Origin of the sequence: Sphingomonas sp. CCH21-G11 (assembly GCF_001555965.1) — a bacterium.
Lineage (GTDB): Bacteria > Pseudomonadota > Alphaproteobacteria > Sphingomonadales > Sphingomonadaceae > Sphingomonas.
On sequence record NZ_LSHX01000002.1, the window covers coordinates 1 to 55,127 of the forward strand.

Annotated in this window: 59 protein-coding genes (1 of these 59 running past the window's edge); 31 read left to right on the top strand and 28 right to left on the bottom strand. The window is 68.2% G+C overall.

From position 1 onward, the window contains the following. Positions 1-123 precede the first annotated feature (123 nt). Positions 124-576: a peptidylprolyl isomerase gene (locus AX676_RS00250; protein WP_066483296.1), complete on the top strand. Its 453-nt coding sequence runs from the start codon at positions 124-126 to the stop codon at positions 574-576. 227 nt (positions 577-803) lie between these two features. Here the strand turns inward: AX676_RS00250 and AX676_RS00255 are convergent, their stop codons facing one another. Further along, positions 804-1,694 (bottom strand): LysR substrate-binding domain-containing protein, encoded by an 891-nt coding sequence (locus AX676_RS00255; RefSeq protein WP_066483293.1) that lies wholly within the window; start codon positions 1,692-1,694, stop codon positions 804-806. A gap of 284 nt (positions 1,695-1,978) precedes the next feature. On the opposite strand from AX676_RS00255, the gene AX676_RS00260 reads away from it, so the two are divergent. Next, positions 1,979-4,267: a CDC48 family AAA ATPase gene (locus AX676_RS00260; RefSeq protein ID WP_066483290.1), complete on the top strand. Its 2,289-nt coding sequence runs from the start codon at positions 1,979-1,981 to the stop codon at positions 4,265-4,267. Here AX676_RS00260 and AX676_RS00265 read toward each other — a convergent pair. Both AX676_RS00265 and AX676_RS00270 read right to left on the bottom strand, forming a co-directional pair. Next, complete coding sequence (locus AX676_RS00265; protein WP_066483284.1) at positions 4,224-5,528, bottom strand: MFS transporter; 1,305 nt, start codon at positions 5,526-5,528, stop codon at positions 4,224-4,226. The genes AX676_RS00260 and AX676_RS00265 overlap by 44 nt on opposite strands. Before the next feature lie 3 nt (positions 5,529-5,531). Then, complete coding sequence (locus AX676_RS00270) at positions 5,532-5,855, bottom strand: antibiotic biosynthesis monooxygenase family protein (protein ID WP_066483281.1); 324 nt, start codon at positions 5,853-5,855, stop codon at positions 5,532-5,534. Positions 5,856-6,087: 232 nt separating this feature from the next. Between AX676_RS00270 and AX676_RS00275 the strand changes: the two genes are divergently transcribed. The 3 genes from AX676_RS00275 to AX676_RS00285 are packed head-to-tail and all read left to right on the top strand — an operon-like array spanning position 6,088 to position 9,381. Next, entirely contained in the window at positions 6,088-6,663 is a 576-nt protein-coding gene (locus AX676_RS00275; protein WP_231726120.1) for a class I SAM-dependent methyltransferase, read from the top strand. Positions 6,664-6,695: 32 nt separating this feature from the next. Next, positions 6,696-7,115, top strand: coding sequence for a peptide-methionine (R)-S-oxide reductase MsrB (gene msrB / locus AX676_RS00280; RefSeq protein WP_066483277.1), 420 nt, complete (start codon positions 6,696-6,698; stop codon positions 7,113-7,115). A 43-nt stretch (positions 7,116-7,158) separates the two neighbouring features. Continuing rightward, positions 7,159-9,381: a transglycosylase domain-containing protein gene (locus tag AX676_RS00285; protein ID WP_082731174.1), complete on the top strand. Its 2,223-nt coding sequence runs from the start codon at positions 7,159-7,161 to the stop codon at positions 9,379-9,381. Here AX676_RS00285 and AX676_RS00290 read toward each other — a convergent pair. From AX676_RS00290 to AX676_RS00300, 3 genes are read right to left on the bottom strand one after another with little or no spacing between them, the layout of a single operon-like run. Next, on the bottom strand, positions 9,357-10,022 hold the full coding sequence (locus AX676_RS00290; protein WP_066483685.1) for a M48 family metallopeptidase: 666 nt from the start codon (positions 10,020-10,022) through the stop codon (positions 9,357-9,359). The genes AX676_RS00285 and AX676_RS00290 overlap by 25 nt on opposite strands. A gap of 17 nt (positions 10,023-10,039) precedes the next feature. Further along, complete coding sequence (locus AX676_RS00295; RefSeq protein ID WP_066483273.1) at positions 10,040-10,489, bottom strand: YcgN family cysteine cluster protein; 450 nt, start codon at positions 10,487-10,489, stop codon at positions 10,040-10,042. Continuing rightward, a complete protein-coding gene (locus AX676_RS00300) occupies positions 10,477-11,067 on the bottom strand; it encodes an SCO family protein (protein WP_231726121.1) in 591 nt (196 codons plus the stop codon). Before AX676_RS00300 ends, AX676_RS00295 begins: the two co-directional genes overlap by 13 nt. Positions 11,068-11,143: 76 nt before the next feature. Here AX676_RS00300 and AX676_RS00305 point away from each other — a divergent pair, with 76 nt between their 5' ends. After that, positions 11,144-11,746 (top strand): ankyrin repeat domain-containing protein, encoded by a 603-nt coding sequence (locus tag AX676_RS00305; protein ID WP_066483270.1) that lies wholly within the window; start codon positions 11,144-11,146, stop codon positions 11,744-11,746. A gap of 32 nt (positions 11,747-11,778) precedes the next feature. On the opposite strand, the gene AX676_RS00310 is transcribed toward AX676_RS00305, so the two are convergent. The 11 genes from AX676_RS00310 to AX676_RS00360 form a co-directional block, all read right to left on the bottom strand. Beyond that, positions 11,779-12,273 carry an MmcB family DNA repair protein gene (locus AX676_RS00310; protein ID WP_066483268.1) on the bottom strand — a complete coding sequence of 165 codons (495 nt, stop codon included), beginning with the start codon at positions 12,271-12,273 and terminating at the stop codon, positions 11,779-11,781. A 52-nt stretch (positions 12,274-12,325) separates the two neighbouring features. Beyond that, complete coding sequence (locus tag AX676_RS00315) at positions 12,326-12,958, bottom strand: cell wall hydrolase (RefSeq protein WP_066483267.1); 633 nt, start codon at positions 12,956-12,958, stop codon at positions 12,326-12,328. 153 nt (positions 12,959-13,111) lie between these two features. Continuing rightward, positions 13,112-13,453 carry a DUF1491 family protein gene (locus tag AX676_RS00320; RefSeq protein WP_066483266.1) on the bottom strand — a complete coding sequence of 114 codons (342 nt, stop codon included), beginning with the start codon at positions 13,451-13,453 and terminating at the stop codon, positions 13,112-13,114. After that, the gene (locus AX676_RS00325; RefSeq protein WP_066483264.1) at positions 13,450-13,923 is read right to left on the bottom strand and encodes a PaaI family thioesterase; all 474 of its coding nucleotides are present in this window, start codon (positions 13,921-13,923) and stop codon (positions 13,450-13,452) included. The genes AX676_RS00320 and AX676_RS00325 overlap by 4 nt, the downstream gene beginning before the upstream one ends. After that, positions 13,904-14,410 (bottom strand): PTS sugar transporter subunit IIA, encoded by a 507-nt coding sequence (locus tag AX676_RS00330; protein WP_231726122.1) that lies wholly within the window; start codon positions 14,408-14,410, stop codon positions 13,904-13,906. Before AX676_RS00330 ends, AX676_RS00325 begins: the two co-directional genes overlap by 20 nt. Beyond that, positions 14,407-15,015 carry a ribosome hibernation-promoting factor, HPF/YfiA family gene (gene hpf / locus AX676_RS00335; protein ID WP_066483261.1) on the bottom strand — a complete coding sequence of 203 codons (609 nt, stop codon included), beginning with the start codon at positions 15,013-15,015 and terminating at the stop codon, positions 14,407-14,409. Before hpf ends, AX676_RS00330 begins: the two co-directional genes overlap by 4 nt. A 59-nt stretch (positions 15,016-15,074) precedes the next feature. Further along, entirely contained in the window at positions 15,075-15,761 is a 687-nt protein-coding gene (gene dnaQ, locus AX676_RS00340) for a DNA polymerase III subunit epsilon (protein WP_066483259.1), read from the bottom strand. Between the two features lie 7 nt (positions 15,762-15,768). Next, positions 15,769-16,374: a dephospho-CoA kinase gene (gene coaE / locus AX676_RS00345; RefSeq protein ID WP_066483258.1), complete on the bottom strand. Its 606-nt coding sequence runs from the start codon at positions 16,372-16,374 to the stop codon at positions 15,769-15,771. Further along, positions 16,371-17,180 carry a shikimate dehydrogenase family protein gene (locus AX676_RS00350; protein ID WP_066483256.1) on the bottom strand — a complete coding sequence of 270 codons (810 nt, stop codon included), beginning with the start codon at positions 17,178-17,180 and terminating at the stop codon, positions 16,371-16,373. The genes coaE and AX676_RS00350 overlap by 4 nt, the downstream gene beginning before the upstream one ends. Further along, positions 17,177-17,767 (bottom strand): Maf family protein, encoded by a 591-nt coding sequence (locus AX676_RS00355; protein WP_082731173.1) that lies wholly within the window; start codon positions 17,765-17,767, stop codon positions 17,177-17,179. Before AX676_RS00355 ends, AX676_RS00350 begins: the two co-directional genes overlap by 4 nt. Then, on the bottom strand, positions 17,767-18,573 hold the full coding sequence (locus AX676_RS00360; RefSeq protein WP_066483254.1) for a pyruvate, water dikinase regulatory protein: 807 nt from the start codon (positions 18,571-18,573) through the stop codon (positions 17,767-17,769). The genes AX676_RS00355 and AX676_RS00360 overlap by 1 nt, the downstream gene beginning before the upstream one ends. 305 nt (positions 18,574-18,878) lie before the next feature. Here AX676_RS00360 and hemE point away from each other — a divergent pair, with 305 nt between their 5' ends. From hemE to AX676_RS00380, 4 genes are all read left to right on the top strand, one after another. Further along, the gene (gene hemE, locus AX676_RS00365; RefSeq protein ID WP_066483251.1) at positions 18,879-19,925 is read left to right on the top strand and encodes a uroporphyrinogen decarboxylase; all 1,047 of its coding nucleotides are present in this window, start codon (positions 18,879-18,881) and stop codon (positions 19,923-19,925) included. Further along, positions 19,922-20,377: a CopD family protein gene (locus AX676_RS00370; protein ID WP_066483248.1), complete on the top strand. Its 456-nt coding sequence runs from the start codon at positions 19,922-19,924 to the stop codon at positions 20,375-20,377. Before hemE ends, AX676_RS00370 begins: the two co-directional genes overlap by 4 nt. Before the next feature lie 188 nt (positions 20,378-20,565). Continuing rightward, on the top strand, positions 20,566-21,822 hold the full coding sequence (rho, locus tag AX676_RS00375; RefSeq protein ID WP_066483245.1) for a transcription termination factor Rho: 1,257 nt from the start codon (positions 20,566-20,568) through the stop codon (positions 21,820-21,822). A gap of 95 nt (positions 21,823-21,917) precedes the next feature. After that, a complete protein-coding gene (locus AX676_RS00380) occupies positions 21,918-22,646 on the top strand; it encodes a TerC family protein (protein ID WP_066483243.1) in 729 nt (242 codons plus the stop codon). Between the two features lie 45 nt (positions 22,647-22,691). Here AX676_RS00380 and AX676_RS00385 read toward each other — a convergent pair whose 3' ends face one another. Next, complete coding sequence (locus AX676_RS00385) at positions 22,692-23,390, bottom strand: dienelactone hydrolase family protein (protein ID WP_066483681.1); 699 nt, start codon at positions 23,388-23,390, stop codon at positions 22,692-22,694. Positions 23,391-23,495: 105 nt separating this feature from the next. Here AX676_RS00385 and AX676_RS00390 point away from each other — a divergent pair, with 105 nt between their 5' ends. From AX676_RS00390 to AX676_RS00415, 6 genes are read left to right on the top strand one after another with little or no spacing between them, the layout of a single operon-like run. Continuing rightward, a complete protein-coding gene (locus AX676_RS00390) occupies positions 23,496-23,726 on the top strand; it encodes a DUF6489 family protein (protein ID WP_066483677.1) in 231 nt (76 codons plus the stop codon). 15 nt (positions 23,727-23,741) lie between these two features. Continuing rightward, positions 23,742-25,043, top strand: coding sequence for a tRNA uridine-5-carboxymethylaminomethyl(34) synthesis GTPase MnmE (gene mnmE / locus AX676_RS00395; protein ID WP_066483240.1), 1,302 nt, complete (start codon positions 23,742-23,744; stop codon positions 25,041-25,043). 60 nt (positions 25,044-25,103) lie between these two features. Next, complete coding sequence (gene mnmG, locus AX676_RS00400) at positions 25,104-26,945, top strand: tRNA uridine-5-carboxymethylaminomethyl(34) synthesis enzyme MnmG (protein ID WP_066483236.1); 1,842 nt, start codon at positions 25,104-25,106, stop codon at positions 26,943-26,945. Further along, complete coding sequence (gene rsmG / locus AX676_RS00405; RefSeq protein ID WP_066483235.1) at positions 26,942-27,562, top strand: 16S rRNA (guanine(527)-N(7))-methyltransferase RsmG; 621 nt, start codon at positions 26,942-26,944, stop codon at positions 27,560-27,562. Before mnmG ends, rsmG begins: the two co-directional genes overlap by 4 nt. Beyond that, entirely contained in the window at positions 27,553-28,332 is a 780-nt protein-coding gene (locus AX676_RS00410; RefSeq protein ID WP_066483230.1) for a ParA family protein, read from the top strand. The genes rsmG and AX676_RS00410 overlap by 10 nt, the downstream gene beginning before the upstream one ends. Then, positions 28,329-29,246 carry a ParB/RepB/Spo0J family partition protein gene (locus tag AX676_RS00415; protein ID WP_066483226.1) on the top strand — a complete coding sequence of 306 codons (918 nt, stop codon included), beginning with the start codon at positions 28,329-28,331 and terminating at the stop codon, positions 29,244-29,246. Before AX676_RS00410 ends, AX676_RS00415 begins: the two co-directional genes overlap by 4 nt. Positions 29,247-29,277: 31 nt before the next feature. On the opposite strand, the gene AX676_RS00420 is transcribed toward AX676_RS00415, so the two are convergent. Both AX676_RS00420 and AX676_RS00425 read right to left on the bottom strand, forming a co-directional pair. Beyond that, entirely contained in the window at positions 29,278-31,131 is a 1,854-nt protein-coding gene (locus AX676_RS00420; protein WP_066483225.1) for a CocE/NonD family hydrolase, read from the bottom strand. Positions 31,132-31,389: 258 nt separating this feature from the next. Beyond that, positions 31,390-32,304, bottom strand: a complete 915-nt coding sequence (locus tag AX676_RS00425) for a prephenate dehydratase (protein ID WP_066483224.1) — start codon at positions 32,302-32,304, stop codon at positions 31,390-31,392. Positions 32,305-32,421: 117 nt separating this feature from the next. Here AX676_RS00425 and AX676_RS00430 point away from each other — a divergent pair, with 117 nt between their 5' ends. Then, the gene (locus tag AX676_RS00430) at positions 32,422-33,084 is read left to right on the top strand and encodes a c-type cytochrome (RefSeq protein WP_066483222.1); all 663 of its coding nucleotides are present in this window, start codon (positions 32,422-32,424) and stop codon (positions 33,082-33,084) included. Positions 33,085-33,127: 43 nt separating this feature from the next. Here AX676_RS00430 and AX676_RS00435 read toward each other — a convergent pair whose 3' ends face one another. Further along, on the bottom strand, positions 33,128-33,487 hold the full coding sequence (locus tag AX676_RS00435; RefSeq protein WP_066544024.1) for a hypothetical protein: 360 nt from the start codon (positions 33,485-33,487) through the stop codon (positions 33,128-33,130). 191 nt (positions 33,488-33,678) lie between these two features. Between AX676_RS00435 and recF the strand changes: the two genes are divergently transcribed. From recF to AX676_RS00465, 6 genes are all read left to right on the top strand, one after another. Beyond that, positions 33,679-34,752 carry a DNA replication/repair protein RecF gene (gene recF, locus AX676_RS00440; RefSeq protein WP_066483218.1) on the top strand — a complete coding sequence of 358 codons (1,074 nt, stop codon included), beginning with the start codon at positions 33,679-33,681 and terminating at the stop codon, positions 34,750-34,752. A gap of 186 nt (positions 34,753-34,938) precedes the next feature. Further along, positions 34,939-36,291, top strand: coding sequence for a DEAD/DEAH box helicase (locus tag AX676_RS00445; protein WP_066483212.1), 1,353 nt, complete (start codon positions 34,939-34,941; stop codon positions 36,289-36,291). 193 nt (positions 36,292-36,484) lie between these two features. Beyond that, the gene (locus AX676_RS00450) at positions 36,485-37,261 is read left to right on the top strand and encodes a sulfite exporter TauE/SafE family protein (RefSeq protein WP_066483209.1); all 777 of its coding nucleotides are present in this window, start codon (positions 36,485-36,487) and stop codon (positions 37,259-37,261) included. 155 nt (positions 37,262-37,416) lie between these two features. After that, entirely contained in the window at positions 37,417-38,139 is a 723-nt protein-coding gene (locus AX676_RS00455) for a cytochrome b/b6 domain-containing protein (protein WP_066483205.1), read from the top strand. Beyond that, positions 38,136-38,903 carry a molybdopterin-dependent oxidoreductase gene (locus AX676_RS00460; RefSeq protein ID WP_066483202.1) on the top strand — a complete coding sequence of 256 codons (768 nt, stop codon included), beginning with the start codon at positions 38,136-38,138 and terminating at the stop codon, positions 38,901-38,903. Before AX676_RS00455 ends, AX676_RS00460 begins: the two co-directional genes overlap by 4 nt. Positions 38,904-38,951: 48 nt before the next feature. Further along, positions 38,952-40,184, top strand: a complete 1,233-nt coding sequence (locus AX676_RS00465; RefSeq protein WP_066483200.1) for an SAM-dependent methyltransferase — start codon at positions 38,952-38,954, stop codon at positions 40,182-40,184. Between the two features lie 182 nt (positions 40,185-40,366). Here the strand turns inward: AX676_RS00465 and AX676_RS00470 are convergent, their stop codons facing one another. Next, complete coding sequence (locus AX676_RS00470; RefSeq protein ID WP_066544027.1) at positions 40,367-43,750, bottom strand: chromosome segregation SMC family protein; 3,384 nt, start codon at positions 43,748-43,750, stop codon at positions 40,367-40,369. A 168-nt stretch (positions 43,751-43,918) separates the two neighbouring features. Here AX676_RS00470 and ybeY point away from each other — a divergent pair, with 168 nt between their 5' ends. Continuing rightward, positions 43,919-44,446 carry an rRNA maturation RNase YbeY gene (gene ybeY / locus AX676_RS00475; RefSeq protein ID WP_066483195.1) on the top strand — a complete coding sequence of 176 codons (528 nt, stop codon included), beginning with the start codon at positions 43,919-43,921 and terminating at the stop codon, positions 44,444-44,446. 8 nt (positions 44,447-44,454) lie between these two features. After that, the gene (locus tag AX676_RS00480; protein WP_066483192.1) at positions 44,455-45,378 is read left to right on the top strand and encodes a hemolysin family protein; all 924 of its coding nucleotides are present in this window, start codon (positions 44,455-44,457) and stop codon (positions 45,376-45,378) included. A 6-nt stretch (positions 45,379-45,384) separates the two neighbouring features. On the opposite strand, the gene AX676_RS00485 is transcribed toward AX676_RS00480, so the two are convergent. After that, positions 45,385-45,708 carry a PilZ domain-containing protein gene (locus AX676_RS00485; protein WP_066483190.1) on the bottom strand — a complete coding sequence of 108 codons (324 nt, stop codon included), beginning with the start codon at positions 45,706-45,708 and terminating at the stop codon, positions 45,385-45,387. Between the two features lie 391 nt (positions 45,709-46,099). Between AX676_RS00485 and AX676_RS00490 the strand changes: the two genes are divergently transcribed. Then, the gene (locus AX676_RS00490; RefSeq protein ID WP_066483675.1) at positions 46,100-47,425 is read left to right on the top strand and encodes a PQQ-dependent sugar dehydrogenase; all 1,326 of its coding nucleotides are present in this window, start codon (positions 46,100-46,102) and stop codon (positions 47,423-47,425) included. A gap of 134 nt (positions 47,426-47,559) precedes the next feature. On the opposite strand, the gene AX676_RS00495 is transcribed toward AX676_RS00490, so the two are convergent. Both AX676_RS00495 and AX676_RS00500 read right to left on the bottom strand, forming a co-directional pair. After that, positions 47,560-47,862: a polyhydroxyalkanoic acid system family protein gene (locus AX676_RS00495; RefSeq protein WP_066483184.1), complete on the bottom strand. Its 303-nt coding sequence runs from the start codon at positions 47,860-47,862 to the stop codon at positions 47,560-47,562. Between the two features lie 18 nt (positions 47,863-47,880). Continuing rightward, on the bottom strand, positions 47,881-48,297 hold the full coding sequence (locus AX676_RS00500; RefSeq protein ID WP_066483183.1) for a VOC family protein: 417 nt from the start codon (positions 48,295-48,297) through the stop codon (positions 47,881-47,883). Between the two features lie 51 nt (positions 48,298-48,348). On the opposite strand from AX676_RS00500, the gene lnt reads away from it, so the two are divergent. The 3 genes from lnt (at position 48,349) to AX676_RS00515 (ending at position 52,358) form a co-directional block, all read left to right on the top strand. Next, positions 48,349-49,890 (top strand): apolipoprotein N-acyltransferase, encoded by a 1,542-nt coding sequence (lnt, locus tag AX676_RS00505; protein ID WP_066483182.1) that lies wholly within the window; start codon positions 48,349-48,351, stop codon positions 49,888-49,890. A gap of 84 nt (positions 49,891-49,974) precedes the next feature. Then, a complete protein-coding gene (gene metK, locus AX676_RS00510; RefSeq protein WP_066483181.1) occupies positions 49,975-51,159 on the top strand; it encodes a methionine adenosyltransferase in 1,185 nt (394 codons plus the stop codon). A gap of 104 nt (positions 51,160-51,263) precedes the next feature. Further along, a complete protein-coding gene (locus AX676_RS00515; protein ID WP_156437855.1) occupies positions 51,264-52,358 on the top strand; it encodes a hypothetical protein in 1,095 nt (364 codons plus the stop codon). 55 nt (positions 52,359-52,413) lie between these two features. Here AX676_RS00515 and AX676_RS00520 read toward each other — a convergent pair whose 3' ends face one another. Beyond that, on the bottom strand, positions 52,414-53,019 hold the full coding sequence (locus tag AX676_RS00520; RefSeq protein WP_066483178.1) for a TetR/AcrR family transcriptional regulator: 606 nt from the start codon (positions 53,017-53,019) through the stop codon (positions 52,414-52,416). Positions 53,020-53,155: 136 nt separating this feature from the next. Between AX676_RS00520 and AX676_RS00525 the strand changes: the two genes are divergently transcribed. Further along, positions 53,156-53,503 (top strand): hypothetical protein, encoded by a 348-nt coding sequence (locus AX676_RS00525; RefSeq protein WP_066483175.1) that lies wholly within the window; start codon positions 53,156-53,158, stop codon positions 53,501-53,503. A gap of 75 nt (positions 53,504-53,578) precedes the next feature. Next, entirely contained in the window at positions 53,579-54,268 is a 690-nt protein-coding gene (gene trmB / locus AX676_RS00530; RefSeq protein ID WP_066483172.1) for a tRNA (guanine(46)-N(7))-methyltransferase TrmB, read from the top strand. Positions 54,269-54,304: 36 nt separating this feature from the next. Here the strand turns inward: trmB and AX676_RS17575 are convergent, their stop codons facing one another. Then, a complete protein-coding gene (locus AX676_RS17575; RefSeq protein ID WP_156437854.1) occupies positions 54,305-54,607 on the bottom strand; it encodes a hypothetical protein in 303 nt (100 codons plus the stop codon). 56 nt (positions 54,608-54,663) lie between these two features. Then, a protein-coding gene (locus AX676_RS00535; protein WP_066483168.1) for a haloalkane dehalogenase crosses the window boundary here: on the bottom strand, positions 54,664-55,127 show its 3' portion. 433 nt of this gene lie beyond the right edge of the window; 464 of the gene's 897 nt are visible here — the last part of the coding sequence; its start codon lies off the right edge, out of view; it ends in the stop codon at positions 54,664-54,666.

A 55,127-nucleotide genomic window follows, 5' to 3' on the forward strand; every position in this document is an offset into this window, starting at 1 on the left:
CACTCCAGCCCCGCCCTAGCGCGTCGGCGGCGCGCGAACAACCGACGGCCGCGGCCCGCCTTGCCTGGACGCCCAGCCGCGCCTAGGGGGCGTTGATTCCTTTCGCCGCGTGGAGCTGCACCGATGTCCGAATTCACCACCCTGACCCTGACGCTCGACACCGGCGACGTCACCATCCGGCTGCGCCCCGACCTCGCCCCCGGCCATGTCGCCCGGATCGCGACGCTGGCCAATCGCGGCTTTTACGACGGGGTGGTTTTCCACCGCGTGATCGACGGATTCATGGCGCAGGGGGGCGATCCGACCGGCACCGGCATGGGCGGATCCGACGAGCCCAATCTGCGCGCCGAGTTCAGCCGCGAGCCGCATGTCCGCGGCGTGTGTTCGATGGCGCGTACCGCCGATCCGCACAGCGCGAACAGCCAGTTCTTCATCTGCCTGGACGATGCGACCTTCCTCGACGGCCAGTACACCGTCTGGGGCGAAGTGACCGACGGCATGGACCATGTCGATGCGCTGCCCAAGGGCGAGCCGCCGCGCAATCCGGGCAAGATCGTAAAGGCCGGCGCGGCTTGAAGCCTTTTGGCCCCGATCGCGGTTGAGCCGAACGAACGCCAGACCTAACCTGTCACCCCGGCCTTGCGCCGGGGTCTACCTCTCGACAGGGCGCAGTCCGTGCGGGCAACGGCGCTATATGCGGTTTGGGTCATGTCATGATTGCCGGCGCGGTGAAGGCGGCACGGTGGACCCCGGCACAGGGCCGGGGTGACGATCAGGTCTGACCCGAGCCGCCTGTTTTCGGATCACTCCGCGGTCGTGGCGACGGTCGCGACCAGCCAGTCGTGGAACAGCCGGACCGGCTGCTGATCGAGCGCGCGCCGGCGACAGACGAACCAGTAGCTGTAGGCGCTGTCGACCGCGGCGTCGAACAAGCGGACGAGCCGGTCGTCGCGCGCGCCCTCGAAATGCGATTCGAGCATGAACGCGACGCCGATGCCGAGCGCGGCGGCCTCCAGCATCAACGCGCCCGAATCGAAATGATCGATCGCCAGCGGCTCAAGGTCGGGAACCCCCATGGCGACGCGCCATTCGGCAAAGGTGTTGGGCATGTCGCGATGCACCAGCGCGGTCAGGCCCGCCATCTGCGCGGGATGGCGCACCGGCGCGTCCCCCTCGACCAGCGCGCGCGCGCCGATCGCATAGACGCGGTTGCGGTCGAGCCGAACGCTGTGGAATTGCGGATCGACCGCGGGCGCCAGCACGATCGCCGCGTCGATCCCGTCGCCGAGCCGGGCGAGCGCGTTGCTCGTCGTATCGACGTCGAGATGGAGGCGCGGATGCTGGCGACGCAGGTCGCCCAGGCGTGGCATCAGCCGCTGCGAGGCGAAGAGTGGCAGGACAGCGAGGCGCAGCCGCAGCACGTCGCCGCCGGTCGACATCGCTTCGACCGCATCGGCCAGCGTGTCGAGCGCAGGGGCGATCTGCGCCAGCAGCCGTTCCCCGTCGGCATTGAGGACCATTGCCTGATGCCGGCGCTCGAACAACGCCTTCCCCACGAAACGTTCCAGCGCCTGGACCCGGCGGCTGAGCGCGGGCGACGACAGCGCAAGCTCGCTCGCCGCGGCCTTGAGCGAGCCCAGGCGCGCGACATGGACGAACGCTTCGATCGCGGTCAGGGGAGGAAGGCGGCGCATGGCAGATCATTGTGCGGTGCGGTGCGGGAACAGACAAGCGGCCGAACCGGCGATTGCGATCGTTTGTCGCCGATTGCGAAACTTGCAATCGGCTTTGTTCTTTTCGCACTTGCACAAAAGGATGACGCAGCGCACATAGGTGAGGCCTTTCAGGCATCCTCTCCTAAAACTTTCAAGGCCGGTCCTTCGGGACCGGCCCTTTTTTTTCGCAAGAGGCCCCCTCGACTCGCTGGGACCGACACCCCACTTGGCGCGTTTGAACCCAGACCGACAAGGGGGCGCGCATGGCCGATGAAGAACAACAAGTCCGCCGGCTTCAGGTCGCGCATTCGCGTGCCGAGGACAGCGGTCGCGGCCTCGCCCACCTGCCCCGCGCGCTGATGGCCGCGCTCGGCCTGGCCGAGGGGGATGTGATCGAGATCGTCGGCAAGCGCGCGACCCCCGCGCGCGCGGTGCTGCCCTATCCCGAAGACGAGGGGCTGGAGATCCTGCGCATCGACGGGCTTCAGCGCGCCAATGCGGGCGTCGGGTCGGGCGACTTCGTCGAAATCCGCCGCGCCGAATCGAAGCCCGCGACCCGGGTCGTCTTTGCGCCTGCACAAAAGAACCTGCGGCTCCAGGGATCGGGCACCGCGCTCAAGCGCACCTTTGTCGGCCGGCCGCTGTGCCAGGGCGACGTGGTCGCCACCGTCGGCCAGCAGCGCGTCGACGATTTTCCACCCAGCATCGCGCAATTTCCCCGCGCGCCCGCCTATGCGCTGCAGGAAATCCGGATGGTCGTGCTGGGCACCAGCCCGCGCGGCGTCGTCCATATCGATGCCGACACCGAGATCGAGCTGCGCGCCGATTATGAGGAGCCGCAGGACAGCCGCCGCGCCGATGTGACCTATGACGACATTGGCGGCATGAGCGCGACGATCGACCAGCTGCGCGAGATGGTCGAGCTGCCGCTGCGCTATCCCGAGCTGTTCCAGCGTCTGGGCGTCGATCCGCCCAAGGGCGTGCTGCTCCACGGGCCGCCGGGCACCGGCAAGACGCGGCTTGCCCGCGCGGTCGCCAACGAAAGCGATGCGGCATTCTTCCTGATCAACGGGCCCGAAATCATGGGTTCGGCCTATGGCGAGTCGGAAAAGCGGCTGCGCGACGTATTCGAGGAAGCCAACAAGTCCTCGCCGTCGATCCTGTTCATCGACGAGATCGATTCGATCGCGCCCAAGCGCGGCCAGGTGACGGGCGAAGCGGAAAAGCGGCTGGTCGCGCAGCTGCTGACGCTGATGGACGGGCTGGAGGCACGCGCCAACGTGGTGGTGATCGCCGCCACCAACCGGCCCGAAGCGATCGACGAGGCGCTGCGCCGTCCCGGCCGCTTCGACCGCGAGATCATCGTCGGCGTGCCCGACGAGCGCGGCCGGCGCGAGATCCTGGGCATCCATACGCGCGGCATGCCGCTGGCCGAGGATGTCGACCTCAACGAGCTGTCGCAGACGACCTATGGCTTTGTCGGAGCGGATCTGGGCGCGCTGACCCGCGAGGCGGCGATCGAGGCGGTGCGGCGGATCATGCCGCGGCTCAACCTGGCCGAAGGCGGCATCCCGCCCGAGGTGCTCGACACGCTGTCGGTCACGCGCCGCGATTTCCTGGAGGCGCTGAAGCGCGTCCAGCCGTCGGCGATGCGCGAGGTGATGGTGGAGGCGCCGCGCGTGCGGTGGGAGGATGTCGGCGGGCTGGACGATGCGCAGATCCGGCTGAAGGAAGGCGTCGAGCTGCCGCTCAAGAACCCGCAGGCTTTCCGCCGGCTGGGCATCCGGCCGGCCAAGGGCTTCCTGCTCTATGGCCCGCCGGGCACCGGCAAGACGTTGCTGGCGAAGGCGGTGGCGCGCGAGGCGGAAGCGAATTTCATCGCCACCAAATCGTCCGACCTGCTGAGCAAATGGTATGGCGAGAGCGAGCAGCAGATCGCCAAGCTGTTCGCGCGCGCGCGGCAGGTGGCGCCGTGCGTCATCTTCATCGACGAACTCGATTCGCTGGTGCCGGCGCGCGGCGGCGGCATGGGCGAGCCGCAGGTGACCGAGCGCGTCGTCAACACGATCCTGGCCGAGATGGACGGGCTGGAGGACCTGCAGGCGGTGGTGGTGATCGGCGCGACCAATCGCCCCAACCTGATCGACCCGGCGCTGCTGCGTCCCGGGCGGTTCGACGAGCTGGTCTATGTCGGGCTGCCCGACGCGGCCGGGCGTGCGCGCATCCTGGGCATCCAGACCGCGAAGATGCCGCTCGCCGCCGACGTCGATCTGGACGACCTGGCGGCCCGGACCGAGCGGTTCACCGGCGCCGACCTGGCCGACGTGGTCCGGCGTGCCGGATTGTTCGCGCTGCGCCGGTCGATGGGGGCGGACGACGTGACCCGCGCCGATTTCGACGCGGCGCTCGCCGATTCGCGGGCGTCGGTGTCGGCGGAGGTCGAGCGCGACTATGAAGCGATGCAGGCGCGGCTGAAGCAGGACGCGGTGGCGTTGCAGCCGATCGGCTTCATTGCGCCGGGGATGCTGGCGCCGCGCGATCGCCCCGACTGAGCCGCGCGGCTGCGTAGCCGAGCAGCAGGACGAGGACGCTCGCCGCCACCAGATAGGGCAGCGGCCGCCAATATTCGTAGAGCAGGACGCCGATCGAGGGACCGAGCACGAACGCCGCGCCGTTGATCGCGGTGATCTTGCCCGCCACCGATCCCTGTGCGGCCGCACCGACCGCCAGCGACGCGCCGGCGGTAAACCCCGGCCGGATGAACCCGAAGCCGAGCGAGGCGAGCGCAAAGCCGGTGGCGATGCCATAGAGCGACGTGGCAAGGCCCGTCATCACCGAGCCCGCGGCCGCCAGCGTGACGCCCCATAGCACGAGCTGGCGCGGCCGCAGGTCGAGCAGCGGGATAATCCCCCATTGCGCCAGCAGCGCGGAGCCCGCACCCATGATCAGCACCAGGCCGGTCGGCTGGAGCGCGTCGGCGGGCGCGAGCGCGAGCCGGTCGATCACCAGAAAGCCGATCGCCTGGCCGGTCATCGCCTGGGCATGGCCCATCGCCAGTCCGATGACGATCCAGGTGCGGATGCGGCGATCGAAATAGCCGACCGCCTCGCCCCGTTCGGCGGTGGCCGCGGTAACCGATGCGCCCGAGCTCTGGCCGCCGATCGAGGGATAGCTGGCCGCCGCACCGGTGGCATGGGCCACCGCCCCGTCGCGCGGCAGGTATCGCCAGGCCGCCAGGGTGACGAGGACGCCGAACGCGCAGAAGACGAAGGCCGGGCCCGCCAGGCCGATCTCGATCCGGCCGGCATGGCCGAGCACCAGATAGGGCGCGAAGGCCGGGCCCAGGATCGTCCCCAGCCCGAACGCGGACGCGAGCAGCGACAAGGCGCGCGTCCGTTCCTCCCGGCTGGTCCGCCCGGCGACCAGTGCCTGGACCGCGGGCGGCGCGGCGGCACCGAACGTGCCGTAGATCAGCCGCCCGCCGATGAAGAGCAGAAACGCGACCGATGGTGCGATCCAGCCGTTGATGCCCGCGACCAGGAATATGCCGCACAGGAACAGCGACACCGAAAAGCCGGTCATGCCGACCAGGACCATCAGCCGCCGCCCGGTCCGGTCCGAGCGGTTCGCCCAGAAGGGAGCGGCGATGACCCATAGCAGCGCCGACACCGAGAATGCCGCCGCCACCGCGCTGTCCGCGACGCCGAGCGATCGGCCGAGCGCCGGCAACACCGACTGGAGCGCGGTGTTGCCCGCGGCGATCGCGAGCATGACGGTGAAAAGCAGCGCGAATGTGCGATCGAACCGGACCATCCCTCACTCCGCCTGCCAGCGATAGTCACGCTCGACCCGCGTCACGATCGTCTCATAACCCGCATACCAGTGCGCCCGGCCGAGATCGCGGATGCGACGATGTTCGGGATGGTCGCGCCAGGCGATCGCGCTGGCTTCATCCGCCCAATAGCTGATCGTGATCCCGAAACCGTCGTCGCCGCGCGCATGTTCATGGCCGCGATAGCCCGGCTGTTCGCGCGCCAGCGCCTCCATCGCGTGCGCCGCGGCGGCATAGGCGGCATCGTCGCCGGGCCGGCGGCGCGACTGGAAGATGACGGCGATCTCGCCGCGGCGGCGGTTGCGCATGACGGCCCGCGCATGACGCGGCGCGCCGATAATGGCAAGCGTGAGACGAGCAAGCGCAGCAGGGCAGACGCGGCGGCAAAATACGCCAGCTTGCAAAGTCTTTGCAATTTTGGGACTGACGGTGACACTTTCCCAATCATTGCGCGTTCTTGTGGCTCCCATGACCTATAGTGATTCCTCAATCCCGCTGCCGCGGACCCGACGGCACGAACGGCCCCCCTCGGCGGCCGCGATGTTTTTCCGCGGTTTCCTGAAGCATCCGGTGATGGTGGGATCAATCATCCCGTCGTCGCGCGTGCTGATCCGTCGCATGCTGGAGCCGGTCGACTGGTCGAGGACGCGGCTGTTCGTCGAATATGGCCCGGGAGTGGGTACGTTCTGCCGTCCGGTGCTGGACCGGCTGGCGCCCGACGCGACGCTGCTGGTCATCGACACCAACCCGGATTTCATCGCCTATCTGCGCGCGACGATCCACGATCCCCGCTTCATCGCGGTGCACGGATCGGCGGCGGATGTCGGGCGCATCATGCGCGAACACGGTCACGAGCACGCCGACTATGTGTTGTCGGGCCTGCCCTTTTCCACGCTGCCACCGGGCGTCGGCGACAAGATCGCGGCAGCGACGGCGGAGGTGCTTCGCCCGGGCGGCGCGTTCCTCGTCTATCAGTTCTCACCCAAGGTCCGCGCGTTCCTCGCCCCGCATTTTCCGCGGATCGACCACGACATGCTGTGGCGTAACGTGCCGCCGGCGCAACTCTATTGGGCCATGGCCGCACCGGCACCGCAAGGCGATGCAAAGGTGGATTGACGGGCGCAGCGCGACACCACACATCATGCGCCATGACCACGATCAACCTGTCCGAGTCCGAGTGGCGCAAGAAGCTGTCGCCGGAGGCCTATCACATCCTGCGTGAAGCCGGGACGGAACCGCCGTTCACCGGGCGGTACAACAACAATAAGGCCGACGGCGTCTATCGCTGCGCCGGATGCGGCACCGTGTTGTTCGACAGCGTCGACAAATATGATTCGGGTTCGGGCTGGCCGAGCTATACCCAGCCGGCCGACGCGGCCAACGTCACCGAGCATGGCGATGACAGCCACGGCATGCGGCGCGTCGAAGTCCGCTGCGCGGTCTGCGACGGGCATCTCGGCCATGTCTTTCCCGATGGCCCGCCGCCCACGGGCCTGCGCTACTGCATCAACTCCGCCTCGCTCGATTTCCGGGCGCGGAGCGCGGGGGAGGCGAGCGACGCCGCGTGATGCTTGTGGGCAGGGCACTTAGCCCCTAATCCACGTCGCTTCGATGGCTGCACGTTCCGCTTCCAAACCGCGCCGCTGGCGCCGCATCCTCGGCTGGACGGTCGTGGCCGGCGCGATCGTCGGCCTGTTCGCACTGATCGCGCTGACCGTCGCGGTGTTCAGCGCGCGCGCGTCGCTGCCCAGCTTCGCGGCGCTCAAATCATCGCAGAATGGCCAGATGATCCAGGTGCGCGCGGTCGACGGCACCATCATCGCCTCGCTCGGCCCCAGCTATGGCGAATGGATCGGCTATGACCGCATCCCGCCAGTGATGCGCGACGCGATGATCGCGGTCGAGGATCGCCGGTTCCGTGCGCATCCCGGCGTCGATCCGATCGCGCTCGCCCGCATCGCCAAGTTCGCGATCGACAATCGCGGCACCGGCCGCCGGCTGCAGGGGGCATCGACGATCACCCAGCAGGTCGCGCGCACGATTTTCCTGTCGAACAAATACGATGTCAGCCGCAAGCTGCGCGAAATGGTGCTGGCGCTGGCGATCGAGCGCAAGTTCACCAAGGACCAGATCCTCGAGCTATATCTGAACAAGGTCTATTTCGGCGGCGGCGCCTATGGCATCGACGCGGCATCGCGCCGCTTCTTCGGCCATCCGGCGACGCAATTGTCGCTGTCGGAAGCCGCGGTCATCGCCGGCCTGGTCAAGGCGCCGTCGCGCTATTCGCCGACCGCGGACGCGCAAGCCGCGATCGACCGCGCCAGCGTCGTCCTCGACCTGATGGTCGAGACCGGCGCGATCACCGCCGACGAAGCCGCGGCGGCGGCACCGCAATCGGTCAAGCTCGCCCCCGAGCCCAAGCAGAACAGCGTGCGCTACTTCACCGACTGGGCCTTGCCCCAGCTCGACCTGCTGATCGACGAGACCCAGGCGCCGCTGGAGGTGTGGACCACGCTCGACCTGTCGATGCAGCGCGACGCCGACGCCGCGATCCGCGCCTTTGCCCCCGCCGGGTCGCAAGGCGCGCTGGTCGCGCTCGACCGCGACGGCGCGGTCCGGGCGATGGTCGGCGGCAAGGATTATGTTTCGTCGATCTACAACCGCGCCACCCAGGCGACGCGCCAGCCCGGATCGGCGTTCAAGCTGTTCGTCTATCTTGCCGCGCTCGAAAACGGCTTCAAGCCGACCGACATGGTCGTCGACGCCCCGATCACGATCAACGGGTGGAGCCCGCGCAACAGTTCCGGGCGATTCAACGGCGAAATGACGCTGCGCACCGCCTTCGCCTATTCGATCAACACGGTCGCCGCGCGCCTGGGCCAGGAAATCGGCTTCGTCACCATCGCCGACATGGCGCGCCGGTTCGGCATCACGACGCCGGTGGATACCCAGCCGGCGATGGTGCTGGGCACATCGGACGTCCGGCTGATCGACATGACCCGCGCCTTTGCCTCGGTCGCGCAGAAGGGCGTTGCGGTGACCCCGTTCGGCATCACCCGCGTGACCGCCAATGGCGAGACGATCTATGCGCACAAGGTCGACACGTCGCGCGTGCTGGTCGCGCCGTTCGTGGCGGCGCAGATGACCGACCTGCTGCAGACCGCGGTCGCCACCGGCACCGGGCGGGCGGCGCAGATCGGCCGGCCGGTCGCGGGCAAGACCGGCACGACCACGCTCAACAAGGACGGCTGGTTCATCGGCTTTTCGAGCGGGATCACCACCGGCGTATGGATGGGACGCGACGATTCGCGCCCCGTCGGCGGATTGCAGGGCGGCACCGCCCCGGCGCGGGCCTTTGCAAGTTTCATGGGCAAGGCCGTGCGCAACCGCCCGGTCGAGGCGTTCGACACAGAGGTCACGCTGCCCGAATGGCAGCTCGAGCCGGACGCCGAATCCTATCTGGGCGAGCCGGACAACGGCACAATGCTGGTCGACCCGGACGGTAATCCCCTCGAGCCGGGCGAGGGGGTGGAGGGCGCACCCTATCCGGGCGGAGAGTTCGGCGATCCCGCCGACGAGGGCGAGACGGCACCGGCACCCGAACGATTCGACCAAGGCTGGATAGACCGGGCGATCGGGCGCGAGCCCCGGCGTGAGCCGACCCGCGAACCGACCGGACGCGAGACGAGCCGCCGACCGGCTGAGCAGCGACCACCTGTCGTCGTACCCGCCCCCCGCGTCTATAACGGCCCGCCGCCCCCCGTCGTCAAAATCACGCCGCGCGAACAATCGAGCCGAAACCAGTACCGTCAGGTCGAACGCCCGATCCAGTGAAGCGTCGCGCCGTGGCGCCGCAACCACGCCATGGCCGGGGCCGGATCGTCGTCCAGCAGCTGCGCGACCAGCGCGTGAAAGGCCGGGCCGTGGTTCATATGGACCCGATGCGCGACTTCATGCGCGGCGGTCGCCTCCAGCACGAACGGGGGGGCGAAGATCAGCCGCCAGCTGTACCGGATCGCGCCGGTCGCCGTGCAGCTGCCCCAGCGGCGGCGGGCGTCGCCGATCGCAACGCCCGAAACGGTGACGCCGGCGCGCGCGGCATAGCGCGCGGTCGCCTCCCGAAGCGTCGCCAGGGCCTGCTGCCGCAACCAGCGATCGACGCGCCCGGCCAGCGTGTCCGCCGGCCCGCCGACCCGCAGGAGCACGCCGTCGCATGCCGGCGCGCGCGGCGCGGCGGAATCATGCGCGATGGTGAGGACGATGCCGCGAAAGGGCAGGGTCGCCCCGTCGGCAAAGGGCTGCGGCCGGGGCAGGCGCGCACGCTGGCGCTCGATCCATTCGCGCTGGCTCTCGGCCCAGGCGAGCGCGCGGCGCAGATGTGCGCGTGGCGGCAGGATCAGCCGGATCCGGCCGTCGGCGGGATCGACCGACAGGCGCGCGCGACGCGCCCGCGGGTGGCGGCGCACCTCGATCATGCCCGCATCCGCGCCGGTCACAGGCAGCGATCGGTCAGATGATGTTCGAGGTCGTCGCCCGCCTCGACTTCGGAAACCGTCCAGCCGCGGGTCGATTCGCCGGCGCGGTGCACCGCTTCACGATCGCCGCAGACCAGGTAATGCCATTCGGGCAGCGGCTCGCCCGCGGCGCGCAGCCGATAGGCGCAGGTGCTGGGCAGCCAATCGATGCGGCGGACATTGGCCATCGACAGCCGGGTACAATCGGGCACGAACGCGCGCCGCGCGCGATAATTGGTGCAGCGCCCCGCGCGCCGATCGAGCAGGCGGCAGGCGACATTGGTCGGGAACAGCTCCCCCGTCTCCTCATCCTCCAGCTTGTGCAGGCAGCATTTGCCGCACCCGTCGCACAACGCCTCCCACTGGGCGCGGTCGAGCGCCTCGAGCGGCCGGTCTTCCCAGAATCGATCGCCGCCTAGCGCACCCATTTGGCCAGCTCCGCCGCGACAGCCTGCGGGCTTTCATCCTGCGGCAACAGCGCCAGCGGCTTGCCGTCGGGATCGAGCAGATAGGCCTGGCGGCTATGATCCATGTTATAAGCGTCAGCCGTGCCGCCGTCCGCGCGGCGATAATAGACCGCGAATGCCTTCGCGACCGCGGCGATTTCGGCATCGCTGCCCGTCAGCGCGACGAAACGGGGGTGAAAGGCGCCGACGAACTGCTTGAGCGCAGCCGGGCGGTCGCGCGCGGGATCGATGGTGATGAACACCGGCGTGACGCGCGCGCCGCGCGCCGGCTCGGCCTGCTCGAACAGGCGCAGTCCGGCGGCGATGTTCTGGACATCGGTCGGGCAGATATCGGGGCAATAGGTATAGCCGAAATAGAGGATGCGATATCGCCCGGCGAGCTGGCGGTCGCTGAACCGCCGGCCGTCCTGGTCGGTGAGCGTGAAGGGCGCGCCGATCCGCGCCCCTTCCAGCGGGGGACGCGGCGACGAGCCCGCGTCGCACGCGGCCAGGGCAAGGAGCACGCACAGCGCAAGCGATCGGACAAAAACGACGTTCATGGTATCGCCAGCCATGATCTGATACGAGCCCGCTTGCAACATCGACGATCGACCCGGACAGGACGACCCCACCACCATGACCCGATTTGCCCGTTCGCTTGCCCCACTGGCGCTGCTGGCCGTTGCCGCACCCGCGATCGCCCAGCAATTCTCGCAAAGCTACGAATTCCTGAAGGCGATCCGCGACGAGGATGGCCAGAAGGTCACCGAGATCCTCAACGAACCCGGCACCACCGTCGTCAACGCCCGTGACCGGTCGACCGGCGACGGCGCGCTGCACATCATCGCGCGCAGCCGCAACACCACCTATCTGCGCTTTCTGTTGCAGAAGGGCGCCAACCCCAACCTTCAGGATGCGCGCGGCAACACCCCTGCGCTCATCGCGGTCGAAACCCGCTTTACCGACGGCATCGATACGCTGATCCTGTACAAGGCCAACCTGAACCTCGCCAACCGGAGCGGCGAGACGCCGCTGATCCGCGCGGTCCAGCTGCGCGATGTCGACATGGTCCGCCGCCTGCTCGCCGCCGGTGCCAATCCGGACCAGGCGGACGTCATCGCCGGCATGTCCGCGCGCGATTATGCCCGGCGCGACGCGCGCAGCCCGGCGTTGCTCAAGCTGATCGAGGACGCCCCGAAGCGCGGCACCAGCGGTCAGGCATCCGGGCCCAAGCGCTAGCTGCTTCGCTTTCGCCGCGAACCGAGTTCGGCCTAGAGCCCCTCGATCATCGCTTCGGGGTCATGCGCGGCCATCCATCGCCGTGCAGCGCGCCGCGCAAAGGCCAGCGTGCATTTTCGCCGCGTCGCCGGATTGAGCGGATGCAGCCGTGCCTCGCGCACGATCGCACCGTCATAGCGATCAGCCACGATCAGCCCGGCACGATCGGGCAGAAACGCCTCGCCATGCAGCGGCGACACGTCGAATCCCGCCGGCACCGCCCAGAAAAAGCGGTCGCAATGCGCGAGATAGTCGAGCCATTTGGTGTCGCCGAGCAGGTCGGCGCGCGACACCTTGATCTCGATGATCGTGATGTTGCCGCGGGTGTCGACCGCCATCAGGTCGGCGCGACGCCCATCGGCCAGCGGCACTTCGGCCATGGCGACAAGGTCATGGCGCAGCAGCATCCGGCAAACGCCGCGCGCGACGTCCGCCGCGCCGATCAGCGACGACGCGGGCGGTTCGATCGAGGCGGGGATGCTGCGCACCCCCCGCCTCTAGGAACATTAGACGAACATCGCAAGCCGGCGCGAACGCCGCTCAGCGATAAAAGACGTGGTTGCCGACCGATGCGACCTTGGCCAGCCGCCAGCCCGGCGCGACGCGGCGGGCGTGAAAGAACATCGCGTCGGCGGCCGGGCTCTGCCAGTGCTGGTCGCGCGCCACCTGGGCGATGGCGACCGCGTTGCGCCACATCGGCCGGGTGGTGTCGACCGCCGGCAGCTTGCCGCCGCGCACGAACGAGAACTGGCCCGGCTGCTTGAGCACGCCGCACACGGTGTTGGGGAAGCGCGGCGAATCGACGCGATTGAGGATGACTTCGGCGACGGCGAGCTGGCCGCTCTGCGATTCGCTGCGGGCTTCGAAATAGACGCCGATCGCCAGGCAACGCAGCTCTTCGTCGATGTCGGCGGGCATCGCCTGCGCCGCGACCGCGTCGGCAAGGCTGGCAAAGGCAACAGGCGCCGCGGCCTCGGCTGCGGGAGCCTGTTCTTCGGTGGGCGTGTCGGACCCCGGCGGGAGCGTCTGCTCAACCTGCAGCTGGGGCGTGGATACAATGGGCACCTTGCTCGTTTCGAGTTCCAGAGCGAAACCCGGAGAGGTGGTGCCGGCAAGGAGTGCAATACCGGAAATTGCCGCCGCAGTGGTCGCGGCGCGTGAAACGAGCTTCATGAACGCAATTCAAATGCGGTGAGCGAGCGTAGTGCGCCTTGAATCAGGCACCACCCGGTCGGCCCCCCGACTGCGTCATCATCCGATATCGCACCTCGAATGACCCAACGCGACAGATAGAGTGCGCGCCCTTTGCGCCGCCTGCCGTTCGGGTCAACCCGGCAAGATCATTTCAGCGGCGAACCGTTCCGGGGACGCGACGTCTACCTCCACGACCCACAAATCCGGGTCGCTGGCGCGACGGCGCTGCCAATAGGCGGTGGCGGTCGCCGAGTCGGGATCGGCCGGGCCGCTGGCGATCAGCGCGATCTCGCCGGTGGCACCTAGCCCCCGCTCGACGAAGCGCCAGTTCGCGCCGCGTTCGCCGGCCAGCACCAGGATCGCGCCACCCTGGGGCTCGCCGCGCGCGAGCAGGACCGCGTGGCCACCCGCATCCTGGACCCGGCGGATGAGCGCGGACACGAGCACCGACGCGGGCAGCCGTGCCGCGCTCACGCGCCCGAATAGCCCGGCAGGCCGGCCAGCGGGATGCGCGAGCGCATGAAAGTGCCGGTGCCGCGCGCGGCTTCCTCGCCATCCGGGCGGATCAGGCGCGCGTCGGCGATCAGCACCCGGCGCTCCCCGCTGATCCACCGGCCCTCCGCCACCACCGGGCCGGGGCCCAGCGGACGGGTCAGCAACAGGTTGAAGGCGGTCGTCAGCAGGAAGCGGTCGGTGACGCGACTGTTCGCCGCATAAAAGGCCGCGTCGTCGAGCATCTTGAAGTAGATGGTGCCATGCGCTGCGCCGGCGGCGTGGAAATCGCGCGCCGCCACCTCGAAATGAATGCGCGCCACGCCGGCTTCGGGAATTTCCAGGCGCGAGGCGAACATCCGGTTGATCGGCGCCGCGGCATAGAGCGATTCGAGCGCGCGATAATGCGCCGCCTCGCCCGCCAGCGCGCGATCAGGCGGCGTCGCGGGCATCGACCCCGGCCAGCAGGGCATAGAGCGCGTCGCGCGATCCCGCGCCGCGCAGCTTGGCCCGGAAATCGCGATCGCGCAGCAATCGCGAGACCCGCGCCAGCGCCTTCAGATGCGCCGCGCCGCTGGTCACCGGCGACAGCAGGGCAAAGACCAGATCGACCGGCAGATCGTCGACCGCTTCGAAATCGATCGGCGCATCCAGCCGAATGAAGATGCCGACGACCCGGTCGATGCCGACAAACCGGCCGTGCGGCATCGCGATACCGCCGCCGAACCCGGTCGAACCGAGCCGCTCGCGCTTCATCAACGTGTCCGTCACCTCGCGCGCGTCGAGCCCGAACTGTTCGGCCGCGATCGTGCCGATCATGAGCAACAGCGACTTGCGGTTGGAGGCAGCGACCCCGGCGCGAATCGCTTCGGGCGCGATCAGGTCGGTCAGATCCGCGGTCAGCCCCCCCGCCATTGCGGAGAGCTTGCCCTGGCTCATCCCGTCGGCCCCTGGGCGCGGTTGGGCTCGACCCAGCCGATCGTCCCGTCGCCGCGGCGATAGACCATGTTGAACGCGCCCGTCCCGCTGTTCTTGAACAAGAGCGCGTTGGTGTTGCGCAGGTCGAGCATCATCACCGCGTCCGACACGCTGGCATCGGGGACGTCGACGCGCGTTTCGGCGACGATCAGCGGTGCGTCGGCGACCACTTCGGCTTCATCGTCGGCGGCGGGCGGATTGAAGACGGTATAGCCGGCATCGTCATAGCCGTTGAGCTGATCGACGCCCACGGCCTGCGCGCTGTTGCGGTCCTTCAGCCGGCGCATGTAGCGGCGCAGCTGCTTCTCGATCTTGTCGGCGGCACCGTCAAAGGCGAGCTGCGCGGAATCCATCGCCATGTTCGATCCCTTGAGGATCAGCCCCTGCATGACATGGGCGACGATATCGCAGGTGAAGCCATTGTCGTGCGGCCCCTTGCCGAACGTGACGTGCGCCGAGATCGCGCGCGAGAAATATTTGTCGGCGATCGACTGAAGCCGTTCGGAAACATGCTGCTTGAGCGCCGCACCGGTATCCACCTGGTGGCCTGAAACGCGAATTTCCATGGGCTTTTCTCCACTCTATTCCCAGTTCATCCGCGGTCGGACGCCGCGGCTCCCGTCGCTCAGCCGGCGACGCCGTCACGCCATAAAGGCGACGTGATCTGGTCGACAAACGCGGCATGGCGGGCGAGTTCTTCATCGCTGATCGAAAAAATCCGTGGCGGCCGCATCGCGGCGGGTGCCGCGCGCACGACCTGGCCGACGACGATCGCTTCGGCGGTCAGGCCCAGCCCGATCTGGCGACCGCCGGTCAGCTCGACATAGACCTGCGCCAGCAACTGCGCATCGAGCAGTGCGCCGTGGACGACACGGCGGCTGCGGTCGACGCCGAAGCGCACGCACAGCGCATCGAGCGTCAGCTTGGCACCGGGATGGCTGCGCTTGGCGATGGCGAGCGTGTCGACCATCCGTTCGATCGCGACCGGGGACCGACCGCATTGTTCGAGCTCGCCGTTCAGAAAGCCGAAGTCGAACGCGGCATTGTGCGCGACGAGCGGCGCGTCGCCGATGAAGTCGAGCAGCGCGTCGGCGATGTCGACGAAGACGGGCTTGTCGGCGAGGAACGCGTCGGACAGGCCGTGCACGCGCTGCGCATCGGGCGACATCGGCCGTTGCGGATTGACGTAGCTGTGAAAGAAGCGGCCGGTTTCGCACCGGTTGATCATCTCGACGCAGCCGATTTCGACGAGCCGGTCACCGCCGGAAAAACTGAGTCCCGTCGTTTCGGTATCAAACACGATTTCGCGCATCCAATCCTTATCGGCTCGTGCTGGCGGTTAGGCAAGCGATCAACGCACGCACCGCCGCGCGCGTCTCCGCGATCGTCGTGTCGGTGGCGATGATGTGGTCGGCGCGCGCGCGCTTTTCGGCGTCGGGCAGCTGTCGGCCCAGAATGGCGGCGAATTTTTCCGGCGTCATGCCGTCACGCGCCAGCACGCGGGCACGCTGGACCTCCGGATCGGCGGAGACGACGAGCACCCGGTCGACCAGCTGCGCGCCGCCGGTTTCGAACAACAGCGGGACGTCGAGCACGACCAGCGGCGCATCGGCATTGGCGGCGAGAAAGTCCTGGCGCAGCGCACCGACCGCGGGGTGGACGATCCCCTCCAGCCGGTGCATCGCCGCGGGGTCGTTCAGCACCCGTGCGCCGAGTCGCGCACGATCGACCCCGCCCGGTCCGGTGGTGCCGGGAAATGCGGCCTCGATCGGGGCGACCAGCACACCGTCCGGCCCCTGCAGCGCGTGGACCGCGGCATCGGCATCGAAGACCGCAATCCCTTCGTCGCGGAACATCGCCGCCACCGTCGATTTGCCCATGCCGATCGAGCCGGTCAGGCCAAGGATCAGCGGGCGGCGGCTCATCCGGTCAGCCGGGCGCGCAGTTCATCATCCCGGTCGCGCGGCGGTTCGGCGCCGAAGAACAGCTCGAACGCGAGCGCCGCCTGGCCGATCAGCATGTCGAGCCCATCGACGGTATCGAGCCCGCGATCGCGCGCACGGGCGAGCAGGCCGGTTTCGAGCGGCGAATAGACGATGTCGTAGACGATCGCATCCTCCGGCAGGGTCGAAAGGTCGAGATCGAGCGACGGCTGGCCGGTCATGCCGAGCGTACTGGCATTGACCAGGAGGGCGACCGGGGGAATCGGCGCGTCGAGCGGCTTGACCTCGCCCTTCAGCCCGAATTGCGCGAGCAATGCCGCGGCCTTGAGCGGGGTGCGGTTGAACAGCGTGACCGGCCCGACGCCCAGTCGCGCCAGCGCGAAAAGCACCGCGCGCGCCGCGCCGCCCGCGCCGACCACCGCGACCGGCCGGGCGGTGAGATCGAGCGCCGAAATCGGCGACCAGAACCCGGCCGCGTCGGTATTGGTGCCGGTCAGCGTACCGGCTTCGTCGCGGAATACCGTGTTGATTGCGCCGATCGAGGCACGTACCCCGCCGGGATCGGCGACATGGTCGAGCGCGGCGAGCTTGTGCGGGAGCGTCACATTGCACCCGCGCCAGTCGGGATCGGCGGCGCGATCGGCGAAATAGCCGGGCAGCGCGTCGGCGGTGACGTGATGCGCGCGATAGGCGGCATCGATCCCCAGCGCCTCGAGCCAGAAGCCGTGGATCAGCGGCGATTTGGAGTGTGCGATCGGATCGCCGATCACTTCGGCATAGACCGTCATGACGCCAATTCCCCCCGCACGCGCAGATAATCGAGCACCGGCAGCAACGGCAGGCCGAGCACCGTGAAATGGCTGCCCTCGATACGGCCGAACAGCTGCGCCCCGGCGCCCTCGATGCGGTAGCATCCGACGCAGCCCGAGATTTCGGGCCATTCGCGGTCGAGATAGCTGTGGATAAAGTCTGTGGACAGGCGGCGGACATGCATCCGCGCACGATCGACAAAACGCCAGACCGGCTGGCCGTTTTCGGCGATTACTGCAGCGCTCCACAGGCTGTGGACAGTGCCCGACATGCGTTGGAGGTGATCGGCCGCCTCCTCCCGGCTGCCCGGCTTGTCGAGCAGCGTGCCGTCCGCCAGCTCGACCACCGAATCCGATCCCAGCACCAGCGCGCCGGGTACGCGCGCCGACACGCGCAGCGCCTTCATTTCGGCCAGGCGATCGGCGAGGTCGCGTGCCGCAGCGTCCGGCATCGCCGCCTTGATCGCGTCCTCATCCACCCCGCTGGCGGTGGCGGTAAAGCCGACCCCGGCGGCGTCGAGCATCGCGCGGCGCGATGCGCTGGTCGAGGCGAGGACGAGCGCCACTACTGGCCGCGTTCGTTGACCAGCGTGATGATCGCCGCGGCGGTTTCCTCGATCGAGCGCCGGGTGACGTCGATCACCGGCCAGCCATTGTCGGCGAACATCCGCCGGGCATAGGCGACCTCGCGGGCCACCGCGTCCTGATCGACATAGGCGGTCTCGGGCGCCTGGTTGAGGAGAAGCAGGCGATTGCGACGCACCTGGATCAGCCGCTCCGCGCTGGTGGTCAGCCCCACGATCAGCGGGCGCTTGAGCGTGAACAGGGCGGCGGGCGGCGGGCTTTCGACGACGATCGGGATGTTCGCGGTCTTGTAGCCGCGGTTGGCGAGGTAGATCGAGGTCGGGGTCTTCGACGATCGCGACACGCCGGCAAGCAGGATGTCGGCCTCCTCCCAGTCCTCCCAGGCAACGCCGTCGTCATGCGCGATGGTGAACTGGATCGCATCGACGCGCGCGAAATAGGCGGCGTCGAGGACGTGCTGGCGACCGGGCCGCGCCTTCATCTCCTGACCGAGCAGGCTGGACAGCGCATGGTTGACCGGATCGAGCGGCGCGATCGCGGGCAGACCCAGGATCCGGCAGCGCGATTCCAGCGTCCGGCGGATCTGGGGATTGACGAGGGTGAACAGCACCAGTCCCGGGTTCTGGGCGATTTCGGTCAGGATGCGCTCAAGGTGCGTCTCGCTGCGCACCATCGGCCAGAAATGGCGCATGGTCTCGACATCGTCGAACTGCGCCAGCGCCGCCTTGGCGATATTTTCCAGCGTCTCGCCCGTTGAATCCGACAGCAGGTGCAGATGGAGGCGCATTCGCTCAGCGCGACAAGGCTGTGGACAACATGGGGGCCAGCGGTAGCGCAACCCGGTCGCCCGGCCAAGCGCGACGATGGCTGTCGACGACACGCGCCCTGTCCACATCGCCATCGACAGGTGGACAAGCCATCCCGCGGCTGTGGATGATGTGGAGAAGCATGGCGACTCCCAATGCCAATGCGCACCTTGTCGGAGTCAAGCTGTTGGCGATATGAGGACGACCGAGTTCATCCCGCCTTCCACGCCACCACCACTACATCATCCTTTCATAGATTCCTTTAATTGAAGAAGAGGGACGTCCGCTGAACCCCGTGACGAACGCAAAACCCCTGCTGGCCGTCCTGCACGGCGCACGCCAGGCGATCCCGCCGATGTGGCTGATGCGCCAGGCCGGACGCTACCTGCCCGAATATCGTGCGCTGAGGGAAACCAAGGGCGGGTTCCTGGAGCTGGCGACCGATGCCGAGGCGGCGGCCGAGATCACCGTCCAGCCGCTGCGCCGGTTCAGCTTTGATGGTGCCATCCTGTTTTCGGACATCCTGATGGTGCCGATGGCGCTTGGCCAGCGGCTGTGGTTCGAAACTGGCGAGGGGCCCCGGCTGGCACCGTGCATCAAGTCGGGCGCGGACCTCGACGCGCTGGTCGCGCCGGGCCATGCGGTGCTCGAGCCGGTGTATCAGACGGTGCGCAACGTCGCCGCGATGCTCGATCCCGCCACCACCTTCCTCGGCTTTGCCGGCAGCCCGTGGACGGTCGCGACCTATATGATCGCCGGGCAGGGCAGCAAGGAACAGGCGGAGGCGCGCCGGCTGGCCTATCGCGACCCCGGGCTGATGCAGGCGCTGGTCGACCGGATCATCGACATGACCGTCGACTATCTCGACCATCAGATCGAAGGCGGGGTCGAGGCGGTGCAATTGTTCGACAGCTGGGCCGGCAGCCTGAGCCCTGCGCAATTCGAGCAATGGGTGATCGCCCCCAATGCGGCGATCGTCGCCCGGCTGAAGGCGCGGCGGCCAGATACGCCGATCATCGGCTTTCCCAAGGGCGCCGGGGGCAAATTGCCCGCCTATGCGCGCGAGACCGGCGTCGATGCGCTCGGGCTGGACGAGACGGTCGATCCGGTGTGGGCCGATGCGAATGTCCCGGAAAACATGCCGGTTCAGGGCAATCTCGACCCGCTGGCGCTGATCGCCGGGGGTGAGGCGCTCGATCGTGCGGTCGACCGCATCCTCGCCGCCTTTCCCGCGCGGCCGCATGTGTTCAACCTGGGCCACGGCATCCTGCCCGACACGCCGATCGCGCATGTCGAGGCGCTGGTCGCGAAGATCAGGGGCGGCGCGCGATGATCGGCTGGCTGGGCGCGGCCTATCCCTGGGTCAAGGCGGCGCATGTCATCTTCGTCATCTTCTGGATGGCGGGGCTGTTCATCCTGCCGCGTTACCTGGTGCATCATCAGGAGGGGCTGGGCGACCCCGCCGAGGCGCCGCGCTGGATCGCCCGCGAGGCCAAGCTGCGCAAGATGATCCTGACCCCGTCGCTGATCGCGGTGTGGGTGATCGGCCTGGCGCTGGCCGCCAATCTGGGCCTGTTCGAGGGTGCGGACGGACTGGGCTGGCTGCATGCCAAGCTGCTGGTCGTGGTGCTGCTCAGCGGTTATCACGGCTGGGCGGTCGGCTATGCGCGACGGCTCGAGGCAGGCAGACCCTATCTCAAGCCGCGCCAGCTGCGGATGCTCAATGAAGTGCCGGCGCTCGGCGTTTCGCTCGCCGTCATCCTGGCCATCGTCAAGCCGTTCTGAACCGATCCCGCTGCCTGCTTTCGCTTGACTTGAAATCGCGGCGTACTTACCTCCGGTGGCGTAGATGACGTCCCGGGACTCCCCGGGTGTTTTCCGCGTCCCTCCTCCAGCATCGTCAGCGCGCAACCGTACCGCCGACTGAAGCTTTCCCCCCGATACACAATCCAATCCCCACCCGGATTCCAGATATGCACTTGAAAGATTTGAAGAAGAAAGCGCCCGCCGAGCTGGTCGAGATGGCCGAGGCGCTGGGCGTCGAAGGCGCGTCGACGATGCGCAAACAGGACCTGATGTTCGCCATTCTGAAGGTCCAGGCCGAAAACGGCGACCAGATCATGGGCGTCGGCACGATCGAGGTGCTGCCCGACGGCTTCGGCTTCCTGCGCAGCCCCGAGGCCAACTACCTGGCCGGTCCCGACGACATCTATGTCTCGCCCAACCAGGTCCGCAAGTTCGGCCTGCGCACCGGCGATACCGTCGAAGGCGAAATCCGCGCGCCGAAGGACGGCGAACGCTATTTCGCGCTGACCAAGCTCGTCTCGGTCAATTTCGATGATCCCGATGCGGTGCGGCATCGCGTCAATTTCGACAATCTGACGCCGCTTTATCCCGATTCGAAGCTGACCCTCGATCCGTCCGACCCGACCCAGAAGGACAAGTCGGCGCGCGTCATCGACATCGTGTCGCCCCAGGGCAAGGGCCAGCGCACGCTGATCGTCGCGCCGCCGCGCGTCGGCAAGACGGTGATGCTGCAGAACATCGCCAAGGCGATTACCGACAATCATCCCGAAGTGTTCCTGATCGTGCTGCTGATCGACGAGCGGCCCGAGGAAGTCACCGACATGCAGCGCAGCGTGAAGGGCGAGGTCGTCTCCTCCACCTTCGACGAACCCGCGCAGCGCCACGTCCAGGTCGCCGAGATGGTGATCGAAAAGGCCAAACGCCTGGTCGAGCACAAGAAGGATGTTGTCATCCTGCTCGATTCGATCACGCGCCTCGGCCGTGCCTACAACACCGTGGTCCCGTCGTCGGGCAAGGTGCTGACCGGCGGTGTCGATGCCAACGCGCTGCAGCGGCCCAAGCGTTTCTTCGGCGCGGCGCGCAACATCGAGGAAGGCGGATCGCTTTCGATCATCGCGACCGCGCTGATCGATACCGGCAGCCGCATGGACGAAGTGATCTTCGAAGAGTTCAAGGGCACCGGCAACTCCGAGATCGTCCTCGATCGCAAGGTGGCGGACAAGCGCATCTTCCCCGCGCTCGACGTCGGCAAGTCGGGTACCCGCAAGGAAGAGCTGCTGGTCGAGAAGGACACGCTGTCCAAGATGTGGGTGCTGCGTCGCATCCTCATGCAGATGGGCACCATCGACGCGATGGAGTTCCTGCTCGACAAGATGAAGAATTCGAAGACCAACGAGGATTTCTTCGATTCGATGAACCAGTGAGCGATCGGCCGCGTCGCGGCCGCATCGATCGCCGATCTGGCGCGTTGAACGGCGGTCGAAGCGCCGCACGGCGCGATCTGCTACAGGAAATCTGAATGCTCGACCTGATCTTCCACATGGCCGCCGGGGCACAGGGGATTGGTTCGCCCGCCGATATCTGGGCGAATATCCTCAAGGATTTTTCCAACATCACCGAACCCGCCGCGCTCGCCGCATTCGGATCGGTGCTGGCCATCGACCTCGTGCTGGCGGGCGACAACGCGATCGTGGTCGGCGCGCTTGCCGCGGGGCTGCCGGCGGATCAGCGCCGCAAGGTCATCCTGATCGGGATCGGCGCGGCGCTGGTATTGCGCATCGCGTTCGCGCTGGTCGTCAGCTGGCTGATGGGGATTGTCGGGCTGATCTTTGCCGGCGGCCTCTTGCTCCTGTGGGTCAGCTGGAAATTCTGGCGCGAGCTTCGCCATACGGCCCCCAATCCGGGTTCGGCCGAGATCGGCGGCGACGAGCATTCGGGGCTGAACCCCGCACGCAGCTTTGCCGGTGCGGCCTGGGCGGTCGCGGTTGCCGACGTGTCGATGAGCCTGGACAACGTCCTTGCCGTCGCGGGCGCGGCGCGCGAGCATCCGGGCATTCTGGTCGTCGGGCTGCTGCTGTCGGTCGCGCTGATGGGGCTGGCCGCCAACCTGATCGCGCGGATCATCGATCGCTATCGCTGGATCGCCTATATCGGACTGGCGGTGATCGTGATCGTGGCCGGCCGGATGATCTATGACGGCTGGGTCGGGACCGACGAGACGATGGGCCTCGCCGGCTTCTTCATGTGACGGCATGCCCGCCGCGGCCCGACCGGGCGCGCGACGGGCGGATCGTCAGCCGAGATGTTCGGCAAAGAAATCGGCGGTGCGCTGGTCGGCCAGCTGTGCCGCAGCATCCGACCGGCGTTTGCCCATTTCGGTGGCGAAGCCGTGATCCTCGCCCGGATAATCGTGCAATACGACCCTGGGATGCGCGTCGAGCCCGGCGTGCATCGCCGCCTGCGTCGCCGCGTCGACAAAGCCGTCTTCGCCCGCGATATGCAGCATGAGCGGCCGCGCGATCGCATGGCTTTCATGGAGCAGCTGGTCGATGGCCACCGCATAATAGCCGACGCTGGCGTCGATGTCGGTCCGCGTTGCGGTCATATAGGCCAGCCGCCCGCCCAGACAGTAGCCGACCGCCCCGACCTTGCCCCCGCCGACCTGCGCACGCGCGGCACGGATCGTCGCCTCGATGTCCCGAATGCCCATGTCCTGGTCGAAGGTGCCGAACAGGTCGAGCCCGCGCTGGAGCTGGTCGGGGATATCGGGATCGAGCTCGATGCCCGGCTCGATCCGCCAGAACAGGTCGGGGGCGAGCGCGAGATAGCCGTCGGCGGCGAGCCGGTCGCACTTCCGCCGGATGCCCGCGTTCACGCCGAAAATTTCCTGGATCACGATGATCGCGGCGCGCGGCGTTGCCGCCGGGCGCGCGACATAGGCATCGAATTGGGCGCTGTCGTTCAGCGTGGGGATGGCGAGGGTTTCGGACATGATCGCTCCTGTCGACAAGATTTGCAGTTCACCCGCCCCCGCGCGCATAACGATGCCACTGCGCTCTAGCAGGCCGCGCGACGCGTGCTCAAGCAGGGAGAAACCATGAAGATCAACGTCGAGATCGAATGCACGCCGGAAGAGGCGCGGCGCGCGATGGGCCTGCCGGACTTTACCCCGGTGCACGAGAAATATGTGAATAACATATTGGAAACCATGGATAAAGGCGTCTCACCCGAGCTGGTTGAACAAATGATGCAAAGCTGGGCGCCGATGGGCGAGGCGGGCATGAATTTCTGGCGCAAGATGTTCGAAATGGGCAGCAAGACGGGTTGAGCCGGGACTAGCGCGATGGACACCATCTATGCGTTGTCGAGCGGCGCACCGCCGGCGGCGATCGCGGTGCTGCGGATCAGCGGGCCGGACGCGGGCGCGGCGCTTCCGGCCTTGGGCATAACGACACGGCCAACCCCGCGCCGGGCGACGCTGGCGACGTTGCGGCGCGGCGGGTCGGCGGGCGAGGTGCTCGACCGCGCGATCCTGTTGTGGTTCGCGGGCCCGGCGACGGTGACCGGGGAGGATCTGCTCGAACTCCACCTCCATGGCGGTCGCGCGGTTATTCGCACGGTCGAGGCGGAGCTTGCGCGCCTGCCCGGATTTCGGCTGGCCGAACCGGGCGAGTTCACGCGGCGCGCGTTGACGGCGGGGCGGATCGACCTGACCGAAGCAGAGGGACTCGCCGACCTCCTTGCCGCAGAAACCGAGGGCCAGCGGCGCGCGGCCCAGCGGATGAGCGAGGGGGCGTTGCGCCAGCGCGTCGAGCAATGGACCGACCGGCTGCTCACCCTGGCCGCGATGATCGAAGCGCTGCTCGATCACGGCGACGAAGGGGATGTCCTGGCCGAGCGCGACCTGATCGACGGCGTGCGTTCGGGTGCCGCCGAACTGGCCGATGCGATCGCGCCGGTGCTGGCCCAGCCGCCGGTCGAGCGCCTGCGCGACGGCGTACGCGTCGTTCTCGCCGGGCCCCCCAATGCGGGCAAGTCGACCTTGCTCAATGCGCTGGCCGAGCGGGAGGCGGCGATCGTCTCCCCCATTGCCGGGACGACGCGCGACCGAATCGAGGCGCAGCTGGTGCGCAACGGCATCGCCTATGTGCTCACCGACACGGCGGGCCTGGTCACCGCGACGGCCGATCCGATCGAAGCGATCGGGGTTGCACGCGCGCGCGATGCCATGGCCAGCGCCGACATTCTCCTGTGGCTCGACGATGCGCCGCCGCCCGCATCCTCGTCCGAGGTCATTGCCGTTCATCCGCGCAGCGACATGCCGGATCGGCAAGGGCCGACCAGGGACGGTCGGCTCGTGCTGTCGGCGCGAACGGGGGAGGGGATCGGTGCGCTATGGGCGCGGATCGAGCAAGTCGCCCGCCGGCTGTTGCCCCCCCCCGATATCGTGGCGCTCAACCAACGGCAACGCGGCTTGCTGAGCGAGGTCGAGCTCGCGCTGCGGTCAGCGGTGGCTCAGGACGACCCGGTCCTGATCGCGGAGGATTTGCGCGCCGCGCGCGTCGCGTTCGATCGCATGACGGGGCGCGCCAGCGTCGAATCGATGCTTGATTCGCTGTTTGGGCGGTTCTGCATCGGCAAATAGCCGATGTTCCACGTGGAACAGCTTTGACGACGACGCGACCAATGCGTAGCGGGCGGGGCGATGACTCAGAACTTCGACATCATCATTGTCGGCGGCGGGCATGCCGGGACCGAGGCGGCCGCGGTCGCCGCGCGCCGGGGCGCGCGTGTCGCCCTGATCAGCTTCGACCTGAGCAAGGTCGGCGCGATGTCGTGCAATCCCGCGATCGGCGGTCTGGGCAAGGGGCATCTGGTCCGGGAAGTGGACGCGTTCGACGGTCTGATTGCGCGCGCCTCCGATGCGGCGGCGATTCATTACCGGATGCTCAATCGCAGCAAGGGGACCGCGGTTCAGGGTCCGCGCGTCCAGGCCGACCGCGTGCGGTATGCAGCGGCGATTCAGGCGATGCTGCGCGCGCAGCCGGGTCTGAGCCTAATCGAGGGCGAGGCGGCGGCGCTGATCGTGGAGCGGGGCAGGGTGGCCGGACTCGAGCTGGGTGATGGGCGGCACCTGTCGGCACCGGCGGTGGTGCTGGCGACCGGCACTTTTCTGGGCGGACGCATTTTCCGTGGCGAGGAGCGCGGGGAGGGCGGTCGTGTCGATGAGCGGGCGGCGACCGTGCTCGGCCTCCAACTCCGCGCGCTGGGTCTGCCGATGGCCCGGCTGAAGACGGGGACACCGCCGCGAATCGACGGGCGGACGATCGACTGGGCCGCACTCGAATCGCAACCGAGCGACGTCGAGCCGTGGACGATGTCGCCGACGACAGCGGGCCGGGCGTTGCCTCAGCTATTCTGTGCGATCACGCGGACCAATGCGGCGACGCACGAGATCATCCGCGCGGCGCTCGATCGGTCGCCGCTCTTCACGGGCGCGATCGGTGCGGCGGGCCCGCGCTATTGCCCCTCGATCGAGGACAAGATCCACCGCTTCGGCGACCGTGACGGTCATCAGATCTTTCTGGAGCCCGAGGGACTCGACACGCCGCTCGTCTATCCCAACGGCATATCAACCTCACTTCCCACCGACGTTCAGCGGGCGATGCTGCGCGCCATCGATGGGCTTGCGCACGCCGAAATCGTCACGCCCGGCTATGCGGTCGAATATGACCATATCGACCCGCGCGCGTTGACCCCGGGGCTTGAGGTGCTGGCGATGCCCGGCCTGTTTTGCGCGGGCCAGATCAACGGCACCACGGGCTATGAGGAAGCCGCCGCCCAGGGGCTGATTGCCGGCATCAACGCCGCGGCCCACGCGATCGGCGTTGCACCGTTCCATGCCGATCGCGCCACGAGCTATCTTGGCGTGATGATCGACGATCTCGTCACCCAGGGAGTTACCGAGCCCTATCGCATGCTGACCGCGCGTGCGGAATATCGGCTGCGGCTGCGCGCCGACAATGCGGTCACCCGCCTCGGCCCGACCGCGCAGGCGCTGGGTTGTCTGAGCGCACCGCGCGCCGATTGGCAGCAGGCGCGTTTCGACCACCGCCGGGCGCTCGACGCGCACTTCGCCGGGCCGATCACCGCGTCCGAGCTGCGCCAGCGCGGCGCCGACATCGCGCTGGATGGCGCGCGTCGATCGGCGGCGGCGTGGCTGCGCTTTCCGGGCGTAGATGTCGCGCATGTCGCGCCGGGGCTCGACCCCGATCGCGATCCCGTGCTCGCCGAACTGATCGAGGATGCGCGCTATGCGCCCTATTTGGAGCGGCAGGACGAGGAGGTCGCCGCTTATCGCGACAACGAAGCGATTGGCCTCCCGCCCGATTTCGACTTCGCCGCAGTGCGTGGCCTGTCGGCGGAAATGGTTGAGCGACTCGCTGCCGCGCGACCGGCGACGTTGGGTGCGGCGGGGCGGGTTCGCGGGATCACCCCGGCTGCGCTGACCGCGATTTTGCTGCATCATCGGCGACGTGCGGCGTGAACGAAGAGGCAGCGCGCGCGTGGATCCGGGCACGTTTCGGTGTTTCACGTGAAACAGGGCTGGCGGCGTTTCTCGACCTGCTGATCGCGGAAAATACGCACCAGAATCTGATCGCGCCGTCCACGGTGGCGACCGCATGGAGCCGGCACATCCTCGATTCGGCACAGCTCGTGCCGCTCGCAGCAGATCGCCACGGTACCTGGATCGACATCGGATCGGGGGCGGGGCTGCCCGGCATCGTCGTCGCCATCCTGCGCGATCAGCCCGTCCTGCTCGTCGAGCCACGTCGTCGCCGCGCCGAGTTCCTGGCCGACACGGCGCGCGCCCTGGGTCTCGATCAGGTCGAGGTCAGCCAACGCCGGATCGCACAGGTGGCGCATCCGCCGGCCGCGGTGATCAGCGCGCGCGCGGTCGCCGGCCTGCCCGAATTGCTCCGCGACGCGGTGCACCTCAGCACGGCCGCGACCTTGTGGCTGCTCCCCAAGGGGCGGAGCGCGCAATCGGAGGTGGCGGCGGCGCGACAGACATGGCAAGGTCGGTTCCACGTGGAACCCAGCCTGACCGAACCGGACTCCCGGATCGTCGTCGCGACGGAGATCAGCGCCCGATGTTCGTGATCACCATTGCCAATCAGAAGGGCGGGGTCGGCAAGACGACGACCGCGATCAACGTCGGCACCGCGCTCGCGGCGACGGGGTTGCGCGTGCTGCTGATCGACCTCGATCCCCAGGGCAATGCCTCGACCGGCTTCGGCATCGGCCGTGCCGACCGCGAGCTGTCGAGCTATGACCTGTTGATCGGCGAAGTCGGTCTCGACGACGTCGCGGTGCGCAGCCGCGTGCCCGGCCTCGACATCGTGCCCGCGACCGTCGACCTGTCGGGCGCCGAGATCGAGCTGATCGAGTTCGATCAGCGCACTCACCGGCTCGACCAGGCGATCGCGCGCAGCAGCGATCGCTGGGACGTGATCCTGATCGATTGCCCGCCGTCGCTGGGCCTGCTGACGATCAATGCGATGGTGGCCAGCCATTCGCTGCTGGTGCCGCTGCAATGCGAGTTCTTCGCACTCGAGGGGCTGAGCCAGCTGTTGAGCACGGTCGAACGCATTCGCTCGCGCTTCAATCCCGGGCTGGCCATTCTGGGCGTGGTGCTGACCATGTACGACCGACGCAACCGGCTGACCGACCAGGTGTCTGATGATGTTCGCGCGGTGCTCGGCCGCGTCGTGTTCGACACTGTCATCCCGCGCAACGTTCGCCTGTCCGAGGCGCCGAGCCATGGCATGCCGGCGTTGATTTACGACCATCGCTGCGCGGGTTCGGAGGCCTATATCGCGCTCGCCCGCGAAGTGATCGATCGCCTGCCCAAGACCGCCCAGGCCGCATGACCGAGCCCACCAACCCCGCCGCCGCCCGTAAACCCCGTCCCGGCCTTGGCCGCGGGCTGAGCGCATTGCTCGGCGATGTCCAGCGCGTCGACGAACCCGGCGCGACCGGCCAGGTTCAGGCGAGCGGCGTGCGGCAATTGCCCGTCGGCTCGCTGGTGCCGCACCCCGGCCAGCCGCGCCGCTTCTTCGACGAGGCGGCGCTCGACGATCTCGCCGCATCGATCGCGGCGCGCGGGCTGATCCAGCCGATCGTCGTGCGTCCGCACGGCAAGGAATACCAGATCGTTGCCGGCGAACGCCGCTGGCGCGCCGCCCAGCGTGCACGGCTGCACGAGGTGCCGGTGATCGTCCGCGATCTCGACGATGCCGAGACGCTGGAAATCGCGCTGCTCGAGAATATCCAGCGCGAGGACCTGAATGCGATCGAGGAAGCCGACGCCTATGCCAAGCTGATCAAGGAATATGGGCATAGCCAGGAGGCGCTGGCCAAGCTGGTCCACAAATCGCGCAGCCATGTCGCCAATCTGATGCGCCTGCTCGACCTGCCGCCCGAGGTGCAGCGCCACGTCATCGACGGCACGCTGACGATGGGCCACGCCCGCGCGCTGGTCAACGCGCCGGACCCGGAGGCGCTGGCGGCGCGCGTCATCGCGCGTGGCCTGTCGGTGCGCGAGACCGAAAAGCTGGCGCGCGACGCCAAGCCGGGCGGGCAGGGTGCTGGCGAATCGCGCCGGACGACCCGCAATCCGACCGCGGATGCCGATATTTCTGCCTTGGAACAACAACTTGGCGACGTACTCGGCCTGGGGGTGCGGATCGCGCATGGCGACAAGGGCGGCACGCTGACGATCAGCTACGCCTCGCTCGACCAGCTCGATATGGTCTGTCAGCGGCTGAGCGGGGATGTGATCTGACGCGCGGCCGCACCCGGCGCCCACCCGCCCCTTACATCACCGGCAACGCGACATAGGACCCGCCGCACACGCGATGCGTCGCCTTGCGGAAATCGCTCGCCTTCGCCGTATAGATATTGGGAACGAAGGTCTGCGGGTTGCGGTCGATCACCGGGAACCAGGTCGACTGGACCTGTACCATCAGTCGATGCCCCTTGCGGAACACGTGATCATGATCGCGCAGCGGCACATCCCAGGCGCGCACCTGATCGGCGACCAGCGGCTTGGCGACCGCATTGCCGTCGAGCCAGCGTCCGCGCCGCACCTCCATTGCCACGGGTAGCTGATAGCCGTTGAGCGTCTTGAGATAGTCGGCCGGCACCGGTTCGTAGTTGTCGGGGAAGACGTCGATCAGCTTGACGACCATGTCGGCGTCGGTACCGCTGGTCGCCGCCATCAGCCGCGCGGCGATCGCACCGGTGACGGTCAGGTCGCTTTCCAGCGGCGCGCTGACATAGGTGAGCACGTCGGGCCGCCCGTCGACGAACCGCTGGTCGGCGGCTTCCCACCATTGCCATTCGGGCGAGGGATAGGTGCGTGAGATCGGGCGCGCGCGGAACGGCACCGGGCTCGCCGGATCGGAGACATAATCGCGGCACGCCGTGTCGGCCGGCGCGGTGAACGACAGGCTGCCGTCGGTGTGCAGGTAAAGGTTGCGCATCTCGCGCGGTTTGGGCGGCCATTGCGCATAGTCGCGCCATTGCCACGATCCGCTCTGGAACATCTTCGCTTCGAATCGCGGCTGCGCGCCCTTGCCATGCAGCCAGTAGCGAAAGAACGGCGCTTCGACATCACGGCGGAATTCGGTGCCGCTCTCGACCCCCATCGGGATGTTGCCCAGCCGGTCGCCCGGCGAGCGCCAGCTGCCGTGATTCCACGGCCCCGCGACCATCAGGTTCAGTCCGTCGGGATCGTCCTGCTCCATCCGCTCATAGATTTTCCAGCTGCCGCTCGGATCCTCCTGATCCCAGAAGCCCGCGACGTGGAGCGTCGGCACCGTGGTGCGTCCAAGCCGGTCGGTCCAGTGTTGGCGACGCCAGTGGTCGTCATAGTCGGGATGCGCGATCATCGCGGTCAGCATCGGCACGGTGCCGCGCATATACTGGCTGTCGAGATTGCTGACCGGCCCCAGCTTCAGGAAGAAGTCGTAACTGTCGACAAACCCGCTGCCATAGGGAAATTCGGCATTCTCCTTGTTGTGCTGCAGCGAATAGAGCCAGTCGGTCGCATAGGTGAGCCGCATCGCGCCATAGCGATGCAGGTCGTCGTTGAGCCACCAGTCGTTCCACGCCGCCTGCGGGCTGACCGCCTTCAGCGCGGGATGCGGGCGGGCGAGCGCGATCGCGGCGGCATAGCCGGGATAGCTGACCCCCCACATCCCGACGCGGCCGTTGTTTGCGGGCACGCGCTTCACCAGCCAGTCGATCGTGTCATAGGCGTCGGTCGCTTCATCGACCGCCTTCGACCCCGCCGGCGCCAATTCCATCGACATGGTGAACTTGCCGTCCGACTTGAAGCGGCCGCGCATGTTCTGGAACACCAGGATATAGCCGTCCTCGGCCATGTATTGCATCGTGCGCGGGGTTTGCGGCGGCGGCGCGTCGGGCACGCCATAAGGGGTGCGCTGAAGCAGGATCGGCAGCGGCCCCGATTTGCCGACGGGGCGCATGATCACCGTCTGCAGCCGCGCGCCGTCGCGCATCGGGATCATCACTTCCTCGAAGGTGAAGGCGGCGGTGGGCTGGGCCTGCGGCGCGGATTGCGGCGCCGGCTGGGCCTGGGGTCGCGCCAGCGCACTCGAAGCCGCAAGCAGCAATGCCAGCGCCAGACCTGTCCTCACCCGCATCGCCCGCTCCCTCGATTACCCGGCTGCCAGATCAGCCGATCGGGGCTGGCTTGTCGAGGGGGACCAAGGAGACAGAATGGCCCTAATGCAATCTCGTCGCCCCGGGCTTGACCCGGGGCTCCGCTTCTCTTGCGACGGCTGAGGCAGCGGGACCCCGGGTCAAGCCCGGGGCGACGGCAATGGGTGACAAACTGAAAGCCCCTCCCCTTCAGGGGAGGGGTTGGGGTGGGGCCTCTCCACCAAAGCGCCCTCGCAACGCTACCCCCGCCGGCGCGCGCTCGGATAGGTGCCGAGCAGCCGCACCCATTTGGTGTGAAAGGCCAGTTCCTCCAGCGCGCGGTCGACCGCCGGGTCGCCGGGCGCGCCCTCGATATCGGCGTAGAATTGCGTGGCGGCGAAGCTGCCGCCGGTCTGATAGCTTTCCAGCTTGGTCATGTTGATGCCGTTGGTGGCAAAGGCACCCAGCGCCTTGTAGAGCGCGGCGGGGATGTTGCGTACTTCAAAGATGAAGGTCGTCATCTGGTCGCGTGCGGGCTCAATCGTCCCCGCGGCACGGGCCAGCACGACGAAGCGCGTCGTGTTGTGCCCGGCATCCGCGATATCGTCCGCCAGCAGGTTGAGGCCGTAGAGCGCGGCCGCCGCCGCCGGAGCGAGCGCGCCGACCGCCGGATCGGCGCGCTCGGCGACCAGGGCGGCGGCACCCGCCGTGTCGGCATAGGCGAGGGGAGCGATCCCGCGGGCGCGTAACCAGTGGCGACATTGGCCCAGCGCCTGTTCGTGGCTCATCACCTGGCGCACCTCGTCGATCGTCCCGCTCGCCATCAGCGCGTGGCGGATCGGCAGAAAGGTCTCGCCGGTGATGAACAGGTCCGATTCGGGCAGCAGGAAATGGATGTCGGCGACGCGCCCGTGCAGCGAATTTTCGATCGGAATGATCGCGCGGCCCGCCCGCCCGTCGCGCACCGCATCGATCGCGTCGGTGAAGCTGAAACAGGGGAGCGGCAGCCCGTCGGGCAGGGCGAGCTGCTGCGCGACATGGCTGTTCGCGCCCGGTGCGCCCTGAAATGCGACCGCGCGCGCGGGATCGGCGGCGGCGGCGGCGGTCATCGCCGCGATGATCGGGCGCGCAGGCGCGGCATAGCTCTGGACGGCGGGCGCGGAGGGTCCGGACATGGGGCTGACCGCCTATCGGCCCGTGGAGGGGGACGCAAGCTCGGCTTGCGGTGCACAAAAGCCTTTACTAAAGGGGCACCACTTTCCCGATGGGCTTTGATTGGACGTTCTCACAACATGGATAGTCGCACGAACACGATCGCTGGATGGGTTTTGGCGGGCTGCGTCGCGGCACTCGGCCTGACGATCGGCAGCGAAATGGTGTTCGAATCCGAGCGCCCGGAGAAGATGGGCTATCCGATCGCCGGCGTCGAGGCGGGCGGCGAGGGTGGTGGCGAGGCCGAAGTGCCGATCGCGACGCTGCTGGCCAGCGCCGATGTCGCCGCGGGCCAGGCGAGCTTTCAGAAATGCGCGTCATGCCACTCGATCAACGCCGGCGGCGCGAACGGCATCGGCCCCAACCTGCACGGCATTGTCGGCAAGCCGCATGCGGCGGTGGCGGGATTCGCCTATTCCGACGCGCTCAAGGCGGTTGGGGGCCCGTGGGATTTCGATGCGCTCAACGCCTGGCTGACCAGCCCGCGCAAATATGCGTCGGGCACCAAGATGAGCTTCGCCGGCCTGTCCGACCCGCAGGAACGCGCCAACGTTATCGCCTATCTGAACAGCCAGGGCTCGAACCTGCCGCTGCCCGCGGCACCGGCCGACGCCGCGACCGATGCCGAGGCGAATGTCGCCGACGCGGGCTCGACCGGTGATCTGGCCGACAACGCGACCGCCGCGCCGGGCGCGCCCTCGGTCGATCCCGCCGCTGCCGAACGCGCCGCCGACGCGGAGTGATCGGGGGCTCGACGCGCCTCCAGGCGCAGGCAGTCGACAGCCTTCACTTCGCCAGCAGCGCGCTCGCCCTTGCCCGGCCCGCATCACGGATCGCGCGGGCCTTTGCTTCCGCTTGCTCGCGGACCAGCCGCGCGTCGGCGCGCTTGGCCTCGGCATAGACCTTGGCGCGTCGCGCGTCGTAATTACCGCTTTGTCCTGCCTGGTTGAGCATTGCCTCCGCCTCGGCCTCGAGCTTCGCGGCGCGATCCTCCGCCTCGGCCTCGATCGCGTCGGCCTGCGCCTCGGCGGTGTCGCGAATCTGTTCGGCCTGCCGTTCCTGCGGAGTTGGCGGGGTACAGCCGCCCGCCACCAGCATGAGCGCAAGCGCGATCATCGCGGTACGGGCGGGGTTCCGAATCGGCATCGTGTCTTTTCCTGTTCAGCTGTAACCTCATGAAACCCGCGGCGCGGCGGTTGGTTTCGCCCCCGCCACGATCACGTTGCCGATGCCGCGCGGCATGGTCGGCGCACAGACGCATCGATCGGGTCCGCTGGTGCGGCGTCGGTCGCGCGACGCGTTTCCCCGCACTGCGGAAACGCTCTAGGGACGAATTCATGCTCACGCGCCTGCGGCTCACCGATTTTCGCAACCACGCGCTTGCCACGCTGATGCCGGGGCCGGGTCGCGTGGTGCTGACCGGGGACAATGGCGCGGGCAAGACCAATGTGCTGGAGGCGATTTCGCTGCTTGCCCCCGGTCGCGGCCTGCGGCGCGCCGCACTTGGCGACATGGCGCGCCAGCACGGGCCCGGCGGCTTCGGCGTGGCCGCGATGCTGGGCGACGGCGTGTCGATCGCCACCGGGGCGGAAGCCGCCGCGCCCGAACGCCGGATCGTGCGGATCAACGACGCGCCGGCGCCGGCCAGCGCGCTTGCCGAGCGGCTGACGGTACTTTGGCTGACCCCGGCGATGGACCGGCTGTTCGTCGACGCGGCCGGCGATCGTCGTCGCTTCCTCGACCGGCTGACGCTGGCGCTCGCGTCCGGGCACGGGGTGCAGTCGACGCGCTACGAAGCCGCGATGCGCGAGCGCAACCGGCTGCTTGCCGACGATCGTCCGGCCGATCCGGCCTGGCTCGCCGCGCTGGAGCGCCGCATGGCCGAACATGGTGCGGCGATCGATGCGGCACGGCGCGAGACGCTGGCGCTGCTTCAGGCCGAATTGGACGTCGCCGGCGCGGCACCCTTCCCCAGCGCCGCGCTCGAACTCACCGGCTGGCAGGGCGACGCCGCGGCTTTGCTCGACCAACTGGCGCGGGGTCGCGCGCGCGATCGCGCCGCCGGGCGGGCGCTGTCCGGCCCGCATCGCTGCGACCTGGCCGTCACGCATCGTGAGAAGGATCAGCCCGCGCATCTCTGCTCGACCGGCGAGCAAAAGGCGCTGCTGATCGGTATCGTGCTGGCCCACGCCGCGCTGGTCGCCCGCCGCATCGCGCGCGCGCCGGTGCTGCTGCTCGATGAAGTCGCCGCGCATCTCGACCCCGTCCGGCGCGCCGCGCTGTTCGATCGGCTGGCTAATCTGGGCCAGGTGTGGATGACCGGCACTGAACCGACGCTCTTCGACACGATCGCCGGGTCGGCGACACATTTCACCGTGGGGCCCGACGGCATCCTCCTCCGTCAACCTTGACTTTCCGGGCGAACGCGCCTATTTGCCGCGTCGCAGCACGGCCTCATGCAGCGTGATCGGGCGACATTCTCGCCCCGGCTCGGCCCTTTTGCTCCACCGGCTTCCCTAGTCACGCGGGTCGTCAATCTCGACCCCGGCCGTCGTGCGTCTGTGCGCGGCGCAGCCGACCTATATTCAGGAACTTTTATGACATTCCAGTCGCTTGGCCTTTCCAAGGCCGTGCTCGACGCGCTTGCGTCCAAGAATTACACCGACCCCACGCCGATTCAGCGCCAAGCGATCCCCGCGCTGCTCGACGGCCGCGACCTGCTCGGCATCGCCCAGACCGGCACCGGCAAGACCGCGGCGTTCATCGCGCCGTCGATCGACAATCTGGTCAAGGCCAATGAACGGCGCAAGCCGATGCGCTGCCGCATGCTGGTGCTCGCCCCCACGCGCGAACTGGCCAGCCAGATCGCCGACAGCGCGCGCGCCTATGCCAAATTTACCAAGCTGACCGTCGCCACCGTGTTTGGCGGCGTGCCGATCGCGCGCAACCGCCGCGACACGTCGGCGGGTGTCGACATCCTGGTTGCCACCCCGGGCCGCTTGATGGACCTGATCGAACAGCGCTGCATGAGCCTGGGCGACCTCGAGATCCTGGTGCTCGATGAGGCCGACCAGATGCTCGACCTGGGCTTCATCCATACCCTGCGCAAGATCGTGGCGATGCTGCCCAAGAACCGCCAGTCGCTGTTCTTCTCGGCGACCATGCCCAAGGACATCAAGGACCTCGCCGACAAGTTCCTGACCGATCCGGTCGAGGTCAAGGTTGCGCCGGTCGCCACCACCGCCGAACGCGTCGAGCAATATGTCACCTTCGTCAATCAGGCGGAAAAGCAGGCGCTGCTGACCTTGTTCTTCCAGAAGAACGAAATCGACCGCGCGCTTGTCTTCACCCGCACCAAGCACGGTGCCGACCGGGTCGTGAAGCTGCTGGCGTCGAACGGCATCGCGTCCAACGCGATCCACGGCAACAAGAGCCAGCCGCAGCGCGAAAAGGCGCTGGCGGAGTTCCGTGCCGGCAAGGTGCCGATCCTGGTCGCCACCGACATCGCCGCGCGCGGCATCGACGTGTCGGGGGTCAGCCATGTCGTCAATTTCGAGCTGCCCAATGTCGCCGAACAATATGTCCACCGCATCGGCCGCACCGCGCGCGCCGGGGCGGATGGCGTCGCCTTCGCCTTCTGTGCCGAGGACGAGCGCGCCTATCTGCGCAGCATCGAGAAGCTGACCCGCCAGTCGATCTCGGTCGTGCCGCTGCCCGCCAATTTCCAGGCGGAGGCGGATCGCATCAAGTCGAGCCGCGTCGGCCCGATCCCGGCCGAACGCCCGGAACGTCCGCGCCAGCAACAGGGCCCGCGCCGTCCGCGTGCCACGCATTCGGCGCAGCCGGCGGGTGCCGGTCGCCCCGGCGGCAATCGCGGCGGCGGCAATCGTCGTGGCCGTGGCGGCGGCGGCGGCGGCGGCGGCCGTCGTCCGGCCAGCGCCCAGGGCTGACCGGCGCGCGGACGCGCCAAAACCTGATCCATAGCCACGTCGCCCCAGCGAAAGCTGGGGCCTCGGGCCAATTGCGCGCACTGACAGCATGAGAGACCAGCTTTCGCTGGCCTGACGGCTGGGGTGTCCCGGAGTTGAAACAGCGCAGGCGCGCACCATTGCCGCGCGGCCCTGATCCGCTATCGGAGCCCGCATGAACCCGGTCACCGCCTCCCTGCTCGCCGCGCTCGCCGGATTGCTCGGCGGCGCGATGAACGCGCTGGCCGGGGGCGGCACCTTTGCCACCATGCCGACGCTGGTCGCGCTCGGCCTTCCCGCCCCGGTCGCCAACGCAACGAGCAACGTCGCCCTGCAACCGGGCGCGATCGCCAGCGCATGGTCGTACCGGACGGGGCTTGAGCCGATCGGCGGCCTGTCGGTTCGTGCGCTGGGCATGGTGACCTTTGCCGGCGGGCTGATCGGCAGCCTGCTGCTCGTCGCGACGCCGACGCGGGTCTTCGACCTGCTCATCCCCTGGCTGCTGCTGATCGCGACGCTCGCGCTGATCTTCGGCCGGCGGGCGAGTGCGGCGCTGCACGCCCGCCTGACGATCGGTCAGCGCACGCTGGTCGTCGCCCAGGCGCTGCTCGGCACCTATGGCGGCTATTTCGGCGGTGGCGTCGGCCTGATGATGACCGCAACCTGGGGGCTGCTCGCCGGCGTGATGCCGCACCGGCTGATGGCGGCGCGCACGCTGATGCTCGCGATTGCGAATGCCGCGGCGACGCTGATCTTCGTGTTCGCCGGCATCGTTTCCTGGGGGTTGTGCGTCCCGATGCTGATCGGGGCGACCGCCGGCGGCTATGGCGGCGCGGCACTGGGCAAGCGGCTGGCCCCGGCGCTGATCCGGGGTTGGACGATCGTCGTCACCTGCGTGACCACCGCGATCTTCTTTTTGCGCGCCTATTTTCCGAATATTGCCCTATTCTGATGTCGCTGCGGCGGGGCCCCTGCTGCAACCGCAATTTTGATCTAGGCTCGCCTCTGAAGGGGACTGGAGGGATGGCGACGAAAACCGCACCGGACGACGCGGCCATGGCGGGTTCCGATGTAACCGCTTCCCCCCACGCACACGAACCGGGGCCCATGCGCGTATCCGTCTATCGCCACCGCCTCGCCACGCGTCTGTGGCACTGGATCAATGCGGTGACGATCTTCGTGATGATCGGCACCGGGCTGATGATTCTCAATGCCCATCCCCAGCTGTACTGGGGCCAATATGGCGCCAATCTCGACACGCCGTGGTTCCGCGTCGGCGACTGGTTCGCCGGCGGGCGCTTTCCCGGCTGGCTGACCATACCGTCCACCTACAATCTGGCGCTTGCGCGGCGCTGGCATCTCAGCTTCGCGCTGATCCTCGGCTTCGGGCTGCTGATCTTCATGGTCGCCAGCCTGCTCAACCGGCATTTCCAGCGCGACATGCGGATCCGCGCGCGCGAACTGACGCCGGGTCATTTGTGGGCCGACATCAAGGAACACTGGGCGTTCCGCTTTCACGACCCCGCCAATCCGGCGGCGTTCAACGTGCTGCAGAAAATTGCCTATGCCGTCGCGATCTTCGTCCTGATCCCGCTGGTCATCTTCACCGGGCTCGCCATGTCGCCGGGGATGAACGCGGCATGGCCCTGGCTCGTCGACCTGTTCGGCGGCCGGCAATCGGCGCGGTCGCTTCATTTCATCGCGATGCTCGGCATTATCGGCTTCATCATCGTGCATCTGGCGCTGGTCATTCTGGCGGGCGCGTTCAACGAAGTGCGGTCGATGATCACCGGCCGGCTGCATATCGCGCATGAGGAGCCGCAGGCATGAGCCGTATCCTGACCCGCCGCACCATGCTGACCGGCTTTGCCACCGGCGCGGGTGCGCTGCTTGCCGGCTGCGACGCGCTCGGCAACAATCCCGCGTTCCGCGACCTGTTGTTCGAGGGCGAGGATGCGCATTTCCGTATCCAGCGTTCGCTGACCGCGCGCAACGCGCTGGCCAAGGAATTCCGCCCGGAACAGATGTCGCCGGTGTTCCGTGCCAACGGAACGCGCAACCCCAATACCGATGCCTATAATGCCCATGTCGCCGGCAACTTCGCCGACTGGCGGGTGCGCGTCGACGGGCTGGTCAACCGTCCGCTGGCGCTCAGCATGGCCCAGCTGCGCCAGATGCCGTCGCGCACCCAGATCACCCGGCACGATTGCGTCGAGGGGTGGAGCGCGATCGGCAAATGGCATGGCGCAAAGCTGGGGCCGATCCTGCAGGCCGCGGGGCTGAAGGACAGCGCGCGCTACCTCGTCTTCCATTGCGCCGACCTATACGGCGCATCGCGGCGACCCTATTATGAATCGATCGACTTGGTCGATGCCTTCCACCCCCAGACGATCCTGGCCTGGGCGCTCAACGACCATCTCCTGGGCGTGCCCAACGGCGCGCCCGTGCGCCTGCGCGTCGAGCGCCAGCTCGGCTACAAGCAGGCCAAATATATCGAGCGGATCGAGGCCGTGTCCTCGCTTTCGGGCATCTATCGCGGCAAGGGCGGCTATTGGGAAGATGCCGCCGGCTATGAATGGTATGGCGGCATTTGAGAAAGCTTGCGCTGGCGCAACGGAATTGGACAGGTTAGCACCCCCGGCATGGCACTGATCGATTTGTTTTTCGCCCGCGCGGTCAAGCGCGGCGAACTGACCGTCATCTATCCCGGCGGCAAGACCAAGAAGTTCGGCACGCCCGACCCGGAACTGGGCGCAGTGACGATCCGCTTCGCCGACAAGGGCGTCGCCGGCGCGATCGTGCGCGATCCCAGCCTGGGATCGTCCGAAGCGTTCATGGACGGACGGCTGATCATCGAACAGGGCGACATCATGGCGCTCCTGAATCTGGTCAGCGCAAACAATCCGTGGGAGGACGGCCGCGTCGTGCTGCGCCCCGGCGCGATCAGCCAGGCGCGCGCGAACATCGTCCGCCGGCTCGACCGGATCAACTGGGAACGCCGCTCGAAGCGCAACGTCGCGCATCACTACGACCTGTCCGACCGGCTCTACGACCTCTTCCTCGACGCCGACCGCCAGTATAGCTGCGCCTACTACACCGATCCGGCCAACAGCCTCGAACAGGCGCAATCGGACAAGAAGGCGCATATCGCGGCCAAGCTGGCGCTCGAGCCGGGCATGCGCGTGCTCGACATCGGCTGCGGCTGGGGCGGCATGGCGCTCTATCTCAATGCCAAGACGGGCGCGCGCGTCCACGGCATCACCCTCTCGGAAGAACAGCTCAAGGTCGCACAGCGCCGCGCCTCCGAAGCCGGGGTGGCCGACCAGGTGACGTTCGAGCTGATCGACTATCGCGCGGTCGCCGGGCCCTTCGACCGCATCGTCTCGGTCGGCATGTTCGAACATGTCGGCCCGCCGCATTACCGGACCTTCTTCAACAAGTGCCGCGAACTGCTGACGCCGGATGGCGTGATGCTCCTCCACACCATCGGCCGCCTCGACGGCCCCGGCGTCACCGACCATTTCACCGCGAAGTACATCTTTCCCGGCGGCTACATCCCGGCCCTGTCCGAAATCGTCCGTGCGAACGAGGACAACCGCATGTTCACGACGGATATCGAGGTGCTGCGCCTCCATTACGCGCATACCCTCCAGGCCTGGTATGATCGCGTCGCCGCCGCCAAGGACCAGATCATCGCGCTCTATGACGAGCGTTTCCTGCGCATGTGGCAATATTATCTGGCGGGCTCGTGCGTCAGCTTCCGCCACGGCCGCATCGTCAACTACCAGCTGCAATATTCGCGCTCGCGCACCGCATTGCCGCTGACCCGCGATTACATGATCGAAGCCGAGCAGCGTTACCGCGCGGGGAATTGACGCGGGCGCGCCCCAGCGTCCCTGCCCAGTCCCTCGATCGTCACCCCGGCCGCGTGCCAGGGTCCACCGTGCCGCTCGTGAAACGCACGTCGTTCCGGGTAACCGCCCCGGCACGGCGGGTGGCTGCACCCGGATGAAAGCCACCCTGGCGGGCTGGCGCGTCGAACCCAGCCGACTCGCGCCTACTCCGCCGCCAGCAGCGTCTCCGCACCGCCCAGATCGACCGACACCAGCCGGCTGACGCCGCGCTCGACCATCGTCACGCCGAACAGGCGATGCATCCGGCTCATCGTCGCGGCATTGTGGGTGACGATCAGGTAACGGGTGCGCGTGACCGCCACCATATGGTCGAGCAGGTCGCAGAAACGGTCGATATTGGCGTCGTCGAGTGGCGCGTCGACCTCGTCGAGCACACAGATCGGCGCCGGGTTGGTCAGGAACAGCGCAAAGATCAGCGCCACCGCGGTCAGCGCCTGTTCGCCGCCGGACAACAGCGTCAGCGACTGCAGCTTCTTGCCCGGCGGTTGCGCCATGATCTCCAGCCCCGCCTCGAGCGGGTCGTCGGCGTCGATCAGCGCCAGGTGCGCCGCCCCGCCGCCGAACAGCGTCGCGTACAGCCGCTCGAAATGCCCGTTGACCGCCTCGAACGCCGCCAGCAGCCGCTGGCGCCCCTCACGGTTCAGGGTGCCGATCGACCCGCGCAGCCGGTTGACCGCCTGGGTCAGCTCCGCCTGCTCGTGTGCCTGGCTGGTCCGGGCTTCCTCCAGCTCGATGAGCTCGCGCTCGGCAACCAGATTGACCGGGCCGATCCGCTCGCGCTCGGCCACCAGCCGTTCGTGCCGCGACGACTCGTCGCCCGGTGTGCGTACCGTGTCCGCCGCGAAGCCGACGCGTTCGGGCAGCAGCGGCGGCGGACATTCGAAGCGTTCGCCCGACAGCCGACCCATCTCGACGCGGCGCAGTTCCTGGTTCTCGGCGCGCGTCACTGCGCCCGCCCGCGCCTCGCGCGCCTGGGATGCGGCCTCGGCCGCGGCGCGCAGCGCGGTCTCGGCGCGCCGCACATCGGCGTCGGCCACCGCTTCGGCGGCGCGGGCCGCGTCGGCGGCGTCGATCGCGGCGCGCGCCTGTGCCTCCGCCGTCGCCAGCGCCTGCTCGAGCTGGTCGGGCCGTGTCGCCAGGCTTGCCTCGGCATCGGTCAGCGCGGCGGCGCGCCGGTCGATCTCGGCGATCCGCCGCGCCGCTTCGCCCGCACGCTGGTTCCAGCCGCGCTGTTCGGCCTGCGCGGCGGCCAGCCGTTCGCGATCGCGGGCAATCGCGGCGTCGGCAGCCGCGCGCTCGGCGCGGGCGGCGGCAACCGCGCCGCGCCGCGCCTGCGCCTGGCCGGTCAGCGCGTCGACCTGTGCCGCCGCGTCGCGACCATCGGGAAGCCCGGCGACCTGTTCGACGGCACGCGCATGCTCGGCGCGCGCATCTTCCAGTTCGGTCGTCGCGCGCGCCTGCCGTGCCGACAGGTCGACCCGCTGTGCCTCGCCGCGCTCGATCTGCGCGGCGGCGCGGTCCTCGTCACGGGCGGCCGCGCGCGCAGCGGTTTCGGCGGCGTCGATTGCGCGGCGCGCCTCGGCAATGTCCTGACGCGCGCGTGCCAATTCGATGTCCGCTGTGCCGAGTGCCGCCGCCGCCTGTGCGACCGCGTCCGCGAGGTCCGGCCGCCCGGCCTCGATCGCGCGCAGCCGGTTGGCGCGTTCGAGCCGCTCGGCCGCCGCCGCACTGCTCGCGCGCGCGACATAACCGTCCCAGCGCCGCAATACGCCGTCGGGCGTGACGAGACGCTGGCCGGGGGCAAGGGGCTGGCCGACATCGCCGGGGGCGACGAAGATCTGCGCCAGCCGCCGGGCCAATGCCGCCGGTGCCTCGACATGCGCGGACAGCGGGGCGGTGCCCGGCGGCTGGCGCAGATCCGCCGGATCCAGCCCGGCATCCAGGTCGTCGCCCAGTGCTGCTGCCAGCGCGCGCTCGAACCCCGCCTCGGCGCGCACGCGATCGATCAGGCGGTCGCGGTCCCCCGTCGCCAGATCGCGGCGCAGCGCGGCGGCCTCGCCATCGGCGGCGGCGAGCTGTGCGGCGGCGGCGGCCTGAGCGGCCTGCGCGCGTTGCCGCGCATCGGTGGCGGCCTGTTCGCGGGTTTGGGCGTCGTCCAGCTGCCGGGCGGCGGCGTCCCCCGATTGCGCCGCGTTCGCCCGCGCGGTGCGTGCCGCGTCGCGCGCCTCGACCATCGGTTCGGCGGCGGGCAGCGCGCGGCGTTCGGCGTCGATCCGCTGCACCTCGCGCTCGGCCCGCTCGACCCGCGCGCGTGCGGCGGCGCGCGCGGCTTCGGCGACACGAATCTCCGCGGCATCGCGGGCCTGTGCCGCCAGCGCCTGGGCCAGCGCCACTTCGGCGTCGCGCGCCTCGCGCTCGGCGACGCCCAGCGCCGCGTCGATCAGCGGCAGGCCGCCGGTCGATTGCTTCAGCCGCGCGTCGATCTCCTTCGCCTCGCCACCCAGCCGCGCGATCGCCTCGGCGGCGTCGCTGGCCAGCGATCCTTCGCGCGCCCGGTCCTCGGCCAGCCGTTCGCGCGCCGCGGCGGCTTCGGCGATCCGGCGCGCGACATCGGCCTGCTCGGCGCGCAGCGTGTCGAGCCGGTGGCGCGCCTCCGTCGCGGCGTCGTGCGCGCTCAGCGCCGCGGCGCGCAGGCGGGCCAGTGCCGCCACGGCGGCAAGCTGGGCGGCCTCGCAGTCGTTGAGCGCCGCCTGACGCTGCGCGACCTGCGCTTCGGCGGCGGCGGCTTCGGCCTTGGCGGCGTCGGCCGCGCGCGCGGCATCGCGCCAGCGGGCGAAGATCATCCGCGCCTCCGCGATCCGGATGTCGTCGGACAGCGCGCGATAACGCTCGGCCTGCCGCGCCTGGCGCTTGAGCGCGGCGATGCGCGCGTCCTGGTCGGCGATCACCTCGCCCAGCCGCGCCAGATTGGCCTCGGTCGCGCGCAGGCGCTGTTCGGCGTCGCGGCGGCGGACGTGCAGGCCGGAAATGCCGGCGGCTTCCTCCAGCATCTGGCGGCGTTCGGCGGGCTTGGCGGCGATCACCGCGCCGATCCGCCCCTGGCTGACCAGCGCGGGCGAATGCGCGCCGGTCGCGGCGTCGGCGAACAGCAGCGCGACGTCCTTCGCGCGCACGTCGCGGCCGTTGATGCGATAGGCCGATCCGGTGCCGCGTTCGATGCGGCGGACGACCTCGGTCTCGCCCGTGCCCGTGCCGTCGGCATCGCCTTCGCTTTCGACCAGCATCGATACTTCGGCGAAGCTGCGGGCGGGCCGCGTCGCGGTGCCGGCAAAGATCACGTCGTCCATGCCCGATCCGCGCAGCGACCGGGCGCTGTTCTCGCCCATCGTCCAGCGCAGCGCCTCGAGCAGGTTGGACTTGCCGCAGCCATTGGGCCCGACGATCCCGGTCAGCCCCGGCTCGATCCGCAATTCGGCCGGATCGACGAAACTCTTGAACCCCGACAGTCTGAGCCGCTTGATCTGCACTGGCCGAACATCACCCCCGGACACCCAAGCTATCGGCTTGGCCGGGGGAAGCAATCGGCTTCTCGCGTCTCAACATCCGCGGCGCTTTCGCCTATGGCGCTCGGTGCGCCCGTGGTTGCGGCGCGGCCGGACGGGATCGACCCGCCCCGAGGATGCGGAGCCGAATGGATGCTGGACGTCGCTGCCCTGGTCGAATCACCCTGGCCCGATACGCCGGGGGAAGACGGCGACTGGGAGGTGCTGGCCCACACCGCCGCGGTTTCGGCGATCTCGCGCACGCCCTTTGCCGGATGGACCGGGGGCGACGCGCCGGTGATCGAGCTGGCGGTGCGGCTGACCTCCGACGAAGAGGTCCAGGCGCTCAACCGGCAGTATCGGCACAAGGACAAGCCGACCAACGTGCTGTCCTTTCCGATGATCCAGCCCGATCTGCTCGACACCGTCACCGTCAATGCGGGGGATGGCGAGGTCATTCTGGGCGACATCGTGCTCGCATACGGCGTCTGCACGCGCGAGGCGGCCGAGCGCGGCGTCGCGGTGCGCGACCATGCCGCGCATCTGATTGTCCATGGCTGCCTCCATCTGCTAGGCTATGACCATATGGGCGAAGCGGAAGCCGGGGCGATGGAAGCGATCGAGCGTGACGTGATGGCGGCGCTTGGCCTGCACGACCCCTATCCCATCAGCGAGGACTGACCCGATCCATGTCAGAAGGTTCCAGTAGCGGCGCCGGCAACGGCGACTCTAGCAGGCCGCCCGAAAGCGGCGGCATCTGGCGGGGATTGCGGGCGTTGATCTTCGGCGAGGAATCGGCCGAGACGCTGCGCGACCGGATCGAGGAAGTCATCACCGATCACGAGGAGGAGGAGGGGACGCCCGTCGCCGGCGACCTTGCCCCGATCGAGCGGCAGATGCTCCGCAACCTGCTGCATTTCGGTGAACGCGACGCCGGCGACGTCGGCGTGCCGCGCGCCGACATCATCGCGGTGGAGGCGCAGACCCCGTTCGCCGACCTCGTCCGGATCTTTGCCGAGGCCGGACACAGCCGCCTGCCGGTCTATCGCGAGCGTCTGGACCATGTGATCGGGATGATCCACGTCAAGGACGTGTTCGCGATCCTGGCGCGCGGCGAACCGCCGCCGGAGTCGATCACCGTGCTGTTGCGCCAGCCCATTTACGTGCCCCAGGCGATGGGCGTGCTCGACCTGCTGGCCCAGATGCGCGCCAGCCGCACGCATCTGGCGGTCGTGCTCGACGAATATTCGGGCACCGAAGGGCTGGTGACGATCGAGGACCTGATCGAGGAAATCGTCGGCGAGATCGAGGACGAGCATGACGAGGCGCCGGAGGCGCTGCTGATCCCGCTCGACGACGGCAGCTGGGAAGCCGATGCGCGCGCCGAGCTGGAGGATGTCGCCGAAGCGATCGATCCGCGGCTGGCGGAGGTGGAGGAGGATGTCGAAACGCTCGGCGGCCTCGCCTTCGTGCTCGCCGGACGGGTGCCCAAGGCGGGGGAGCAGCTGGTCCATGACAGCGGCTGGAAACTGGAGATCGTCGCCGCCGACGGGCGCAGGGTCCAGCGCCTCAGGCTCCATCCCGGACCCGGGAATTACGACGCCGCGAAATAGCCCGCGTCAGGGGCGGTGCGCGGCGACGATCCGGTCCAGCACCGATTGATGCAGCGGCGTGTTGAACGACAGGCCGATATGCGTGGCGGTCCGCCAGCGCACGCGCGCGCCGATCGGGGCGAGTTCGGGAATCTTCAGCACCACGACCATGCCGACGGTCGCGCCGAACGGCCAGTCGATCCGGCACCCGCGACTCGACAGGTCGACCAGCGTCGCCGGGCGGCGTCCGATCGTCGAATTGGCCACGCCGCCTTCGATGGCGACCGGAACGCGCAACTGGGAACGCGACTCGCCATGGATTTCGTCATGATGTTCAAATGGATCGCTCATTCCCGTATCTTCCATGCGTCCGCGGACTCGATCCCCCGATTAGGGTCCCCGCGGCGGTGACGCAAACCGCCCCAAGCTTATCACCCGGTGAATAAGCGGCGTAATCGATCAGTGTGTGCAAACTAATCCGTTTTATCGATCACTCGGTTTTTGGCATTGGGCGGTCACGCGATCGCATGCTGCTTTCCCCTCCACGCAGCGTGCGGGCGCCCATTGGCGTGTTTCCCCCTTTCACGCCAGTTCCCCAAACCACTTGGCTAACCCTCAGCCAGGTGGCCGAGGTCGCCGGCGCATCCGCGCCGGCGGCCTCTCCCGGAGAGGGGGCCTTCCCGACCATTTCATCGTCACGATGCGTTGCGCTCGGCCGGTGGCACCGCCTATGTCTGCGCGCATGAACAAGCATCTGCGCAACTTCCTGGTGATCGGCGCTATCGCGCTGGTCGGCGGCGGCATCTGGGCGACACGGCCCGACGTGGCTCAAATCGCGATCGACCGGGTGATGGGCCCCCGCCCGGAAATCGTGCCCGCGCGCGTCCAGACCCTTCCGACCATCGCCATCGCCGAACCCGTGGGCTGGCCCGCCGGGACCGCGCCGACCCCTGCGGCAGGGCTGAAGGTCGCGCGGTTTGCCGAGGGGCTCGACCATCCGCGCTGGCTTTACGTGCTGGCCAATGGCGACGTCCTGGTCGCCGAGACCAACTCGCCCCCGCGAAAGGGCGGCGGGATCGAGGGGATGGTGATGCGCTATCTGCTCGGCAAGGCGGGGGCGGCGGTGCCGTCGGCGAACCGCATCACGCTGTTGCGCGACACCGACGGCGACGGCGCGGCGGATCAGCGCAACGTGCTGGTCGACGGGCTCAATTCGCCCCTGGGCATGGCGGTCGTCGGCGGCTGGCTCTACGTTGCCAACACCGATGCGCTGGTTCGTTTCCCCTTCCAGGTCGGCCAGACCCGGATCGACGCCAGGCCCGAAAAGATCATCGACCTGCCCGCCGGCGAGAATCACTGGACCCGCAACGTCGTCGCCAATCCGGAGGGCGACACGCTGTTCGTCAGCGTCGGTTCGGCCACCAACATCGCCGAACGCGGGCTCGAGCTCGAACGCAACCGCGCCGCGATCCTGGAGGTCGACCCGGCGACCAAGTCGTTCCGGCCGTTCGGCACCGGTCTGCGCAACCCGGTCGGCATGGCGATCGAGCCGGTGACGCAGGGCCTGTGGACCGTCGTCAACGAACGCGACATGCTGGGCTCCGACGTGCCGCCCGATTATCTGACCAAGGTGCAGCTGGGCAGCTTCTTCGGCTGGCCGTACAGCTATTGGGGCGGCTATGTTGACCGCCGGGTCGAACCCGCGCGCCCCGACCTGCTCGAATACACCGCACGGCCCGATTATGCGCTGGGCGCGCATACCGCATCGCTGGGGCTGAGCTTCGCCAATGGTGCGCGGCTGGGCGAACGCTTTGCCAATGGCGCGTTCATCGGCCAGCACGGATCGTGGAACCGCAAGCCTTTTTCCGGCTACAAGGTGCTGTACGTGCCGTTCGGCGACAATGGCTTCCCGCTGAAGGGCGCGGCGCCGATCGACGTGCTGACCGGCTTTCTGGACGGCGACAAGGCGCGCGGGCGACCGGTCGGCGTGACGATCGACCGGGCGGGCGGCCTGCTGGTCGCCGACGATGTCGGCAACGTCATCTGGCGGGTCAGCGCCGCGCGCTGAGAGTCAGGCACCGACACCCAAAGCCCTTGTGCACGTAACACGGTCGGCTCTTTGCCCGTCACCCGGCACAAGGCCGGGGTGACGAAGGGAATTCAGCAACGTCCGCACCGATGTGGCCGTGTCAAATTGGCCGGTCACGCCAGCAGCTTCGGGCCTTCCTTCGCGATCTTCTCGCGGATGCGTGACGCGAACAGCGCAAGGATCGCGGGGAGCTCGATCTCCAGGTGCACCCGGCTGTCGTGAATGTCGGCGCGCGTCGCCAGCTTCTGGCCCATCATCTCGACCGTCACGAACAGCGTGTCGCCCGCCCAGCGGCGATCCGCGAGTTTTGCGGCGGGCAGGCGGCGTTCGATGTCCGCCATCGCGCCGTCGATGCGCGCGCGGGCACCCGCGGTGCCGAGCTGGTGGGGCAGGTCGATGCGGATCGGTTCGGTCATGGTCGCGTCTCCCCGGCGCTAGCGCGCGAACAGCATGGCGTCGTCGGCGAACGCCTTGAACTCGAGCGCGTTGCCGCTGGGATCGCGAAAGAACATCGTCGCCTGCTCGCCGACCTCGCCCTTGAAGCGGACATGCGGCGCGATGCCGAACGCGATCCCCGCCGCGCGGACCCGCTCGGCCAGCGCCTCCCATGCCGCCATCGTCAGGACGACGCCGAAATGCGGCACCGGCACGTCGTGACCATCGACCGCATTCGCGACCGCAACCGGCTTGGCCGCCGGATCCAGATGCGCGACGATCTGATGCCCGAACAGGTCGAAATCGACCCAGTGCGCCGCCGATCGTCCTTCCGCACAGCCCAGCACGCCGCCGTAAAAGGCACGCGCGGCGGCAAGGTCATGGACCGGAAAGGCGAGGTGAAAGGGGCGCAGCATCACCGGCTAATAGCTTGTTTTCGGCATCGATCCACCCGATAGCGTGCGTGCATGCGCCCCGCTCCTCTGATCGTCGCTCTGGTCGCCGGATCGCTTTCCGCGACCGGGTTTGCCCCGCTCGATCTGTGGCCGGTCCTGCTCGCCGCGCTCGCGGTCTGGCTGGCGCTGGTGCATTCGGCACCGTCGCTGCGCGCCGCGTCGCTGCGGTCGTGGCTGTTCGGGGTGGGGCATTTCACCGTCGGCAACAACTGGATCCAGCACGCCTTCGACTATCAGGACAAGATGCCGCCCGAGCTTGGCTATGTCGCGGTTGTCCTGCTGGCGCTCTATCTCGCGGTCTATCCGATGCTCGCGGGCGGGCTGGCGTGGAAGTTCGGGCGCATCGCCGGCACCCGGCCCGACGCGCCGTTCGTGCTGATTGCCGCCGCCGCCTGGATCGTCACCGAATGGCTGCGCGCGCAGATGTTCACCGGCTATGCGTGGAACCCGCTGGGCGTCGCGTGGCTGCCGGCGGGAGACGTGGCCCGGATCGCCGCCATGATCGGCACCTATGCGATGTCGGGGCTGATGGTGCTGGCTGCGGGTGCGCTGTTGCTGATTGCGCGGGGCGGCTGGCGCTTCGCCATGCTGCTCGCGGCGATCATCGGCGGCGCGATCGTGCTGAATGCGGGCGAACCGCCGGCGGACCTCCGCCCCAACCAGCCCCTCGTCCGCGTCGTCCAGCCCAATGTCGGGCAGGAGGGCGTGCGCGAACCCGGCTATTCGGAGCGCGTGTTCCAGGCACTGGTCGCGCAGAGCGGCACGCCGGGATATCGCCCGCGGCTGCTCGTCTGGCCGGAAGGTGCCGTCAACTATTATCTGGAAAGCGGTTATCCCGGCGGCTGGTATTTCGAGGCGTGGCCCGCCGATACGCGCCGCCGGATCGCCGGGTTGCTCGGTCCCGACGACGTGGCGCTGGTCGGCGGAAACGCGTTGCTCTTCGGGGGCGACCCGATCATCGACGGCGCGAGCAATTCGGTGTTCGTCGTGCACCCCGATGCGACGCTCGGCCCGCGCCGGTACGACAAGGCGCATCTGGTGCCCTATGGCGAATATCTGCCGATGCGGCCGATCCTGTCGGCCATCGGCCTGTCCCGCCTGGTCAACAGCGAGATCGATACCATTCCCGGCCCCGGCCCGCGGACGATCGCGGTGCCGGGCTTTGGCCGCGTGGGGATGCAGATCTGCTACGAGATCATCTTTTCGGGCGAGGTCGTCGATCGCGCCGAGCGCCCCGACATGATCTTCAATCCGTCCAATGACGCGTGGTTCGGCGCGTGGGGGCCGCCGCAACATCTGGCGCAGGCGCGGCTGCGCGCGATCGAGGAAGGGGTGCCGGTGCTGCGATCGACCCCAACCGGCATTTCGGCGGTGATCGACGCGGACGGCCGCCTGCTCGGCACCGTGCCGCGCCTGACCGCCGGTGCGGTCGAGCTGCCGCTGCCGCTGCCGCATCCGCCGACGCCGTTTGCGCGCTTCGGCAATCTCATGGCGGCGCTGATCGTGCTGTTGCTGGTGGCGCTCGCGATTGCCATTCGCCCGCACAGCCGCTAGGGGCGCGATATAAGGAAAGCTTTATATCCGATCGCAAGTCCGGATCCGGCCGACCGCCCCGCCACGCCAGCCCAAGGGTTCTCCATGCGCGCCAACTATCTCTTCACGTCCGAATCGGTGTCCGAAGGCCATCCCGACAAGGTCGCCGACCAGATTTCCGACGCGGTCGTCGATCTGTTCCTGTCGCGCGATCCGGTCGCGCGCGTGGCGTGCGAGACGATGGTGACGACCCAGCGCATCGTGCTGGCCGGCGAAGTGCGCTGCGCCGAGGACAGCTTTCCGACGCTGGCCGAGATCGAGAAGGCGGCGCGCGACACCGTGCGCCGCATCGGCTACGAGCAGCACGGCTTTCACTGGCAGACCGCCGATTTCGCCTGCCACCTGCACGGCCAGTCCGCGCACATCGCCCAGGGCGTCGACGAAAGCGGCAACAAGGACGAGGGCGCCGGCGACCAGGGCATCATGTTCGGTTTCGCCTGTGACGAGACGCCCGACCTGATGCCCGCGACGCTTTATTATTCGCACCGCATCCTCGAAAAGCTGGCGCAGGACCGCCACGCCCGTATCGTCGACTTCCTGGAGCCCGACGCCAAGAGCCAGGTGACGCTGAAGTATGAAAACGGCGTGCCGACCGGTGCGACTGCACTGGTCGTGTCGACCCAGCATACCAAGGCGCTGTCGAACGACGCCGGGCAAAAGCGGCTGCGCGACTATGTGATGACGGTGTTCGAGGAAATCCTGCCCCAGGGCTGGATGCCCGCCGACCAGAGCCAGATCTATGTCAACCCGACCGGCATGTTCGAAATCGGCGGACCCGACGGCGACGCCGGGCTGACCGGTCGCAAGATCATCGTCGACACCTATGGCGGTGCTGCCCCGCATGGCGGCGGCGCGTTCAGCGGCAAGGATCCGACCAAGGTCGACCGCTCGGCCGCCTATATCAGCCGCTATCTCGCCAAGAATGTCGTCGCCGCAGGCCTGGCCAAGCGCTGCACCATTCAGCTGTCCTACGCCATCGGCATCGCCGAGCCGCTGTCGCTCTATGTCGACACGCACGGCACCGGCAGCGTTGACGAAGCGAAGATCGAAGCGGTGCTGCCCAAGCTGGTGCGCCTGACCCCCAAGGGCATCCGCACGCATCTCGGCATGAACAAGCCGATCTATCAGCCGACCGCGGCGTACGGGCATTTCGGCCGCAAGGCGGAAGGCGACCTGTTCACCTGGGAACGGACCGACCTGGTCGACGCGCTGAAGGCCGAGCTGGGCTGAGCGCCTGGCTCCCGCCCGCGCCGATCCGCTTAACCGGCGCATTGCGCTTTTGACGCCGACGTGAAAAGGTCGACGAATCAAAGCGAAAGGCGAGGAGGCGAGGGGTGCGGAGCGGATTCCTGAGTCGCGCGGTTGCGGTGTTCCTGACGGCAGCTGCGGTCGTCATGCCCGCGCAGGCGCAGCAGAAAAGCGTCGTCAAGGTATCGCGCAGCGCGCCCTATCGTCATCCGCATTCGAAGATCGAGCTGCCGGTCGTGATCGATCGGCTGCCCCGCGTCGGGGTCGAGCAGCTCGGCACCGGCGAGCTTGATACGATCACCAATTACGAAACGCCGGATCACGACGAGGTGATCTCCGTCTTCGTCTATCGCGACGTGCTGGACGCGCTGCCGGTATGGTTCGACCGTGCCATCGGGGCAGTCGAAGGCCGGTCGGCCTCGTTCGGTGCCGTGACGCCGGTCGTCGCCCCGCAGCCCTTCACGCCGCCCGGGCGCGAGCGGCAAAGCGGACTGATCGCGGCGTGGCGCGCCGAGCAAAACTACCGGAGTACCGGCCTCGCGATGTTCACCGTCGGCGAGTGGCTGGTCAAGCTGCGCTACTCGTCCCGCACGATCGCGCCCGAAGCGATGGGCGAACGGATGCAATCGGCGCTGGCGGCGATCAAATGGCCGAAGATGACGCGCGCCGATCGGCCGGCCGAGCCGGTTGCGGCCTGTCCCGAACCGCTCGTCTTTGCCGACAAGCCCGAGCGGGTGGTGCTGAGCGAGGAGGACCGCATGGCGTCGGCGTTGGCGTCGGGTGTGATCAGCGCGGCCGCGGGCCTTCGCGACGACACGAAGGACAAGGCTAAGGACGGGGCGAAGGACGAGGCCGCACAGCCCGCGCGCTGGTGCCGTGACCCGGCCCAATCGCCGGTGGGCGCAGTGTACCGTCCGGATGCGTCGACCGAACGCTATCTGATCGCGTTGTCCGATGCCGGTCGGGGCATCGTCGTAAGCCCCGATCTGTCAGGCGAGATAAAGACCCCGCCGCAACGCTGGTGGAGCGCCAACCTGTTGCTGCTCGACCGGACGCTGGGCTTCGCGCCATATTCGGCGATGCCGACAACGGCGCAGGCGATCGACTCGATCAACGGCGCGCCGATCGTGAGCACGACGACCTTTGGCAAGAAGCGCGCGATCGACATCATCACCCCGTGACCGCGGGAGGCAGGGCCCGCCCGAAAGGGCATTCGTGCCGATCCGGCGGCAGCTATCACGACGTCGCGCTGTCGCAGACGAAATCGATCGTCGGCTCCAGCGAAGCGAGCAGCGCCGCGGCGGGCTCACCCGCGCGCGCGCGCAGCGCCGCCCCGTAAACCGCATCGCACATCACCCGGCCGAGCAGCAGCGGGCCGGCGCCGAGCACCAGTCCCTCCTCCTCCACCGCGCGCGCGATCCGTGCGGCGAACAGTTCCGTCATCGCGGACATCGATTCGTGCAGAAAGTCGCGGACTGCGGTTTCGGACATGGCTTCGACGGCGGCGGTGCCGATCAGCAGGCAGCCGCGCTGAACCTCGCCGTCGCCGGTAAAGTTGCGTACCGCGCCCGCCGCCGCCACGCGTAGCGCACCGCGCAGGTCGGGCCGGCTGGCGAGCGATTCGGCAAGCGCTGCCTGCCCCTCGATCTCGTAGTCGCGCAGCACCATCAGATACAGGTTCAGCTTGCTGCCGAATCCCCCATAAAGGCTGGGCTTGCTCAGTTTCGTCGCTTCGCACAGCGCATCGACGGTGGTCCCGGAATAGCCCTTTGCCCAGAAACAGTCGCGGGCGCGCCTGAGTACCTCTGTGGCGTCATATTGCCGTGGTCGACCGCGCTTCATCCATCCCCCTTTTCCGAAGCTTGCGGCGATGTTGCAGTCGCTACATTGCTCGCGGCGAATTATATATGTATCGGTACAAATATCCGAAACAAGGCTTTGTCGAAGGTTCGACGAGCACGCAAGCGATGGTTTGCAAATGACCGATGATTGTGATCCGGGCGTCGACCGACGCCGCGTGCGCATCGACGCGTGGACACGCGCGGGCTTTGTCCCGATGCTCCGCTTTTATCTGGACGACGGGAGCACGGCCGGCGTCGCGGACCGGCTCGCGCCCGAGTTGCTGCACTTTCTGATCGGGCCGGCAGACGCCCCGCTGAGCGGTGTGAACTTCGTCGATCGCAGCGGCCGGCTGGTTGCGTTCATGGCGGAACTGCTGGACGGGCCGGGCAAGGATGCCGGGCCGGACGACAGGCTCAGCGCGCTGTTCGACTTGATCGACGACTGTGCCGACGGGCTGCCCGGCGGCATCATGCCGGTGGCGTGATCCGGGCTCGATCGTGCCGGCGACACCGCGCGGCCCCTTGCCCGATCGTGCGCTTGCCCTCACAGCGACGGGACGATGAACGATCCCACCACCATCCGCCGTCTCTATGGTCGCCGGCAGGGGCATAAGCTGCGCAGTGGCCAATCGGCGCTGCTCGAGGACCTGTTGCCCCGGATCAGCGTGCCCGAAGCCGGTCCACTCGACGCCGCGGCGCTGTTCGGGGCGGAGCGCCCGCTCGAGCTCGAAATCGGCTTCGGCGCGGGCGAGCATCTCGCCGGTCAGGCGGCGATGCGGCCCGATCATGGTTTCATCGGCTGCGAGCCGTTCCTGAACGGCGTCGTCGGCGCGCTGGGCCATATCCGCGACGGCGCGCTCGCCAATGTCCGGCTGCATATGGGCGACGCGCTGGAAGTTCTCGACCGGCTGCCCGATGCGAGCCTGAGCCGCGTCTATTTGCTGCACCCCGATCCGTGGCCCAAGGCGCGCCATGCCAAGCGGCGGATGATCAATCACGGGCCGCTCGACCTGATCGCCGCAAAGCTCCGACCCGGCTGCGAGTTCCGCCTCGGCACCGACGACCCGACCTATTGCCGCTGGGCGATGATGATCCTCGATCAGCGCCGCGATTTCACCTGGATGGCACAGACCCCTGCGGACTTTCTCACGCGGCCCGCCGACTGGCCCGAGACACGCTACGAACGCAAGGCGCGGCGCAAGGGGCATGAAGTGTGGTACATGAGATATCGGCGCGCCGATGCAAAATAGGCAGAAGGTTTCCTTTCCCGCTTACAATCTACTTGATCATCTCATGATCTCCGCACGGTGATTACTCGATCGCTGCTTGAGGGCACGAGGTTTTTTGCTTCGCCTCTCATCAATCAACGACTTGATGGCTGATTCACCTATCGGCGGCCATGTCTCTTCGATCGACCGGCGCGTTGCCAACGGCCGCTGATCCAGACAGGCCGCTATGACAGCATCGTTCGGCAGTGCTGGCAGCACCCATTGGAAAATAGCAGGAAGATGGTCGAAAATGACCGAGCGGCTTGCAGACGGTCGCAAAAGGCTCGTGACCGAGACGGCCCGCTCAACATCCCAGGCCACCAGAAAATCATGGATTGAGTCCCCGCGCCGGCTTTCCGATGGTCGATGATCGGTCCCTATTCCGCGTTCAATTCCCGCACCAACGCGCGGATTCCAGTCGCGATCTCCGCCGCGCTGTCTTCCTGGATGAAATGCAATCCCGGCACGGTGATTTCGCGCTGATTGGCCCAGCTGCGGCAATATTCCCGGGCTGAACCGACCAGTATCGAGCCCGGATCGGCATTGATGAACAGTTTCGGGATGGAACTGGTCCGAAGGAATTCGCCATAGTTGCGTGCACGTTCCACGAAATCCGCCGGTTCGCCATCGACCGGCAGCAATCGGGGCCATGCGAGCATGGGTCGCCGGGCTTCGCCGGGATCGGGATAGGGCGCGCGATAATGCGCCATCTCGTCATCGCTGAGCGCGCGCAGGATGGAGCCGGGCAACACCCGGTCGATGAACAGATTGCGATCGAGGATGAGCGATTCGCCGGCTTCGGAGCGAAAGCCCTGGAACATCCGCCGACCGCCTTCCGGCC

Bases quoted from the DNA above. Each gene is read 5' to 3' on its own strand.
- recF (WP_066483218.1), top strand. From the start codon at position 33,679: ATGCTCACGCGCCTGCGGCTCACCGATTTTCGCAACCACGCGCTTGCC.
- AX676_RS00465 (WP_066483200.1), top strand. From the start codon at position 38,952: ATGGCACTGATCGATTTGTTTTTCGCCCGCGCGGTCAAGCGCGGCGAA.
- rho (WP_066483245.1), top strand. From the start codon at position 20,566: ATGCACTTGAAAGATTTGAAGAAGAAAGCGCCCGCCGAGCTGGTCGAG.
- AX676_RS00360 (WP_066483254.1), bottom strand. From the start codon at position 18,573: ATGCGCCTCCATCTGCACCTGCTGTCGGATTCAACGGGCGAGACGCTG.
- AX676_RS00500 (WP_066483183.1), bottom strand. From the start codon at position 48,297: ATGCTGCGCCCCTTTCACCTCGCCTTTCCGGTCCATGACCTTGCCGCC.
- AX676_RS00455 (WP_066483205.1), top strand. From the start codon at position 37,417: ATGCGCGTATCCGTCTATCGCCACCGCCTCGCCACGCGTCTGTGGCAC.
- trmB (WP_066483172.1), top strand. From the start codon at position 53,579: ATGAACGATCCCACCACCATCCGCCGTCTCTATGGTCGCCGGCAGGGG.
- AX676_RS00380 (WP_066483243.1), top strand. From the start codon at position 21,918: ATGCTCGACCTGATCTTCCACATGGCCGCCGGGGCACAGGGGATTGGT.
- AX676_RS00495 (WP_066483184.1), bottom strand. From the start codon at position 47,862: ATGACCGAACCGATCCGCATCGACCTGCCCCACCAGCTCGGCACCGCG.
- AX676_RS00390 (WP_066483677.1), top strand. From the start codon at position 23,496: ATGAAGATCAACGTCGAGATCGAATGCACGCCGGAAGAGGCGCGGCGC.
- AX676_RS00370 (WP_066483248.1), top strand. From the start codon at position 19,922: ATGATCGGCTGGCTGGGCGCGGCCTATCCCTGGGTCAAGGCGGCGCAT.
- AX676_RS00350 (WP_066483256.1), bottom strand. From the start codon at position 17,180: ATGACGGTCTATGCCGAAGTGATCGGCGATCCGATCGCACACTCCAAA.
- mnmE (WP_066483240.1), top strand. From the start codon at position 23,742: ATGGACACCATCTATGCGTTGTCGAGCGGCGCACCGCCGGCGGCGATC.
- AX676_RS00255 (WP_066483293.1), bottom strand. From the start codon at position 1,694: ATGCGCCGCCTTCCTCCCCTGACCGCGATCGAAGCGTTCGTCCATGTC.
- AX676_RS00260 (WP_066483290.1), top strand. From the start codon at position 1,979: ATGGCCGATGAAGAACAACAAGTCCGCCGGCTTCAGGTCGCGCATTCG.
- AX676_RS00520 (WP_066483178.1), bottom strand. From the start codon at position 53,019: ATGAAGCGCGGTCGACCACGGCAATATGACGCCACAGAGGTACTCAGG.
- AX676_RS00445 (WP_066483212.1), top strand. From the start codon at position 34,939: ATGACATTCCAGTCGCTTGGCCTTTCCAAGGCCGTGCTCGACGCGCTT.
- AX676_RS00425 (WP_066483224.1), bottom strand. From the start codon at position 32,304: ATGTCCGGACCCTCCGCGCCCGCCGTCCAGAGCTATGCCGCGCCTGCG.
- AX676_RS00315 (WP_066483267.1), bottom strand. From the start codon at position 12,958: ATGAAGCTCGTTTCACGCGCCGCGACCACTGCGGCGGCAATTTCCGGT.
- AX676_RS00410 (WP_066483230.1), top strand. From the start codon at position 27,553: ATGTTCGTGATCACCATTGCCAATCAGAAGGGCGGGGTCGGCAAGACG.
- AX676_RS00480 (WP_066483192.1), top strand. From the start codon at position 44,455: ATGTCAGAAGGTTCCAGTAGCGGCGCCGGCAACGGCGACTCTAGCAGG.
- AX676_RS00415 (WP_066483226.1), top strand. From the start codon at position 28,329: ATGACCGAGCCCACCAACCCCGCCGCCGCCCGTAAACCCCGTCCCGGC.
- msrB (WP_066483277.1), top strand. From the start codon at position 6,696: ATGACCACGATCAACCTGTCCGAGTCCGAGTGGCGCAAGAAGCTGTCG.
- AX676_RS00325 (WP_066483264.1), bottom strand. From the start codon at position 13,923: ATGCCCGCGACGCCGCCTGATCGCGCGCTGGCGGGCGAGGCGGCGCAT.
- AX676_RS00420 (WP_066483225.1), bottom strand. From the start codon at position 31,131: ATGCGGGTGAGGACAGGTCTGGCGCTGGCATTGCTGCTTGCGGCTTCG.
- AX676_RS00430 (WP_066483222.1), top strand. From the start codon at position 32,422: ATGGATAGTCGCACGAACACGATCGCTGGATGGGTTTTGGCGGGCTGC.
- dnaQ (WP_066483259.1), bottom strand. From the start codon at position 15,761: ATGCGCGAAATCGTGTTTGATACCGAAACGACGGGACTCAGTTTTTCC.
- AX676_RS00270 (WP_066483281.1), bottom strand. From the start codon at position 5,855: ATGCGCAACCGCCGCCGCGGCGAGATCGCCGTCATCTTCCAGTCGCGC.
- AX676_RS00485 (WP_066483190.1), bottom strand. From the start codon at position 45,708: ATGAGCGATCCATTTGAACATCATGACGAAATCCATGGCGAGTCGCGT.
- lnt (WP_066483182.1), top strand. From the start codon at position 48,349: ATGCGCCCCGCTCCTCTGATCGTCGCTCTGGTCGCCGGATCGCTTTCC.
- AX676_RS00330 (WP_231726122.1), bottom strand. From the start codon at position 14,410: ATGAGCCAGGGCAAGCTCTCCGCAATGGCGGGGGGGCTGACCGCGGAT.
- mnmG (WP_066483236.1), top strand. From the start codon at position 25,104: ATGACTCAGAACTTCGACATCATCATTGTCGGCGGCGGGCATGCCGGG.
- AX676_RS00305 (WP_066483270.1), top strand. From the start codon at position 11,144: ATGACCCGATTTGCCCGTTCGCTTGCCCCACTGGCGCTGCTGGCCGTT.
- ybeY (WP_066483195.1), top strand. From the start codon at position 43,919: ATGCTGGACGTCGCTGCCCTGGTCGAATCACCCTGGCCCGATACGCCG.
- AX676_RS00450 (WP_066483209.1), top strand. From the start codon at position 36,485: ATGAACCCGGTCACCGCCTCCCTGCTCGCCGCGCTCGCCGGATTGCTC.
- metK (WP_066483181.1), top strand. From the start codon at position 49,975: ATGCGCGCCAACTATCTCTTCACGTCCGAATCGGTGTCCGAAGGCCAT.
- AX676_RS00460 (WP_066483202.1), top strand. From the start codon at position 38,136: ATGAGCCGTATCCTGACCCGCCGCACCATGCTGACCGGCTTTGCCACC.
- AX676_RS00490 (WP_066483675.1), top strand. From the start codon at position 46,100: ATGAACAAGCATCTGCGCAACTTCCTGGTGATCGGCGCTATCGCGCTG.
- hpf (WP_066483261.1), bottom strand. From the start codon at position 15,015: ATGGAAATTCGCGTTTCAGGCCACCAGGTGGATACCGGTGCGGCGCTC.
- AX676_RS00250 (WP_066483296.1), top strand. From the start codon at position 124: ATGTCCGAATTCACCACCCTGACCCTGACGCTCGACACCGGCGACGTC.
- coaE (WP_066483258.1), bottom strand. From the start codon at position 16,374: ATGAGCCGCCGCCCGCTGATCCTTGGCCTGACCGGCTCGATCGGCATG.
- AX676_RS00285 (WP_082731174.1), top strand. From the start codon at position 7,159: ATGGCTGCACGTTCCGCTTCCAAACCGCGCCGCTGGCGCCGCATCCTC.
- AX676_RS00290 (WP_066483685.1), bottom strand. From the start codon at position 10,022: ATGATCGAGGTGCGCCGCCACCCGCGGGCGCGTCGCGCGCGCCTGTCG.
- AX676_RS00525 (WP_066483175.1), top strand. From the start codon at position 53,156: ATGACCGATGATTGTGATCCGGGCGTCGACCGACGCCGCGTGCGCATC.
- AX676_RS00295 (WP_066483273.1), bottom strand. From the start codon at position 10,489: ATGGGTGCGCTAGGCGGCGATCGATTCTGGGAAGACCGGCCGCTCGAG.
- AX676_RS00300 (WP_231726121.1), bottom strand. From the start codon at position 11,067: ATGAACGTCGTTTTTGTCCGATCGCTTGCGCTGTGCGTGCTCCTTGCC.
- AX676_RS00435 (WP_066544024.1), bottom strand. From the start codon at position 33,487: ATGCCGATTCGGAACCCCGCCCGTACCGCGATGATCGCGCTTGCGCTC.
- AX676_RS00275 (WP_231726120.1), top strand. From the start codon at position 6,088: ATGTTTTTCCGCGGTTTCCTGAAGCATCCGGTGATGGTGGGATCAATC.
- AX676_RS00385 (WP_066483681.1), bottom strand. From the start codon at position 23,390: ATGTCCGAAACCCTCGCCATCCCCACGCTGAACGACAGCGCCCAATTC.
- AX676_RS00265 (WP_066483284.1), bottom strand. From the start codon at position 5,528: ATGGTCCGGTTCGATCGCACATTCGCGCTGCTTTTCACCGTCATGCTC.